The sequence below is a fragment of the Streptomyces sp. NPDC001515 genome, assembly GCF_053597115.1.
Genome location: NZ_JBSFHN010000011.1, coordinates 66384 through 124054 on the forward strand (window position 1 = coordinate 66384; position 57671 = coordinate 124054).

At 71.1% G+C, this 57671-nt stretch carries 45 protein-coding genes and 2 tRNA genes (1 of these 47 only partly in view); 40 read left to right on the forward strand and 7 right to left on the reverse strand.

Features of this window, described 5'->3' with window-relative positions:
* Positions 1-92: 92 nt before the first annotated feature.
* On the reverse strand, positions 93-1220 hold the full coding sequence (locus ACWCXC_RS14125) for an acyltransferase family protein (protein ID WP_450685884.1): 1128 nt from the start codon (positions 1218-1220) through the stop codon (positions 93-95).
* A gap of 490 nt (positions 1221-1710) precedes the next feature.
* On the opposite strand from ACWCXC_RS14125, the gene ACWCXC_RS14130 reads away from it, so the two are divergent.
* Complete coding sequence (locus tag ACWCXC_RS14130) at positions 1711-1905, forward strand: hypothetical protein (RefSeq protein WP_450680224.1); 195 nt, start codon at positions 1711-1713, stop codon at positions 1903-1905.
* A 69-nt stretch (positions 1906-1974) separates the two neighbouring features.
* On the opposite strand, the gene ACWCXC_RS14135 is transcribed toward ACWCXC_RS14130, so the two are convergent.
* Positions 1975-2048 (reverse strand) — tRNA-Gly (locus tag ACWCXC_RS14135).
* 166 nt (positions 2049-2214) lie between these two features.
* Here ACWCXC_RS14135 and ACWCXC_RS14140 point away from each other — a divergent pair.
* The 5 genes from ACWCXC_RS14140 to clpX all read left to right on the forward strand — a co-directional run bounded on the left by ACWCXC_RS14140 (position 2215) and on the right by clpX (position 6905).
* Positions 2215-2291, forward strand: a tRNA-Pro gene (locus ACWCXC_RS14140).
* A 151-nt stretch (positions 2292-2442) separates the two neighbouring features.
* Positions 2443-3819 (forward strand): trigger factor, encoded by a 1377-nt coding sequence (tig, locus tag ACWCXC_RS14145; protein WP_450888855.1) that lies wholly within the window; start codon positions 2443-2445, stop codon positions 3817-3819.
* A 264-nt stretch (positions 3820-4083) separates the two neighbouring features.
* Positions 4084-4689: an ATP-dependent Clp protease proteolytic subunit gene (locus tag ACWCXC_RS14150; RefSeq protein ID WP_164495234.1), complete on the forward strand. Its 606-nt coding sequence runs from the start codon at positions 4084-4086 to the stop codon at positions 4687-4689.
* Positions 4690-4765: 76 nt separating this feature from the next.
* Positions 4766-5449 carry an ATP-dependent Clp protease proteolytic subunit gene (locus ACWCXC_RS14155; RefSeq protein WP_383633374.1) on the forward strand — a complete coding sequence of 228 codons (684 nt, stop codon included), beginning with the start codon at positions 4766-4768 and terminating at the stop codon, positions 5447-5449.
* Between the two features lie 157 nt (positions 5450-5606).
* Entirely contained in the window at positions 5607-6905 is a 1299-nt protein-coding gene (clpX, locus tag ACWCXC_RS14160) for an ATP-dependent Clp protease ATP-binding subunit ClpX (RefSeq protein ID WP_450680222.1), read from the forward strand.
* Positions 6906-6986: 81 nt separating this feature from the next.
* Here clpX and ACWCXC_RS14165 read toward each other — a convergent pair whose 3' ends face one another.
* A complete protein-coding gene (locus tag ACWCXC_RS14165) occupies positions 6987-7997 on the reverse strand; it encodes a hypothetical protein (protein WP_450680221.1) in 1011 nt (336 codons plus the stop codon).
* A 139-nt stretch (positions 7998-8136) separates the two neighbouring features.
* Between ACWCXC_RS14165 and ACWCXC_RS14170 the strand changes: the two genes are divergently transcribed.
* The 21 genes from ACWCXC_RS14170 (at position 8137) to ACWCXC_RS14270 (ending at position 37373) form a co-directional block, all read left to right on the forward strand.
* Positions 8137-10758: a valine--tRNA ligase gene (locus tag ACWCXC_RS14170; RefSeq protein WP_450680220.1), complete on the forward strand. Its 2622-nt coding sequence runs from the start codon at positions 8137-8139 to the stop codon at positions 10756-10758.
* 134 nt (positions 10759-10892) lie between these two features.
* Complete coding sequence (folC, locus tag ACWCXC_RS14175; RefSeq protein ID WP_450888859.1) at positions 10893-12419, forward strand: bifunctional tetrahydrofolate synthase/dihydrofolate synthase; 1527 nt, start codon at positions 10893-10895, stop codon at positions 12417-12419.
* Positions 12420-12424: 5 nt separating this feature from the next.
* The gene (locus ACWCXC_RS14180) at positions 12425-12781 is read left to right on the forward strand and encodes a DUF4233 domain-containing protein (protein WP_450680218.1); all 357 of its coding nucleotides are present in this window, start codon (positions 12425-12427) and stop codon (positions 12779-12781) included.
* A gap of 74 nt (positions 12782-12855) precedes the next feature.
* Positions 12856-13269 carry a nucleoside-diphosphate kinase gene (gene ndk / locus ACWCXC_RS14185; protein WP_450680217.1) on the forward strand — a complete coding sequence of 138 codons (414 nt, stop codon included), beginning with the start codon at positions 12856-12858 and terminating at the stop codon, positions 13267-13269.
* 293 nt (positions 13270-13562) lie between these two features.
* On the forward strand, positions 13563-14582 hold the full coding sequence (locus tag ACWCXC_RS14190) for a rod shape-determining protein (protein WP_383633355.1): 1020 nt from the start codon (positions 13563-13565) through the stop codon (positions 14580-14582).
* A gap of 96 nt (positions 14583-14678) precedes the next feature.
* A complete protein-coding gene (gene mreC, locus ACWCXC_RS14195) occupies positions 14679-15719 on the forward strand; it encodes a rod shape-determining protein MreC (RefSeq protein ID WP_450680216.1) in 1041 nt (346 codons plus the stop codon).
* Between the two features lie 11 nt (positions 15720-15730).
* A complete protein-coding gene (gene mreD / locus ACWCXC_RS14200; protein WP_383633349.1) occupies positions 15731-16396 on the forward strand; it encodes a rod shape-determining protein MreD in 666 nt (221 codons plus the stop codon).
* A gap of 67 nt (positions 16397-16463) precedes the next feature.
* Positions 16464-18629: a penicillin-binding protein 2 gene (mrdA, locus tag ACWCXC_RS14205; protein ID WP_450680215.1), complete on the forward strand. Its 2166-nt coding sequence runs from the start codon at positions 16464-16466 to the stop codon at positions 18627-18629.
* Positions 18629-19819: a rod shape-determining protein RodA gene (gene rodA, locus ACWCXC_RS14210; RefSeq protein WP_450680214.1), complete on the forward strand. Its 1191-nt coding sequence runs from the start codon at positions 18629-18631 to the stop codon at positions 19817-19819. Before mrdA ends, rodA begins: the two co-directional genes overlap by 1 nt.
* Before the next feature lie 32 nt (positions 19820-19851).
* The gene (locus ACWCXC_RS14215; protein WP_450680213.1) at positions 19852-21366 is read left to right on the forward strand and encodes a CYTH and CHAD domain-containing protein; all 1515 of its coding nucleotides are present in this window, start codon (positions 19852-19854) and stop codon (positions 21364-21366) included.
* A 50-nt stretch (positions 21367-21416) separates the two neighbouring features.
* On the forward strand, positions 21417-23342 hold the full coding sequence (locus ACWCXC_RS14220) for a TIGR03960 family B12-binding radical SAM protein (protein ID WP_450888863.1): 1926 nt from the start codon (positions 21417-21419) through the stop codon (positions 23340-23342).
* An 87-nt stretch (positions 23343-23429) separates the two neighbouring features.
* Entirely contained in the window at positions 23430-24653 is a 1224-nt protein-coding gene (locus ACWCXC_RS14225; protein ID WP_450888865.1) for a hypothetical protein, read from the forward strand.
* A gap of 122 nt (positions 24654-24775) precedes the next feature.
* Positions 24776-25543, forward strand: a complete 768-nt coding sequence (locus ACWCXC_RS14230; protein WP_450888867.1) for a TIGR03936 family radical SAM-associated protein — start codon at positions 24776-24778, stop codon at positions 25541-25543.
* Between the two features lie 232 nt (positions 25544-25775).
* Entirely contained in the window at positions 25776-29771 is a 3996-nt protein-coding gene (locus tag ACWCXC_RS14235; protein WP_450888869.1) for an Rne/Rng family ribonuclease, read from the forward strand.
* 158 nt (positions 29772-29929) lie between these two features.
* Positions 29930-30820: a UTP--glucose-1-phosphate uridylyltransferase GalU gene (gene galU, locus ACWCXC_RS14240; protein WP_450680208.1), complete on the forward strand. Its 891-nt coding sequence runs from the start codon at positions 29930-29932 to the stop codon at positions 30818-30820.
* Positions 30821-30884: 64 nt separating this feature from the next.
* Complete coding sequence (locus ACWCXC_RS14245; protein ID WP_450680207.1) at positions 30885-31637, forward strand: phosphocholine cytidylyltransferase family protein; 753 nt, start codon at positions 30885-30887, stop codon at positions 31635-31637.
* Positions 31625-32686, forward strand: coding sequence for an iron-containing alcohol dehydrogenase family protein (locus ACWCXC_RS14250; protein WP_450680206.1), 1062 nt, complete (start codon positions 31625-31627; stop codon positions 32684-32686). The genes ACWCXC_RS14245 and ACWCXC_RS14250 overlap by 13 nt, the downstream gene beginning before the upstream one ends.
* A 192-nt stretch (positions 32687-32878) precedes the next feature.
* Entirely contained in the window at positions 32879-33199 is a 321-nt protein-coding gene (gene rplU / locus ACWCXC_RS14255) for a 50S ribosomal protein L21 (RefSeq protein WP_014045903.1), read from the forward strand.
* Positions 33200-33213: 14 nt separating this feature from the next.
* Positions 33214-33471 (forward strand): 50S ribosomal protein L27, encoded by a 258-nt coding sequence (gene rpmA, locus ACWCXC_RS14260; RefSeq protein ID WP_018551605.1) that lies wholly within the window; start codon positions 33214-33216, stop codon positions 33469-33471.
* Between the two features lie 140 nt (positions 33472-33611).
* The gene (obgE, locus tag ACWCXC_RS14265; protein ID WP_450680205.1) at positions 33612-35051 is read left to right on the forward strand and encodes a GTPase ObgE; all 1440 of its coding nucleotides are present in this window, start codon (positions 33612-33614) and stop codon (positions 35049-35051) included.
* A 300-nt stretch (positions 35052-35351) separates the two neighbouring features.
* Positions 35352-37373: a glycosyltransferase family 4 protein gene (locus ACWCXC_RS14270; protein WP_450680204.1), complete on the forward strand. Its 2022-nt coding sequence runs from the start codon at positions 35352-35354 to the stop codon at positions 37371-37373.
* Positions 37374-37441: 68 nt separating this feature from the next.
* Here the strand turns inward: ACWCXC_RS14270 and ACWCXC_RS14275 are convergent, their stop codons facing one another.
* Positions 37442-41017 (reverse strand): bifunctional glycosyltransferase/CDP-glycerol:glycerophosphate glycerophosphotransferase, encoded by a 3576-nt coding sequence (locus ACWCXC_RS14275; RefSeq protein WP_450680203.1) that lies wholly within the window; start codon positions 41015-41017, stop codon positions 37442-37444.
* A 22-nt stretch (positions 41018-41039) separates the two neighbouring features.
* Positions 41040-43274: a bifunctional glycosyltransferase/CDP-glycerol:glycerophosphate glycerophosphotransferase gene (locus ACWCXC_RS14280; RefSeq protein ID WP_450680202.1), complete on the reverse strand. Its 2235-nt coding sequence runs from the start codon at positions 43272-43274 to the stop codon at positions 41040-41042.
* A 303-nt stretch (positions 43275-43577) separates the two neighbouring features.
* Between ACWCXC_RS14280 and galE the strand changes: the two genes are divergently transcribed.
* From galE to rfbD, 4 genes are all read left to right on the forward strand, one after another.
* Positions 43578-44549: a UDP-glucose 4-epimerase GalE gene (gene galE / locus ACWCXC_RS14285; RefSeq protein WP_450680201.1), complete on the forward strand. Its 972-nt coding sequence runs from the start codon at positions 43578-43580 to the stop codon at positions 44547-44549.
* Between the two features lie 273 nt (positions 44550-44822).
* The gene (locus ACWCXC_RS14290; RefSeq protein ID WP_450680200.1) at positions 44823-45893 is read left to right on the forward strand and encodes a glucose-1-phosphate thymidylyltransferase; all 1071 of its coding nucleotides are present in this window, start codon (positions 44823-44825) and stop codon (positions 45891-45893) included.
* A complete protein-coding gene (gene rfbB, locus ACWCXC_RS14295) occupies positions 45890-46876 on the forward strand; it encodes a dTDP-glucose 4,6-dehydratase (protein WP_450680199.1) in 987 nt (328 codons plus the stop codon). The genes ACWCXC_RS14290 and rfbB overlap by 4 nt, the downstream gene beginning before the upstream one ends.
* Positions 46873-47808 (forward strand): dTDP-4-dehydrorhamnose reductase, encoded by a 936-nt coding sequence (gene rfbD, locus ACWCXC_RS14300; protein WP_450888875.1) that lies wholly within the window; start codon positions 46873-46875, stop codon positions 47806-47808. The genes rfbB and rfbD overlap by 4 nt, the downstream gene beginning before the upstream one ends.
* On the opposite strand, the gene ACWCXC_RS14305 is transcribed toward rfbD, so the two are convergent.
* Complete coding sequence (locus tag ACWCXC_RS14305; protein ID WP_450680197.1) at positions 47757-48380, reverse strand: dTDP-4-dehydrorhamnose 3,5-epimerase family protein; 624 nt, start codon at positions 48378-48380, stop codon at positions 47757-47759. The genes rfbD and ACWCXC_RS14305 overlap by 52 nt on opposite strands.
* 186 nt (positions 48381-48566) lie before the next feature.
* Between ACWCXC_RS14305 and proB the strand changes: the two genes are divergently transcribed.
* The 5 genes from proB (at position 48567) to ACWCXC_RS14330 (ending at position 53729) form a co-directional block, all read left to right on the forward strand.
* A complete protein-coding gene (gene proB / locus ACWCXC_RS14310) occupies positions 48567-49700 on the forward strand; it encodes a glutamate 5-kinase (RefSeq protein ID WP_450680196.1) in 1134 nt (377 codons plus the stop codon).
* Positions 49701-49841: 141 nt separating this feature from the next.
* The gene (locus ACWCXC_RS14315; RefSeq protein ID WP_450680195.1) at positions 49842-50336 is read left to right on the forward strand and encodes a hypothetical protein; all 495 of its coding nucleotides are present in this window, start codon (positions 49842-49844) and stop codon (positions 50334-50336) included.
* An 86-nt stretch (positions 50337-50422) separates the two neighbouring features.
* On the forward strand, positions 50423-51706 hold the full coding sequence (locus ACWCXC_RS14320; protein WP_450680194.1) for a glutamate-5-semialdehyde dehydrogenase: 1284 nt from the start codon (positions 50423-50425) through the stop codon (positions 51704-51706).
* 66 nt (positions 51707-51772) lie between these two features.
* Positions 51773-52369 carry an SCO2584 family spore wall biosynthesis protein gene (locus tag ACWCXC_RS14325; RefSeq protein ID WP_450680193.1) on the forward strand — a complete coding sequence of 199 codons (597 nt, stop codon included), beginning with the start codon at positions 51773-51775 and terminating at the stop codon, positions 52367-52369.
* A gap of 247 nt (positions 52370-52616) precedes the next feature.
* Positions 52617-53729: an SCO2583 family membrane protein gene (locus tag ACWCXC_RS14330; protein ID WP_450888878.1), complete on the forward strand. Its 1113-nt coding sequence runs from the start codon at positions 52617-52619 to the stop codon at positions 53727-53729.
* On the opposite strand, the gene ACWCXC_RS14335 is transcribed toward ACWCXC_RS14330, so the two are convergent.
* Positions 53659-54795, reverse strand: a complete 1137-nt coding sequence (locus tag ACWCXC_RS14335; RefSeq protein WP_450888880.1) for a M48 family metallopeptidase — start codon at positions 54793-54795, stop codon at positions 53659-53661. The genes ACWCXC_RS14330 and ACWCXC_RS14335 overlap by 71 nt on opposite strands.
* 110 nt (positions 54796-54905) lie before the next feature.
* On the opposite strand from ACWCXC_RS14335, the gene ACWCXC_RS14340 reads away from it, so the two are divergent.
* The 4 genes from ACWCXC_RS14340 to ACWCXC_RS14355 form a co-directional block, all read left to right on the forward strand.
* Positions 54906-55058, forward strand: coding sequence for a hypothetical protein (locus ACWCXC_RS14340; protein WP_450680190.1), 153 nt, complete (start codon positions 54906-54908; stop codon positions 55056-55058).
* 83 nt (positions 55059-55141) lie between these two features.
* Positions 55142-55303, forward strand: a complete 162-nt coding sequence (locus tag ACWCXC_RS14345; RefSeq protein ID WP_187285139.1) for a hypothetical protein — start codon at positions 55142-55144, stop codon at positions 55301-55303.
* Positions 55304-55341: 38 nt separating this feature from the next.
* A complete protein-coding gene (nadD, locus tag ACWCXC_RS14350) occupies positions 55342-55959 on the forward strand; it encodes a nicotinate-nucleotide adenylyltransferase (RefSeq protein WP_450680189.1) in 618 nt (205 codons plus the stop codon).
* 19 nt (positions 55960-55978) lie between these two features.
* Positions 55979-57671, forward strand: partial view of an LCP family protein gene (locus ACWCXC_RS14355; RefSeq protein ID WP_450888883.1) — the 5' portion only. 56 nt of this gene lie beyond the right edge of the window; only the first 1693 of its 1749 coding nucleotides appear in the window; it begins with the start codon at positions 55979-55981; the stop codon falls past the right edge of the window.

Consider the following 57671-nt stretch of genomic DNA (forward strand, 5'->3'; position numbering starts at 1 on the left):
GCGGCCCCCTGTTATCTACCCCCCCCGGCGGCGCCCCCCCCCGGGGGGGGGCCGGGCGCCGCCGTGTCCGGGTGCCCGGGACGGGCTCGTGCTCAGATCCTGGCGGCGTCCTTGCGGAACGCCCAGTCCATGTCCGGCTCGGTCACGCACCGCAGCACGCGCCGCACCGGAGGCGTGCACATCAGCGTCACCCCGGCCGAGGCGACGACCGTGGCCAGCACCAGGCCGGTCGGGGAGACCAGCCACTCGTTCCGGTCGATGAGGCCGGAGTACTCGGCGCCCTTGACCATGAAGCCGTGCAGCAGATAGCCGCAGATCGTCCCGGCGCCGAGCACCGTGAACCACATGCGGCGGCGCGGCACCCAGGAAAGGAACGCGGCGGTGAGCAGGAGCGCGCAGCCGAACAGCGCGAGCGTCATCACCACGCCGTACCACCACGGGTTGCCCGTGTCCTGGGCGCTGTTGTTCCGCAGGAACCAGTCCAGTTGCATCCGGTGGGCTGCCCAGTACGCGAAGACCACCGCTCCCGCGACCAGCGGCACCGCCAGGATCCGCACCTCGCGGCGGCGCACCAGGCGGAAGTGCTCGGGCGTGAGCTGGAGCCCCAGCACGAAGAACGGCAGGAACTGCAGGACGCGCGGCAGATCGAGATCGTTGCCGATGCTGGGCGCGAACGACGCGAGGCAGGCGATGACCAGGGAGACCGCCAGGGGGTGGCGCAGGCTCCGCCAGATCGGCGTGGTGAGACGCCAGACGAACAGCGCCGCCAGGAACCAGGTGAGGTACCAGGGTTCGGTGAGGCTGATGGGGGCGTCGGCGTCGTCGGCGTACCGCCGGAAGAGCGAGTACGCGGTCTCGAACACCACGTACGGCACGGCCACCCCGGTGACCAGCCGCTTCACCTTGGCCGGACTCATGTCGAACGACCGTGAGAAATAACCCGAGATGATGATGAACGCGGGCATGTGGAAGGTGTACGTCACCATGTACAGCGCGCGGGCGGCCCGGCTCCCGTCCATGACGGGCACCCAGGAGTGCGCCACCGCGACGAGCACGATGGCCAGGTACTTGGCGTTGTCGAAGTAGGCATCCCGCCGTTTCGTCGCGGCGGCCTGATCGGGCCGGTCCGCGGTGGTCGCCGGTGTGTCCGGTCTGGGCTCCGACTCCCGGGTCGCCGATGGGAGCGGGGCCCTCTGAAATGCGTGCGGAGCGTGGAACATCTCAAGCACCCTAGACGTCTCGATTGCAGTGCGTAAAACCGCGTTCGAATATCCCGGCTGCCCGCGAAGATGCCTCTCAAACCGACAACTCGCGCCCGAAATGCCCCTACTTACCCCTCTTAAATGGGGCATTTCACCCACCCTTTATGAGGGTGAATTCCCGTTCGTCGGCGTCTCGGAATTGCATGTGAATAAACCGTGTGGGTACAGAAACGATCACCGTTGCATATGAGGGCCTGTTGGCGGGGGCTCGTCCGGCCGCCCCTCCCCGGGGCCGGCCGGGCCCCGGGGAGGGGCGGCCGGAGCGGTCCCGGCGGCGCGACCGGCGCGCGGGGGGCGCAGGGGGCGCAAGATGGCGTGATATCGACAGGTCGATTCGTCACCCGGCAGCAACCACAGGGCAGTTGGTGGCACCATGGACGGAACGGAGGAGTGCGCGGCCGCACCTCTCCGGGCCGGCAAGGCGGACCGACCGAGGGTGTGAACAGTCGTGGCCATTTCACTGTCCGTGGTGCTTCTTTTGGCGATCATCCTGGTGGTCATGATCCGAAGCGGCTCCATCAAGGGCGGCCCCGCGGTCGTCGCCGTGCTCTTCGGCTTCTTCCTGGCATCGACCGGCATGGCTCCGTCGATCAACAGGTTCATGAACTCGATAGCCGAGACGATCAACCAGATCAGCTTCTGACCCGTCGGTCCGGCCGCGGCCGGGCAGCGCGAAGGGCCCGGTCCGTTCGGACCGGGCCCTTCGCGTCGGTGGAGCGGGCGACGGGAATCGAACCCGCGTAGCTAGTTTGGAAGACTAGGGCTCTACCATTGAGCTACGCCCGCATGCGGTGCACCGCAGGTCGCCGGGACCGCGGTACGGGAAGCATCGTAGCGGGTCGCGGGCGCGTCCCGCACACCCCATCGCGAGCCGCGCGGCGCGGGGCCCGGCGAGCCCGCCGAAACCGGCCGGTGCGCGCCCCTTCTGCATGTACCCTACGTGTCGCACCGACGGGGTGTGGCGCAGCTTGGTAGCGCGTCCGCTTTGGGAGCGGAAGGTCGTCGGTTCGAATCCGGCCACCCCGACCACCGGCAAGATCGCGTTGTGGGAGTCCTCCCCCTTGCCGTTACTATGCAAAATGCGTGCCCGTGTGTCTGATGTACCGGGCTCGGTCGGCGAAGCCGCCTGTGAAGCGGTGGAGCAGAACCCCAAGAAGTCAGCCACCAAGGAGACCGAACCGTGAAGAGCGCCGTGGAGACCCTGAACCCGACCCGGGTTCGGCTCAGCATCGAGGTGCCCTTCGAGGAGCTCAAGGACAGCCTCGACGCGGCGTACAAGAAGATCAACCAGCAGGTCACGGTGAAGGGGTTCCGCAAGGGCAAGATCCCCAACCGGGTCATCGACCAGCGGTTCGGCCGGGGTGCTGTGCTGGAGGAGGCCGTCAACGACGCGCTCCCGAAGTTCTACACCGAGGCCGTCAACGAGGGTGAGCTCAACGTCCTCGGCCAGCCCGAGGTCGACATCACGGAGCTGAAGGACGGCGAGCTGCTGGCCTTCACCGCCGAGGTCGACGTGCGCCCCGAGATCGAGATCCCGGACTACTCCGGCATCGAGGTCACCGTCGACGCCCTCGAGGTCAGCGACGAGGACGTCGAGAAGGCCGTGCAGCAGCTGCGCGAGCGCTTTGCCTCCACCAACCCGGTCGAGCGCGCCGCCGCCGAGGGCGACGTCGTGACGATCGACCTGCAGGCCAAGGTCGACGGAGAGGTGCTGGAGGACGGCGTCGCCGAGGGCGTCTCGTACACCATCGGTTCCGGTGAGCTCCTCGAAGGCATCGACGAGGCCGTGACCGGTCTGGAGGCCGGCGCCGAGGCCACCTTCACCTCCGAGCTGAAGGGCGGCTCCGCCGAGGGCAAGGAGGCCGAGGTCACCGTCAAGGTCACCGCCGTCGCCGCCCGCGAGCTCCCCGAGCTCGACGACGACTTCGCCCAGATGGCCAGCGAGTTCGACACGCTGGAGGAGCTGAAGGCCGACAGCCGCAAGCGCCTGGAGAACACCAAGCAGTACGACCAGGCCACCCAGGCCCAGGAGCGCGTCCTGGAGGAGCTGCTGAAGCTCGCCGAGGTCCCGATCCCGGAGAAGCTGCTCGCGGACGAGATCCAGACCCGCAAGCACAACCTGGAGCACCACCAGCTCGGTCAGATGGGCCTGACCCTCGACAAGTACCTGGAGATCCAGGGCAAGACGCTCGAGGAGTTCGAGGCCGAGACCTCCGAGCAGGCCGTCAAGGGCATCAAGACCCAGTTCATCCTCGACGAGCTGGTCAACAAGGAGAAGCTGAACGTCAACCAGGAGGAGCTCACCGAGCACCTCATGCGGCGTGCCGCCTCCTCCGGCATGAGCCCGGACCAGTTCGCCCAGGCCGTCGTCGAGGGCGGCCAGGTGCCGATGCTCGTCGGCGAGGTCGCCCGCGGCAAGGCGCTCGCCGTGGTCGTCGAGGCCGCCAAGGTCGTCGACACCAACGGTGAGGTCGTCGACCTGGAGGACGACGAGGACGAGACCGCCGAGACGGTCGAGGCCGCCGACGCCCCCGCCGAGGAGAAGACCGGGGCCTGAGCCTCGCTCACCATCCGCCCGACGGGCTCCGGACACCTGGTGTCCGGAGCCCGTCGTCGTATCCCCGCATGCCCCCACAACCCTTGTGCGGACTGCGGACCTTGCGCTCCCAGCGAACAGTTGCGGAAGCGGGATGGCGTTGTCCCACCTGCGCGTTAGGGTCCATGAAGAGGAAGGGTCGGGGAGTCCCGGCCCACCCCGGTACGAAGACGCTGAGACGGCCGGAGCCGTCAGAGACGAGCAGGTGGATACGTGACGAATCTGATGCCCTACGCCGCCGGTGAGCCGTCCCTCGGTGGAGGCCTCGGTGACCAGGTCTACAGCCGACTGCTCGGCGAGCGCATCATCTTCCTCGGTCAGCAGGTCGACGATGACATCGCCAACAAGATCACCGCACAGCTCCTCCTCCTTGCCGCCGAGCCGGAGAAGGACATCTACCTTTACATCAACAGCCCCGGCGGCTCGGTGACGGCCGGCATGGCCGTCTACGACACCATGCAGTACATCCCGAACGACGTGGTCACCATCGGGATGGGCATGGCGGCCTCGATGGGCCAGTTCCTGCTCACCGGCGGCACCGCCGGCAAGCGCTTCGCGCTCCCGAACACCGACATCCTCATGCACCAGGGCTCGGCCGGCATCGGCGGTACGGCCTCGGACATCAAGATCCAGGCCCAGTACCTGCTGCGCACCAAGCAGCGCATGGCGGAGATCACCGCCCGCCACTCCGGCCAGACCGTGGAGACGATCATCCGCGACGGCGACCGCGACCGCTGGTACACCGCGGAGGAGGCCAAGGAGTACGGCCTCATCGACGAGATCATCACGATCGCATCGGGCGTTCCGGGCGGCGGCGGCACCGGCGCCTGATCCGGGCCTCCCGGACAGCGCCCACCGCACCGCGTCTCTCGTACGCCGAGACCCCAGCCCACAGAACGCCACCAGGATGGTGAACACCCACATGAACAACTTCCCCGGCGCCTCCGCGAGCGGCCTCTACACCGGCCCGCAGGTGGACAACCGCTACATCGTGCCCCGCTTCGTGGAGCGGACCTCGCAGGGCGTGCGCGAGTACGACCCGTACGCGAAGCTCTTCGAGGAGCGCGTGATCTTCCTCGGCGTGCAGATCGACGACGCGTCCGCCAACGACGTCATGGCGCAGCTGCTGTGCCTGGAGTCGATGGACCCGGACCGGGACATCTCCATCTACATCAACAGCCCCGGCGGCTCGTTCACCGCGCTCACCGCGATCTACGACACCATGCAGTTCGTGAAGCCGGACATCCAGACGGTCTGCATGGGCCAGGCCGCCTCCGCCGCCGCCGTGCTGCTCGCCGCCGGCACGCCGGGCAAGCGCATGGCGCTGCCCAACGCCCGCGTCCTGATCCACCAGCCGTCCTCGCAGACCGGCCGTGAGCAGCTCTCCGACCTGGAGATCGCGGCCAACGAGATCCTGCGCATGCGGACCCAGCTGGAGGAGCTGCTGGCCAAGCACTCCACCACGCCGATCGAGAAGATCCGCGACGACATCGAGCGCGACAAGATCCTGACGGCGGAGGACTCCCTCGCCTACGGTCTGATCGACCAGATCGTGTCGACCCGCAAGAGCGCGGCCGGAGCGGCCGCCTGACGTCGGCCTTTACCCCTTGGCCCGGTCCGCCCGTCCGGCCCCGGCCGTGTGAACCGTGCCAAGGGGGGCCCGAACGGGGGGCCAGGCAAGGTACCGTCGGATAGAGGCACCAGGAGCCGCTGAACCAGGCGTCTCCCAGGCGAAGGGGAAGCACCTCGTGGCACGCATCGGTGATGGCGGCGACCTGCTCAAGTGCTCGTTCTGCGGAAAGAGCCAGAAGCAGGTGAAGAAGCTCATCGCGGGTCCCGGTGTGTACATCTGCGACGAGTGCATCGATCTCTGCAACGAGATCATCGAGGAGGAGCTCGCGGAGACGAGCGAGGTGCGCTGGGAGGAGCTTCCCAAGCCCCGCGAGATCTACGAGTTCCTGGAGGGGTACGTCGTCGGGCAGGAGCCCGCGAAGAAGGCCCTCTCGGTCGCTGTGTACAACCACTACAAGCGGGTCCAGGCCGGCGAGAACGGCGGCGGTGGGAACCGCGACGACGCGATCGAGCTCGCCAAGTCGAACATCCTGCTGCTGGGCCCCACGGGCTCCGGCAAGACCCTCCTCGCGCAGACGCTGGCCCGGATGCTCAACGTCCCGTTCGCCATCGCCGACGCGACGGCGCTGACGGAGGCCGGCTACGTCGGCGAGGACGTCGAGAACATCCTGCTGAAACTGATCCAGGCCGCCGACTACGACGTCAAGAAGGCCGAGACCGGGATCATCTACATCGACGAGATCGACAAGGTCGCCCGCAAGAGCGAGAACCCGTCGATCACCCGGGACGTCTCCGGCGAGGGCGTCCAGCAGGCCCTCCTCAAGATCCTTGAGGGCACCACCGCCTCCGTCCCGCCGCAGGGCGGCCGGAAGCACCCGCACCAGGAGTTCATCCAGATCGACACGACGAACGTGCTGTTCATCGTGGGCGGCGCCTTTTCCGGCCTGGAGAAGATCATCGAGTCCCGGGCCGGTGCCAAGGGCATCGGCTTCGGCGCCACGATCCGCTCCAAGCGGGAGATCCAGGCGAGCGACCAGTTCCAGGAGGTCATGCCGGAGGACCTGGTGAAGTTCGGGATGATCCCCGAGTTCATCGGCCGCCTTCCCGTCCTGACCTCGGTCCACAACCTGGACCGCGAGGCCCTCCTCCAGATCCTCATCGAGCCGCGCAACGCGCTGGTCAAGCAGTACCAGCGCCTCTTCGAACTCGACGGCGTGGAGCTGGACTTCGAGCGCGAGGCCCTCGAAGCCATCGCCGACCAGGCCATCCTCCGCCAGACCGGCGCCCGCGGCCTGCGCGCGATCATGGAGGAAGTCCTCCAGTCCGTGATGTACGAGGTCCCGTCCCGCAAGGACGTCGCCCGCGTCGTCATCACCGCCGACGTCGTCCGCAACAACGTCAACCCCACCCTGGTCCCGCGCGAACCCCGCACGATCGGCAAGGGCGACGAGGGCCGGCACGAGAAGTCCGCGTAGCGGCCGTTTCCCTCCGTCACGTACGCGAAGGGGCGCCCAGCCGGTTGATCCGGCGGGGCGCCCCTTCGCGTTGCCGCCGGGTCAGATCTTGGTGCGGGAGGTGTTGTAGAGCTTGGCGGTGATGCCGGCGACATCGTCCTGGCTCATGCCCTTGCCGGACATCGACAGCGCCACGTCCACACCGAGCACGGTGCCGACGGTGCTGTAGTCGGCCCAGACGCACACGGGGATCTGGAATTCCTTCGGCCCCTTCGCCATGGTCCCGTCGCCCTCCTTGTTCGTGATCTTGAGGTCCTGGCACTTCATGAGGGCGCCCTTGAAGCCGTCCGGCGTGACGGCCTTGGGGCTGCCGACGAGCTGGACGTCCATCCCGTTCTCGCCCTTCTTGAAGTCCGACTCCGCGTTGTTGAACGCGTTGTCGATGACCTTCGCCGGGTCGGTGACATCGCCCCAGTAACCCGAGAGCGTGATCGACTTCGTGCCCATCGGGTTCGACTCGGATCCCGACTGGTACGCGCTGCCCGCCTTCTGCGGGTCCTTGATGCCGAGCCCTTCGAGCCTGGTCTTCTCCTCGCCGGTCGCCGCACCGGACTCCCCGGAGCTGGGCTGCTTCTTGTAGCCGTCCAGCGTCGCCGCGGGCGTCAGCTTGTACCCCTTCGTGGAGTCCGCGACATCGCTGTTGCTCGCGCCGCCGCCCGAGGTCAGGAAGTACACGCCGCCGGCGATGACCGCCAGGGCGACCACGGTGACGCCGACGACGAGGCCGGTCTTCTTCTTGGGCGCGGCCGGGGGGAAGCCCGGCTGCTGGCCGTAGGCCGGCTGGCCGCCGTACGGGGGCGTGGGGGGCTGCTGGCCGTAGGGGCCGGGCTGCTGGGGCTGGGGGTAGCCGTAGCCCGGCTGCTGCTGCGGGACGCCCTGGGGCGCCTGCTGCGGGTAGCCGTACCCGGGCTGGCCCTGCGGCGGCTGCTGGCCGTACGGGCCGGGCTGCTGCTGGCCGTAGGGGCCGGGCTGGCCCTGCGGGGGACCGCCGTACGGTCCGGGCTGGCCCTGCGGCGGCTGGCCGCCGTACGGGCCCGGCTGGTTGTAGCTCATTGCGGTGTCCCCTGTTCGTGATGCTTACGCGTTCCGAACATCCTGGCGGAAGCTTCGCGCGTGTGGAGCACCGGGAGGTACACCGTTACCGAACAATCCCGTTTCAGTGCACTCCTGTGACGGCTCTAAACTGTGGTGCGTGACCGACAACGCAGCGCACAAGCCAGCCAGCACCCCCGAACTGCCGACCCAGTACACGCCGGCCGCGGTAGAGGGGACGCTGTACGAGCGCTGGGTAGAACGCGGTTACTTCGAGGCGGACGCCAAGAGCGAGAAGCCTCCGTTCACGATCGTCATCCCGCCGCCGAACGTCACCGGCGCCCTGCACTTGGGCCACGCCTTCCAGGTCACGCTCATGGACGCGATCACGCGCCGCAAGCGCATGCAGGGCTTCGAGACCCTCTGGCTGCCCGGCATGGACCACGCGGGCATCGCCACCCAGAACAAGGTCGAGCAGCAGCTCGCCGAGGAGGGCAAGTCCCGGCACGACATCGGCCGGGATGCCTTCGTCGAGAAGACCTGGCAGTGGAAGGAGGAGTACGGCGGCCGGATCCTCGGCCAGCTGCGCCGCCTCGGTGCCGGTCTCGACTGGACGCGTGAGCGCTTCACCATGGACGAGGGCCTCTCCAAGGCCGTCCAGACGATCTTCAAGAACCTGTACGACGACGGCCTGATCTACCGCGCCGAGCGCATCATCAACTGGTGCCCGCGCTGTCTGACCGCGATCTCCGACATCGAGGTCGACTACCAGGACGACGACGGCGAGCTCGTCTCGCTGACGTACGGCGAGGGCGACGAGACCCTCGTCGTCGCGACCACCCGCGTCGAGACGATGCTGGGCGACACCGCGGTCGCCGTCCACCCGGACGACGCCCGCTACGCCCACCTCGTCGGCAAGCGGATCAAGCTGCCGCTGACCGACCGCACCATCCCGGTCGTCGCCGACACCCATGTCGACCCCGAGTTCGGCACCGGCGCCGTCAAGGTGACGCCCGCCCACGATCCGAACGACTTCGCCATCGGCCAGCGCCACGGCCTGGAGATGCTGACGGTCATGGACGAGCGGGCCATCATCACGGTGCCCGGCCCGTTCGAGGGGCTCGACCGCTTCGAGGCCCGCGCCGCCATCGTCGCCGCCATGCGCGAGCAGGGCCGCGTCGTGGCCGAGAAGCGCCCGTACACCCACAGCGTCGGGCACTGCTCGCGCTGCAAGACGACCGTCGAGCCGCGCCTCTCGCTCCAGTGGTGGGTCAAGGTCGAGACGCTCGCCAAGGCCGCCGGTGACGCGGTCCGCGAGGACCGGGTCGCGCTGCACCCCAAGGACATGGAGAAGCGGTACTTCGACTGGGTCGACAACCTCAACGACTGGTGCATCTCGCGCCAGTTGTGGTGGGGCCACCGCATCCCCGTCTGGTACGGCCCCGAGGGCCAGGTCGTCTGCGTCGGTCCCGACGAGCAGCCGCCGAGCGGCGAGGGCTGGACGCAGGACGAGGACGTCCTCGACACCTGGTTCTCCTCCGGGCTGTGGCCCTTCTCCACGCTGGGCTGGCCCGAGCGGACCCCGGACCTGGAGAAGTTCTATCCGACCGACGTCCTGCTCACGGGCCACGACATCATCTTCTTCTGGGTCGTCCGGATGATGATGTTCGGCCTGTACGCGATGGACGGCGAGGTCCCGTTCAAGACGGTCGCGCTGACCGGCCTCGTCCGCGACGAGTTCGGCAAGAAGATGTCGAAGTCGAACCCCAACGCCGTCGACCCGATCGACTGGATGGACGCCTACGGCTCCGACGCGGTCCGCTTCACGCTGGCCAACGGCGCCAACCCCGGCGCCGACGTCCCGATCGGCGAGGACTGGGTCAAGGCATCCCGCAACTTCGCCAACAAGATCTGGAACGCCACCCGCTTCGCGCTGATGAACGGCGCGACGACCGAGGGCGAGCTGCCGCCCGCCGAACAGATGTCGGCGAACGACCGGTGGATCCTCTCCCGGCTCAACACGGTCGTCGCCGAGGCGGACGCGTACTACGAGGACTTCCAGTTCGCCAAGCTGTCCGACGCCCTCTACCACTTCGCGTGGGACGAGGTCTTCGACTGGTACGTCGAGCTGTCCAAGACCACGTTCTTCGCCGGCGGCGAGCCCGCCAAGGTCTCGGCCCGGGTCCTCGGCGAGGTCCTGGACAAGCTGCTGCGGATCCTCCACCCGATCGTCCCCTTCGTCACCGAGACCCTGTGGACCGCGCTCACCGGCCGCGAGTCCGTCGTCGTGGCCGAGTGGCCGAAGGACTCGGGCTTCCGCGACCCCGCGGCCGAGCGGGAGATCGCGCTCGTCCAGCAGCTCGTCACCGAGGTCCGCCGCTTCCGTACCGACCAGGGCCTCCAGCCCGGCCAGAAGGTCCCGGCCGAGCTGACCCTGACCGGGACGCCGCTCGCCCCGCACGAGGCGGCCATCCGCCAGGTGCTGCGCCTCCAGCCGGCCGGCGAGGGCTTCCACGCCACCGCCTCGCTGCCCGTCGCCGGGGCGACCGTCGCGCTGGACCTGTCCGGCACGATCGATGTCGGCGCCGAGCGCAAGCGGCTGACGAAGGACCTGGAGGCGGCGAAGAAGGAGAAGGCGCAGGCCACCGGGAAGCTCGGCAACGAGGCGTTCCTGGCCAAGGCCCCGGACAACGTGGTCGACAAGATCCGCGGCCGGCTCGCCAAGGCCGAGGCCGACATCGAGCGGATCACCGGCCAGCTGGCCGGACTGCCCCAGGGCTGATGTGCTGAGCACGGAGCCCCCGCGCACCCGACCGACCGGGCGCGCGGGGGCTTCGCCGTTCCGGCCGGCGCGGGCCGTGCCGCCGCCCCGGGCGGCTGCGCGCGTTGTCGGTGGCGGTCCGTAGACTGGGGCCCGTGAGTGAGCCCCGCCCTTCCGACGACCGGCACGACGCCTCCGATTCCGACGACGCCTTCGCGGAGATCGTCGGCGAAGCGACCCAGCGCGACCCCGACCTGGCGGTGATCGAGGCCGGGAGCCGTACGCTGCGCGCCGCCTCCGGCCCGCCGCAGGCCGACGAGGTCCCAGCCCGTCCCGCCGACCCGGAGGTGGACAAGGCGCTGCGCGCGGTGGAGCAGGAGCTCGCCGGACGCTGGGGCGAGACCAAGCTGGAGCCGTCCGTGGCGCGGATCGCCGCGCTGATGGACGTGCTCGGCGAGCCCCAGCGCGCCTACCCGTCGATCCACATCACGGGGACCAACGGCAAGACGAGCACCGCCCGCATGATCGAGGCCCTGCTCGGCGCCTTCGATCTGCGCACCGGGAGGTACACCTCCCCGCACGTCCAGTCGATCACCGAGCGGATCAGCCTGGACGGCGCCCCGATGGACCCGGAGCGGTTCATCGCCACCTACGAGGACATCAAGCCGTACGTCGAGATGGTCGACGCGCAGCAGCCCTACCGCCTCTCCTTCTTCGAGGTGCTGACGGGCATGGCGTACGCGGCCTTCGCCGACACCCCGGTCGACGTCGCGGTCGTCGAGGTCGGCATGGGCGGCAGCTGGGACGCGACCAACGTCATCGACGCCGGGGTCGCCGTCGTCACCCCGATCTCCCTGGACCACACCGACCGCCTGGGCTCCACGCCCGGCGAGATCGCGGTGGAGAAGTCCGGGATCATCAAGCAGGGCTCCACGGTCATCCTGGCGCAGCAGCCCGTCGACGCCGCCCAGGTGATGCTGAAGAAGGCCGTCGGGGCCGACGCCACCGTGGCCCGCGAGGGCATGGAGTTCGGCGTCGTCTCCCGGGAGGTCGCGGTCGGCGGCCAGTTGCTGACGCTGCGCGGTCTCGGCGGCGAGTACGACACGGTCTTCCTCCCGCTGTACGGCGCCCACCAGGCGCACAACGCGGCGGTGGCCCTGGCGGCCGTCGAGGCGTTCTTCGGCGTCGGCGCCGAGCGGCCCGGCGCGCTGGACGCCGACATCGTCCGCCGCGCCTTCGCCTCGGTGGTCTCGCCGGGCCGTCTGGAGGTGGTCCGCTCCAGCCCCACGGTGATCCTCGACGCCGCGCACAATCCGGCCGGCGCCCGCGCCACCGCCGAGGGACTGTCCGAGGCCTTCGGCTTCTCCCGGCTGATCGGCGTGGTCGGCGCCAGCGGCGACAAGGACGTCCGGGGGCTCCTGGAGGCCTTCGAGCCGATCTTCGCCGAGATCGTCGTCACGCAGAACTCCACCGAGCGCGCGATGGACGCGGACGCCCTGGCGGCCGTGGCCGTCGAGGTCTTCGGCGACGAGCGGGTCCAGGTCGAGCCACGGCTCGACGACGCGCTGGAGGCGGCGATCACCCTCGCCGAGGAGGAGGACGAGTACGCGGGCGCCGGGGTGCTGGTGACCGGTTCCGTGATCACGGTCGGCGAGGCCCGGCTGCTTCTGGGAAGGCGCTGACCCGAGTGCGTACGCTCTGTGCTTCGACCCTGATCGGTGAATTCTTCGTCATCGGCTTCGCCGGACTCGTCGCGATGAAGTCCGACGACCTGACGTCCGCCACGGTCTGGACGGTCTGCGGCGTCGGCATGCTGCTCTCCGTGCTGCTGTGCGGGATGATCACCCGCCCGGGCGGCGTGCAGCTGGGCTGGGTGCTCCAGGCCGCGCTGGTCGCCAGCGGATTCGTGGTTCCGATGATGTTCATCCTGGGTCTGGCCTTCGGCGGCCTGTGGTGGGCCTCGGTGCACTACGGTCGCAGGATCGACGAGGCCAAGGCCCGCTGGGCCGCCCAGGAGGAGGCTCAGGCTGCCACCGGCGGCTGAGCCCGGCGCTCCGCCCGCCGGCCGCCCCCTGTAATCTCGCCTCACCGCACCCGTATGCCTGCAAGGAGCCGCACATGACCCAGCGCACCCTCGTTCTTCTCAAGCCCGACGCCGTCCGTCGCGGTCTGGTCGGCGAGATCGTCGGCCGCATCGAGCGCAAGGCCGGCTGGAAGATCACGGCGCTGGAGCTGCGTACCCTCGACCGTGCCACGCTGGAGCAGCACTACGCCGAGCACGTCGGCCGCCCGTTCTACGAGCCGCTGGTCGAGTTCATGCTGTCCGGCCCCATCGTCGCGCTGGTGGCCGAGGGCGAGCGGATCATCGAGGGCGTCCGCGCCCTGGCCGGCCCGACCGACCCGATCGCCGCCGCGCCCGGATCGATCCGCGGCGACTTCGGCACGATCACCCGGGAGAACCTCATCCACGCCTCGGACTCCGAGGAGTCCGCGGAGCGGGAAATGAAGCTGTTCTTTCCCGGTCTCTCCTGATTGCGGATCAGCCGAACAGCGCTCATGACCTGGGGCGACCGAATTAATTCGGTCGCCCTTCGGCATAGGGTCCCGGATCGCGGGAACGCATCCCCTCGACGTAACGTCACCATGAGTGGAACGGCCACCCGTTCTGCCCAGCATGGCGAAGGGCCCTCGCGCTGTGTCGGTGTTTCCGGCACTACGATGGAAGCTTCCACGCCCGCAGCGCTCATCTCGCCTACCAAAACAAGCCATCATCGCTTTCGCTTGGGAAGGCCCGACGCATCCTCATGGGGAACAAGGGGAACTCAATGTCGTTCATCGGCCGTGACATGGCTATCGACCTCGGGACTGCCAACACGCTGGTGTACGTCAGGGGGCGCGGCATCGTCCTGAACGAGCCGTCCGTCGTGGCCATCAACACCAACACCGGCGGCATTCTCGCGGTCGGTTCCGAGGCCAAGAAGATGATCGGCCGTACGCCGGGCAACATCGTCGCCGTACGGCCCCTGAAGGACGGCGTGATCGCCGACTTCGAAATCACCGAGCGGATGCTCCGCTACTTCATCCTGAAGATCCACAAGCGGCGCTACCTGGCCCGCCCCCGGGTCGTGGTCTGTGTGCCCTCCGGCATCACCGGGGTGGAGCGGCGCGCCGTCATCGAGGCGTCGACCCAGGCCGGCGCCCGCCAGGTCCACATCATCGAGGAGCCGATGGCGGCCGCGATCGGCTCGGGTCTGCCGGTCCACGAGGCCACCGGCAACATGGTGGTGGACATCGGCGGCGGCACCACCGAGGTCGCGGTCATCTCGCTCGGCGGAATCGTCACTGCCCAGTCGATCCGCGTGGCCGGTGACGAACTGGACAACGCGATCATCCAGCACATCAAGAAGGAGTACTCGCTCCTGCTCGGTGAGCGGACCGCCGAACAGATCAAGATCACCATCGGTTCGGCCTACGACCTGGAGAAGGACGAGCACACCGAGATCCGCGGCCGCGACCTGGTCTCCGGGCTGCCCAAGACCGTGGTCATCTCCGCCACCGAGGTCCGCAAGGCCATCGAGGAGCCGGTCAACGCGATCGTCGACGCGGTCAAGACGACGCTGGACAAGTGCCCGCCGGAGCTGTCCGGCGACGTCATGGACCGGGGCATCGTCCTGACCGGCGGCGGCGCGCTGCTGCGCGGCCTGGACGAGCGGCTCCGCCACGAGACGGGCATGCCGATCCACATCGCCGAGGACCCGCTGGACTCCGTGGCCCTCGGATCCGGCAAGTGCGTCGAGGAGTTCGAGGCGCTCCAGCAGGTGCTGGACGCCCAGCCCCGCCGCTAGAACACCACGCCCTCCGCGCGGACGCTGCCGCTCCGCGCGGAGGATCGTTGATATACAGGCACGAACATTCCTACGAGGAAGGCACGGCCGCCGCACGTGAGGGACACACGAGAGAGCCGGCTGCTCCTGGTGCTGCTGATCGCCATCGCATTCGCTTTGATCACGGTGGACATCCGCGGCGGCGAGGCGTCACCGGTGGACGGCGCCCGGCAGGCCGCCGCGACGGTCTTCGGACCGGTGGAGAACGGTGTGGCGGCGGCGGTGGACCCGGTGGGCAACGCCATAGGGGCCGTCCGCGCCTCCGGCAGCCGCCACGACAAGATCGCCGAGCTGGAGAAGCAGAACGCCGCGCTCAAGGCCGAGCTGGGCAGCGACGACCGCAACCGCAACCGGGTGCGCGAGCTCGACAAGATGCTGAAGAAGTCGGCCGCCGGCCAGTACGGCATCAAGGCCGCCGAGGTCATCGCCATAGGAGCGGCCCAGGGCTTCTCCTGGACGGTCACCATCGACGCCGGCACCAAGGACGGCGTCAAGCGCGACATGACCGTGCTGAACGGGGACGGACTCGTCGGCCGCGTCACCACCGTCGGCCCCGACACCGCCACGGTGCTGCTGGCCAACGACCCCGACTTCACCGTCGGCACCCGCATGGAGTCCACCGACGAACTCGGCTTCGCCACCGGCCAGGGCTCCCGCCCGCTCTCCGTCCAGTTCCTGAACGGCAAGGCCAAGGTCAAGAAGGGCGACCGGCTCGTCACCTTCGGCTCCAGCAAGGACAAGCCCTTCGTGCCGGGTGTCCCGGTCGGCGAGGTCGTCCGGGTCGACCCGTCCGGCGGCGACCTGACCCGTACCGTCTACGTCCGTCCGTACGTCGGCTTCACCAAGCTCGACATCGTCGGCATCGTCGTCCAGGCCCCGCGCGAGGACCCCCGCGACATGGTCCTGCCGAAGAAGCCGAAGGCCCCGGCCAAGCCGAAGCCCACCCCCACGGTCACCGTCACCATCTCGCCCAACGGCGACATCGTCGACACCGAGGGCAACGTGGTCGGCAACATCCACCAGAGCCCATCCGCGAGCCCGGATCCCAGCGGGAACGCCACACCGAACGCCGGCAACGCGGTCAACGAACAGAGGTAGAGCTGATCCCCATGCGCCTCCACCGGACTCTGCTCTCCGTCCTCCTGGTCGTGATCGCCCTGGTCGTCCAGGTCTCCGTCCTGGCCAGGCTCCAGCTCCCCGGCGCCGTCCCGGACCTGCTGCTCATGGTCGTGGTCGGACTGGCCCTCGTCTACGGGCACGTCAGCGGCGCCCTGATCGGCTTCGGTGCCGGGCTCCTCGCGGACCTGGCACCCCCGGCCGACCACGCCGCCGGGCGCTACGCCCTGGTCCTCTGCGTGATCGGCTATCTCGCCGGACTGGCCAGGCCCGAGAACGGGCAGCTCAGGTCGGCCTTCGTGCCGATGGCCGTGGTCGTCGCCTCGGCGATCGGCTCGACGCTGCTGTACGCGGGCGTCGGCGCCCTCGTCGGCGACACGGCCGCCCGCCATGTGGGCCTGGGCAGCCTGCTGTTCACCGCCGCCGTGTACGACCTGCTGCTCGCCCCGTTCACCGTTCCGCTGATCATGGCGATGGCCAGACGCACGGTGCACGATCCGCTCACCGAGTCCTCCTCCGGCCGCGGGGACGCCGCCGCGGGCTGGCTCGCCGCCGGTTCCGGTCTGCGGATCGGCAGCCAGCGCGGCGGACTGCGCGTGAAGGCCGCCCGCAACCGGGCCGCCCGCGCCGGACGCATCAAGGGAGTCAAGCGACTGTGAGGCCGCACCAGCCCGGGGCCGCCCGCACCGCGGCCCCGACCAGCCCGACCACCACCGGGGGCGCCCCGTGACCAACATCCCCGAGACGGGCCGGACCCAGCGGGTCCAGATCCGCCTCGTCGTCATCCAGGTCCTCGTCTTCTCGCTGCTGCTCACCCTGGGCGGCCGGCTCTGGTACCTCCAGATCCGCAACGGCCAGGAGTACTCCGACGAGGCCAAGAACAACCACGTCCAGCAGGTCGTCCAGCCCGCCGCGCGCGGCTCCATCCTCGACGCGCGCGGGGTGCCGCTCGCCGACAACGAGACCCGGCTCGTGGTCTCCGCCAGCCGCACCGAGCTGCTGAAGATGGACGACGACGGCAAGGGCGTCCTGACCCGGCTGGCCGGCGTCCTCGGCATGAAGCCCAAGGAGGTCCTCGACAAGGTCCGCCTGTGCGACGCGAAGACCCCGCAGCCCTGCTGGAACGGCTCGCCCTACCAGCCGATCCCGGTCACCGACGAGGCCACCACCCAGCAGGCCCTGACGATCCGCGAACGCGCCGAGGACTTCCCCGGCATCACCGCCGAACCCACCGCCGTCCGCCGCTACGCCGCCCCCGGCAAGGCCAACACCGCCCAGGTCCTCGGCTACCTCTCGCCCGTCACCGACGAGGAGATCACCAAGGCCCAGGACACCGACTCGCCGTACCTGCGCTCCGACATGGTCGGACGCTCCGGCCTGGAGCGCACGTACGACAAGGAGCTGCGCGGCAAGGCGGGCGTCACCCGCTACGAGGTCGACAACCTCGGCCGGGTCATCGGCCACGCCAAGAACGACGAGGCGGAGGCCGGCTCCAGTGTGATCACCTCGATCGACGCCCGGGTCCAGGCCGTCGCCGAGTACGAGCTGAACCAGGCGATGAAGATCGCCCGCACCGAGTTCGACAACAACACCGGTGAGAACTACAAGGCCGACTCCGGCGCCGTCGTCGTCATGGAGGCCAAGACCGGCCGCGTCGTCTCCATGGCCTCGCTGCCCAACTACGACCCCAACGCCTGGGTCGGCGGCATCTCCGCCAAGGACTACGCCAAGCTGACCGGGAAGAACTCCAACTTCCCGCTGCTCAACCGGGCCATCCAGGGCCAGGCCGCACCCGGCTCCATCTTCAAGGTCATCTCCTCGACCGCCGCCGTCAACGCCGGATACCCCTTCGACGGGCACTACCCCTGCCCCAGCTCGTACTCCATCGGCGGCCAGACCTTCAAGAACTTCGAGTCCCAGGGCTACGGCGACATCACCATCGGCCGCGCCCTGGAGGTCTCCTGCGACACCGTCTACTACGGCCTCGCCCACCAGGAGTGGCAGAAGGACGGCGGGAACAGCCCGAAGAAGAACCCGAAGGACTGGTTCTACAAGACCGCCCACCAGTTCGGCCTCGGCAAGGAGACCGGCATCGACCTCCCCAACGAGGTCAGCGGCCGGGTCCCGGACCGCGAGTGGAAGAAGAAGTTCGCCGCCGCCAACCACGACGCCTGGTGCAAGCAGGGCAAGAAGGACGGCACGTACGTCGAGAAGATCGCCTACGAGAACTGCCTCGAAGGCGACAAGATGCGCGCCGGTGACTCCGTCAACTACTCGATCGGCCAGGGCGACACCCTCGTCACCCCGATCCAGATGGCCACGATCTACGCGGCCATCTCCAACGGCGGCACCCTCTACGACCCCACCGTCGGCAAGGCGATCGTCAGCGGCGACGGCAAGACCGTCCAGGAGATCGCGCCCAAGTCGCACGGGAAGCTGCCGTTCACCAAGAAGACGCGCGACGAGATAGACGAAGCCCTCGCGGGTGTCGCGACCCGCGGCTCCGCCGCCTGGCGATTCGGCGGCTGGCCGCAGGACAAGATCCCGATGCACGCCAAGACGGGTACCGCGGAGGTCTACGGCAAGCAGACGACCTCGTGGTTCGCCACGTACACCAAGGACTACTCGATCGTCATGACGATCTCCCAGGGCGGTACGGGGTCCGGCGCGTCCGGCCCCGCCGTCCGCAACATCTACAACGCGCTCTACGGCCTCGACGCCTCGGGCAAGCAGGACCTCAAGAAGGCCCTCCTGCCGACGCCCCAGAAGTCCCTGCCGAAGATCCAGACCGACGGCACCATCGACGCCCCGACGATCAAGCCGTACAACCCCGACTCGCAGAAGCCGCAGGGCGAGCAGACGCTCGCCGCGGTGCTCGGGAGGCGTGACTGATGGCCGGGTTCTCCGTCCCGCGCTACGGCCCGGAGCGCTCCGGCTGGGGCCGGCTCATGGCACGCGACTCCGTCGTGCGCCGGCTGGACTGGCCCCTGCTCGGCTCGGCGATCGCGCTCTCGTTCATCGGCTCGCTGCTCGTCTGGTCGGCGACCCGGGGACGCGACTCGCTCACCCACGGCGATCCGTACTACTTCCTCCTCCGCCACGCCCTCAACACCGGCATCGGCTTCGCGCTGATGGCCGGGACGATCTGGCTCGGCCACCGCACCCTGCGCGGGGCCGTCCCGATCCTCTACGGGCTCTCCGTGGTGCTCGTCCTGGCGGTGCTCACCCCGCTGGGCGCCACCGTCAACGGCGCGCACGCCTGGATCCTGCTGCCGGGAGGTTTCTCCCTCCAGCCCTCCGAGTTCACCAAGATCACGATCATTCTCGGGATGGCGATGCTGCTCGCCGCCCGGGTGGACGCCGGCGACCAGGTCCACCCCGACCACCGGACCGTCGCCAAGGCCCTCGGGCTGGCCGCCGTCCCCATGGTGATCGTCATGGGCATGCCCGACCTCGGCTCGGTCATGGTCATGGTCGTCATCGTGCTCGGCGTCCTGCTGGCCTCCGGCGCCTCCAACCGCTGGGTCTTCGGCCTCCTCGGCGCGGGCGTCGCCGGCGGCGTCGCCATCTGGCAGCTCGGACTGCTCGACGACTACCAGATCGCCCGCTTCGCCGCCTTCGCCAACCCGGCGCTCGACCCGGCCGGTGTCGGCTACAACACCAACCAGGCCCGGATCGCCATCGGCTCCGGCGGACTGTCCGGCACGGGCCTCTTCCACGGCACCCAGACCACCGGCCAGTTCGTCCCCGAACAGCAGACCGACTTCGTCTTCACCGTCGCCGGTGAGGAACTCGGCTTCCTCGGCGCCGGACTCATCCTGGTCCTCCTCGGCGTCGTGCTCTGGCGCGCCTGCCGCATCGCCCGCGAGACCACCGAGCTGTACGGCACGGTCGTCGCCGCCGGGATCATCGCCTGGTTCGCCTTCCAGTCCTTCGAGAACATCGGCATGACGCTCGGCATCATGCCGGTCGCCGGACTGCCGCTGCCCTTCGTCTCCTACGGCGGTTCCTCGATGTTCGCCGTCTGGGTGGCCATCGGGCTCCTCCAGTCGATCCGGGTGCAACGGCCGATAACGGCCTGAGCGGTTTCCCCGGGGCGCGTTAGGTTCGTCGTATGGCGGACTCCAAGCGCGAGGTCGAGCGGAAGTACGAAGCCACGGACACCACCCGGGTGCCCGACCTGGGCCGGGTGGCCGGGGTCGGGTCCGTCGCGCACGAGGGCGTCGGGGAACTGGACGCCGTTTACTACGACACCGAGGACCTGCGCCTCGCCGCCGCCCGGGTCACCCTCCGCCGCCGCACCGGAGGCCCGGACGCCGGCTGGCACCTGAAACTCCCCGTCGCCGCCGACGTCCGCGACGAGATCCGCGCCCCGCTCCGCGACGACGTGCCGCCCCGCCTCGCCGCCCTGATCCGCTCCCGGACCCTGGGCGCCCCCGTCGTCCCCGTGGTCCGGCTCCTCTCCGCCCGCGACGTCCACGTGCTCACGGGTGCCGACGGCACGCCCCTGGCCGAGCTCAGCGTCGACGAGGTCCGCGCGGAGCGGCTGCACGGCGGCGACGGCACCGCCGCCTGGACCGAGATCGAGGTCGAGCTGGCCGACGACGGGGACCCCGCCTTCCTCGACACCGTCGGCCGCGCGCTGGAGGAGGCCGGCATCCGGCCCTCCGCGGCCCCCTCCAAGCTCGCCCGCGCGCTGGAGGAGACGGCGCCCAAGGCCGCGAGCCCCCGCGACGACGAGCCGCGCACCGCAGGCGACCACGTCATGGTCTACGTACGCCGGCAGGCCGAGGCGATCGTCGCGCTCGACCCGGCCGTGCGGAGGGACCTGCCCGACTCCGTGCACCGGATGCGCGTCGCGACCCGGCGGCTGCGCAGCACCCTGCGCACGTACCGCCGCGTCCTGGACCGCGAGGCCACCCGCGCCCTCGGCGCCGAGCTGAAGTGGCTCGCGGGGGAGCTGGGCGTCGACCGCGACCAGGAGGTCCTGGACGCCCGGCTGCGCGCCCGGCTCGACGCACTGCCCCGCACGCTGGCCCTCGGGCCGGTCGAGGCCCGGTTGCGGCTCTGGTCGGCGGCGGGCCGCGGGGGTTCGCGCCGCCGCGTCACCGCCGTGCTGGACTCCGCGCGCCACCTGGAGCTGCTGCGGGCCCTGGAGGCCCTGCTCGCCGCTCCTCCGCTGCTGCCCGGTGCCGGCGCCCCGCCCGGCGACGAGCTGACCCGTGCCGTGCGCAAGGACCACAAGCGCCTCGCCGGACGCGTGGCGCACGCCCGGGAGCTGCCGCCCGGACCGGACCGGGACGCCGCCCTGCACAGCGCCCGCAAGGCCGCGAAGCGCGCCCGGTACGCGGCGGAGGCCGCCCGCCCCGCCCTGGGGAAGCCCGCGAAGAAGGCCGCCAAGCGGCTCAAGGCCGTCCAGAGCCTCCTCGGCGACCACCAGGACAGCGTGGTCGCCCGCGAGACCCTGCGGGCCCTCGCCGTAGAGGCGCACGCTGCGGGCGAGCCGTCGTTCACCTGGGGTCTGGTGTACGGGCGCGAGGAGGCGGCCGCCGCGGCGGCCGAGCGCGAGCTGCCCGGAGTGTGGCACCGGGCGGCCCGGGCCCGTATCCGGCGGTCCTCCGGAGGCTGAGCAGCGAGGTACGCTGGATGGTCACCCCTGCCGGCTCTCGAAAGTTCGCGATGTCTGTCGATTCGGTCTTCCCACAGCTCGAAGCCCTGCTCCCGCATGTGCAGAAGCCCATCCAGTACGTCGGCGGTGAGCTCAACTCCACCGTCAAGCCGTGGGACGAATGCGACGTCCGCTGGGCACTGATGTACCCGGACGCCTACGAGGTCGGGCTGCCCAACCAGGGCGTCATGATCCTCTACGAGGTACTGAACGAGCGCCAGGGCGTCCTGGCCGAGCGCACCTACAGCGTCTGGCCGGACCTGGAAGCGCTGATGCGCGAGCACCGGGTGCCGCAGTTCACCGTGGACAGCCACCGGCCCGTCAAGGCGTTCGACGTCTTCGGGCTCAGCTTCTCCACCGAGCTGGGCTACACCAACATGCTCACCGCCCTGGACCTGGCCGGCATCCCGCTGGCCGCGAAGGACCGGGGCCTGGACGACCCGATCGTGCTCGCCGGCGGCCACGCCGCGTTCAACCCCGAGCCGATCGCGGAGTTCATCGACTGCGCGGTCATCGGCGACGGCGAGCAGGCCGTCCTGGAGATCACCGAGATCATCCGCGCCTGGAAGGCCGAGGGCCGCCCCGGCGGCCGCGAGGAGGTGCTGTTCCGCCTCGCGAAGACCGGCGGGGTGTACGTCCCCGGCTTCTACGACGTGGAGTACCTCCCGGACGGCCGCATCGGCCGCGTCGTCCCGAACAGGTCGGGCGTGCCGTGGCGGGTGTCCAAGCACACGGTCATGGACCTGGACGAGTGGCCGTACCCGAAGCAGCCCCTGGTCCCGCTCGCCGAGACCGTCCACGAGCGGATGTCCGTGGAGATCTTCCGCGGCTGCACCCGCGGCTGCCGTTTCTGCCAGGCCGGCATGATCACGCGCCCCGTGCGGGAGCGAAGCATCACCGGCATCGGCGAGATGGTGGACAAGGGCCTCAAGGCCACCGGCTTCGAGGAGGTCGGCCTGCTCTCCCTCTCCTCGGCCGACCACACCGAGATCGGTGAAATCGCCAAGGGCCTGGCCGACCGCTACACCGAGGACAAGATCGGCCTCTCGCTGCCCTCCACCCGCGTCGACGCGTTCAATGTCGACCTGGCCAACGAGCTGACTCGCAACGGACGCCGTTCCGGCCTCACCTTCGCCCCCGAGGGCGGCTCCGAGCGCATGCGCAAGGTCATCAACAAGATGGTCTCGGAGGAGGACCTGATCCGCACCGTCGCCACCGCCTACGGCAACGGCTGGCGCCAGGTGAAGCTGTACTTCATGTGCGGCCTGCCCACCGAGACCGACGAGGACGTCCTCCAGATCGGTGACATGGCGGTCAACGTCATCGCCAAGGGCCGCGAGGTCTCCGGCCAGAACGACATCCGCTGCACGGTGTCCATCGGCGGCTTCGTGCCCAAGCCGCACACGCCGTTCCAGTGGGCGCCGCAGCTCAGCGCCGAGGAGACGGACGCCCGCCTCGCCAAGCTGCGGGACAAGATCCGCGGCGACAAGAAGTACGGCCGCTCGATCGGCTTCCGCTACCACGACGGCAAGCCCGGCATCGTCGAGGGCCTGCTCTCCCGCGGCGACCGCCGCGTCGGCTCCGTCATCCGCGCGGTCTACGAGGCCGGCGGCCGTTTCGACGGCTGGCGCGAGTACTTCAGCTACGACCTGTGGATGAAGAGCGCCGACGCGACCCTGCCGGAGTACGGCGTGGACGTCGACTGGTACACCACCCGCGAGCGGACCTACGAGGAGGTCCTGCCCTGGGACCACCTGGACTCGGGCCTCGACAAGGACTGGCTCTGGGAGGACTGGCAGGACGCGCTCGACGAGACCGAGGTCGAGGACTGCCGCTGGACGCCGTGCTTCGACTGCGGGGTCTGCCCCCAGATGGACACCAGCATCCAGATCGGCCCGACCGGCAAGAAGCTCCTGCCGCTGACGGTCGTGAAGTAGCCGCGTGCGCGCCGTGACCGGGTGACAGCTCGGTGACGAAGGCCCGGCCGGGGAAACCCCCGGCCGGGCCTTCGCGTCATGAGGGGCATGGAACAGGGAAAGCACCGGGCCCCCGAGCGGAGCGGGTACGGCGCGCACCAGGCGCCCGCGCACTACGAGGGCGGCGACGGCTGTCTGACCACGCTCGTCAGGATTCCGGTGCGGATCGTCGTCCTGGTCCTCGTCCTGCCGGTGCGGATGGTGTGGGACGCCCTGGTCGTGACGGCCCGCGCCGCCGACCGGGCGGTCCTGCGCCCGCTGGGCCGCGCCCTGGCACGGCTCTGGGAGAACCTGGTCGCCGCCCCGGCCCGATGGCTGTGGCGTGCGGTCCTGACCCCGCTCGGCCGGGGACTGCTGTGGCTCGCCGCCGCCGTGCTGGTGTGGCCGTGGGTCGCGCTCTGGCGGTACGTCCTGGTGCCCGGGGTGCGGTACGGGATCGTCGCCCCGCTGGGTCTGCTGTACGCCCATGTGCTCACCCCGATGGGCCACGGGCTGCGCTGGGTGTACCGGTCGCTGATCGACCCGGCCGGGCGGTGGACGGCCACGGCCGCGCGCCGGCTGGTCGTCGTGCTGCTCGTCGTCCCCGCCGTCGCCCTGTGGCGCCACGTCCTGGTGCCGCTCGGCCGGGGCGCCGCGTGGCTGGTCGAGCACCTGCTCGTGCTGCCGCTGGTGTGGACGTACCGGAACGTGCTCACCCCGCTGGGCCGGGGCGTCGGGTGGCTCCTCGATCTGCTGGGCCGGGGCATGGCGGCCGGCTGCCGGGGGGTGTGGGCCGCGCTGCGGTGGCTGGTCGTGGTGGGTCTCGTCACTCCGCTGCGGTGGCTGTGGCGCGCGGTCCTGGCCCCGCTCGGCCGGGAGACCGCCGCCGCGTTCGCCGTGGCCTGGCGGATCGCCGGAATGATCTCGCGGGCCGTCGGCCGGGCCCTCGCCCGGCTCGCCTGGTACCTGGTCGGCGCGCCCGCGCGCTGGGCCTACCGCACGGTGCTCACCCCGGTCGGGCACGTCCTGCGCGACGCCGTGCTGGCGCCCGCCGGACGGATGGCGCGCGCCATCGGGCGGACCGCCCGGGAAACCCTGCGCACGGCCCGCGAGACCGTGCGCCGCGCCCGCCGGGACGCCTGGCGGGCGCTGGTCGGAGAGCCCCGCGAACCCGAGCCCCGGGAACCGGCGGGCGTCCTTGCGCGTACTCTGGGTAGTACAACGACTGTGCCCAGCGCGGCGCCCGAACCAGAGATCTCCCTGCGGAAAGCGACAACCGACCCGCGGGGGTGAGCCGGACCGGACACCCCGGGCCACCCGCATTTCGAGGGCGGCGTGCCACCGCGTCCGCTCCGCACCGAGGAGAAGAACCACTGGGCAAGCGACAGCCCGAAGGCCCGCCGCCCGCACCGGCGGTGCAGCGCATCCGACTGCGCTACACCAAGCGGGGCCGCCTCCGGTTCACCAGCCATCGAGACTTCCAGCGTGCCTTCGAGCGGGCGCTGCGCCGCTCCGAGGTGCCCATGGCCTACTCGGCCGGCTTCACCCCGCACCCCAAGGTCTCGTACGCCAACGCCGCACCCACCGGCACCGGCAGCGAGGCCGAGTTCCTGGAGATCGCCCTCACCGAGGCCCGTGACCCCGGGACCCTGCGCGAGCTGCTCAACGACTCGCTGCCGGACGGTCTGGACATCACCGACGCCGTCGAGGCCCGCACCTCGGGTCTCGCGGACCGGCTGACCGCCTCCGTATGGGAACTGCGGCTGGACGGCGTCGAGCCGGCCGAGGCCGAGAAGGCCGTGGCCGCGTTCAACGCCGCCGAGAGCGTCGAGGTCGAGCGCCGCACCAAGAACGGCATGCGGAGCTTCGACGCACGCGCCGCCGTCGTCGACCTGCGGGCCCTTGATCATCAGCCTGATAGGCCCGGGGACAAGGCCTGTGCGATACTGCGGCTGGTTGTTCGGCACGTGACACCTGCCGTTCGGCCTGACGACGTCCTGTCCGGTCTCCGCGTAGTGGCCGACCTGGCGCCGCCGGTCCCCGCAGCGGTGACCAGGCTGGCGCAGGGGCTCTTCGACGAGGAGTCCGGCACGGTGACCGACCCGCTCGCGCCCGACCGCGAGGCAGCCCCGGCCACGGGGACCGCCGTCGCGACGGCGCCGGAAGGTGCAGGTTCCGCGTAAGGCGGTCGTTGTAGCGCAGCCCTCGGACTCGGGAGCCACCTGGGCCGGGCTGCGCGCTGACCCATAAGACTTTCGCCAGGCCGTGCGCACCACGCGTACGGAACCGGCGAGCCAGACATTCAGCCCCCGTGCGGCGCCCGCGCCCCGGACGGCAGAGCCGCGTGGACCACGCGGACCGTGCCGGACCGGAATCAGACGCGGCGCCCGGGAGCGCGACGGGAGAAACGCCCGCATGCCCCAGCCGACCGAACCCGGCACGACCGGGAACGCAGAAGAGAACACCACCCCCGGCGACAAGCTGCCGCCGCGCCGCAGGCGCCGCGCGGCCTCCCGCCCGGCGGGCCCGCCCACCACGGGCGCCCCGGCCGCCGAGGCCCCCGCCATACCGGCCGTTGACGCCGGAGTGTCGGAGACCAGCACCGAGAACGCCGTGGAGGCCGAAGCCGCGCCGCCCGCGCGCACCCGCCGCCGCGCCACCCGCAAGGCGACGTCCCCCGCCGGCCCGCCGCAGGCGGCCGAGAGCGCCGAGGTCGTCGAGAGCGCCGCGCCGGCCGAGCCGGCCCCGTTGGCCGAGGAGGAGCCCGCCGCCCCGGCCGAGGCCCCGCGCCGCCGCCGCGCCACCCGCAAGGCGACCGCGCCGGCCGGCGCGCCGCAGCCCGCCGAGACCGTCGCGGAGCCGGCGGCGGCCGAGCAGGCGGAACCCGCCGCGCCCGTCGAGCCCGCTCCGGCCGAGGCCCCGCGCCGCCGCCGCGCCACGCGCAAGGCGACCGCGCCCGCCGGTGCTCCGCAGCCCGCCGAGGCCGTCGCGGAGACCGCTGTCGCCGAGACCGCCGCGCCCGCCGAGGCCGCCGAGCCGGTCGAGGCACCCGCCGCCGAGGCGCCGCGCGCCCGGACCCGCCGCCGGGCCTCCGCGCCCGCCGGTGCTCCGCAGCCGGCCGAGGCCGTCGCGGAGACCGCCGTCGTGGAAGCGGAAGCGGAGCCGGCGCAGGCCGTCGAGGCCGCCGCGCCCGTCGAGTCCGCCCCGGCCGAGGCCCCGCGCCGCCGCCGTGCCACCCGCAAGGCGACCGCCCCCGCCGGTACGCCGCAGCCGGTCGAGGTCACCGAGGCCGCCGAGGAGCAGCCGGGCGAGAGCCTGCCCGAGGAGGCCGTGGAGGAGCTGGCCGCCGAGAGCGCCGAGGTCGAGGAGGCCGCCCCGCGCGGCCGTCAGCGCCGCCGGGCCACCTCGCCCGCCGGCCGGCCCGAGTTCACCGCCAAGGCCGAGGAGCCCGCGCGCCGGGGCCGCCGGGCGGCGCGCCCGGCCGTCGCCGTGTTCCAGGCGCCCGTCTTCGCCGAGCCGATGTTCCAGACGCCGGAGACCGCTGCCGCCGCCGCTGCGGCCGCCGCGTACGACGAGGAGCCCGAGGACGAGATCACGGCGGACGAGCAGCCCGCCGCGGCGGCCGAGCCCGCAGCCCAGAGCGGTTCGCGCCGTCGCCGTCGCCGTCGTGGCGAGGCCGCCGAGGCGGAGGCCCCGGCCCCCGTCGAGGAGCACGCCGAGGACGAGCGGGAGCCGGAGAGCGAGGCCGAGGCCGAGACCGAGCAGGACGCGGAGGACGCCGACGAGTACGGCGACCGTCCCTCGCGCCGCCGCCGCCGTGGAGGCCGTCGCCGCCGCCGTGGCGAGAACGCCGAGGAGGACTCCGCCGAGCAGCACACGGAGGACGCCGACCACGCCGAGGACGAGTCCGCGCGCGCCCAGGAGGAGTCCGAGGACGAGGGCGACGAGGAGCAGGACGACCACGAGGCGTCCGGCTCGGGCACCAGCAGCAGCCGGCGTCGCCGTCGCCGCCGCCGTCGCAGCGGTGACGCCGCGCCCGAGACCGACTCCGGCGCCGACGACCCGGAGCGCACGGTCGTCAAGGTCCGCGAGCCCCGCAAGAAGGACGCCGAGCGCGAGCCCGGCACCGGCTTCGACGAGGTCCAGTCCATCAAGGGCTCGACCCGGATGGAGGCCAAGAAGCAGCGCCGCCGCGAGGGCCGCGAGCAGGGCCGCCGCCGCGTCCCGATCATCACCGAGGCCGAGTTCCTGGCCCGCCGCGAGGCCGTCGAGCGCGTCATGGTCGTCCGCCAGTACGGCGAGCGCACCCAGATCGGCGTCCTTGAGGACAACGTGCTCGTGGAGCACTACGTCAACAAGGAGCAGGCCACCAGCTACGTCGGCAACGTCTACCTGGGCAAGGTCCAGAACGTGCTGCCGTCCATGGAGGCCGCCTTCGTCGACATCGGCAAGGGCCGCAACGCCGTGCTGTACGCGGGCGAGGTCAACTTCGAGGCGCTCGGCATGGCCCACGGGCCGCGCCGCATCGAGACCGCGCTCAAGTCCGGCCAGTCCGTCCTCGTCCAGGTCACGAAGGACCCGATCGGCCACAAGGGCGCCCGCCTGACCAGCCAGGTCTCGCTGCCCGGCCGCTACCTGGTCTACGTGCCCGAGGGCTCGATGACCGGGATCAGCCGCAAGCTGCCCGACACCGAGCGCGCCCGGCTCAAGACCATCCTCAAGAAGATCGTCCCCGAGGACGCGGGCGTCATCGTGCGCACCGCCGCCGAGGGCGCGAGCGAGGACGAGCTGCGCCGCGACGTCGAGCGGCTCCAGCAGCAGTGGGAGGACATCCAGAAGAAGTCGAAGAGCACCGGCAGCTCCAACGCGCCGACCCTGCTCTACGGCGAGCCGGACATGACCGTCCGGGTCGTCCGCGACATCTTCAACGAGGACTTCTCCAAGGTCATCGTCAGCGGCGACGACGCGTGGGAGACGATCTACGGATACGTCTCGCAGGTGGCGCCCGACCTGACGGACCGCCTGTCGCGGTGGACCTCCGAGGTCGACGTCTTCGCGACCTACCGGATCGACGAGCAGCTGATGAAGGCGCTGGACCGCAAGGTCTACCTGCCGAGCGGCGGCTCGCTGGTGATCGACAAGACCGAGGCGATGGTCGTCGTCGACGTCAACACCGGCAAGTTCACCGGCCAGGGCGGCAACCTGGAGGAGACGGTCACCAAGAACAACCTGGAGGCGGCCGAGGAGATCGTGCGCCAGCTGCGGCTGCGCGACCTCGGCGGCATCGTGGTCGTCGACTTCATCGACATGGTGCTGGAGTCCAACCGGGACCTGGTGCTGCGGCGCCTGCTGGAGTGCCTGGGACGCGACCGTACGAAGCACCAGGTCGCGGAGGTCACCTCGCTGGGCCTGGTCCAGATGACCCGCAAGCGGGTCGGCCAGGGCCTGCTGGAGTCCTTCTCCGAGACCTGTGTCCACTGCAACGGGCGCGGCGTGATCGTCCACATGGAGCAGCCCGGCACCTCCGGGGGCGGCGGTGGCGGCAAGCGGTCCAAGAAGCGCCGCGGCGGTTCGGGCCACGAGCACGACCACGACCACGAGCACGTCGCCGAGCCCGAGACGGAGACCGAGGCCGAGGTGGCCGCCGAGGTCGCCGCCCCGGTGGCGCTTCCCGAGCCGGAGTTCGTCCCGGACGAGGAGCTGTACAGCAGCCCGGCCGAGGCCGAGGCCGCCGCCGCGCGCGGCCGTGGCCGCCGTCGGGCGACCCGCAAGGCCACGGCGCCCGCCGGTGCCCCGAAGGCGGCGTCCACCCCGGCCCCCGAGGCCGAGCCGGTCGCGGAGCCGGAGCCCACCGAGGCGCCGGCCGCCCCGGTCGCGGAGGCCGAGGCCCCCGCCGCCGAGGCGCCGCAGGGCCGTACGCGCCGCCGGGCGACCCGGAAGGCGACCGCTCCGGCGGGCGCCCCCGCCGCCGCCGAGCCGGCCGAGGCCGCACCGGCCGCCGAGGAGCCGGCGCCCGTCGCGGACCCGGTCGCCGCCGAGGACCCGGTCGTCGAGGCGCCCGTGGAGGCGCTCGTCGAGGAGCCGGCCCCGCCGCGCGCCCGTCGCCGGGTGACCCGCAAGGTCAGCGCGCCCGCGGGTCCGCCCGCCGGTGCCGAGGAGGCCGAGATCGTCGTGGTCACGGCGACCGAGCCGGAGACCGCCCCCGAGGAGGAGGCCGAGCCGGCCCCCGCCAAGAAGACGGCCCGCAAGACGGCGAAGAAGGCCACGGCCAAGAAGGCCGCCGTCAAGAAGACCGCGGCGAAGAAGACCGCGGCCAAGAAGACGACGGCCAAGAAGGCGGCGGCGAAGAAGACGGTGGCGGCCGAGCAGTCCGCCCCGGCGCCCGTCACCGCTCCGGCCGACGAGGTCTGACCCACCTGGGGCCCGTACGGGGGCCGGCGCCACGGCGACCGGCCCCCGTACGGGCCCCGGCACCGCGCGCGACGCAGTCGGGCCGGTCCCGCCACGGGGCCGGCCGGCTGCGTTCCGGCGCCGGGCCGCCCCCGTACCCGACACGGAAGTCCCCGTACATGCACAAGATCCAGAAGGCCGTCATACCCGCCGCCGGGCTCGGTACCCGGTTCCTGCCGGCGACCAAGGCGACTCCCAAGGAGATGCTGCCGGTCGTCGACAAGCCGGCGATCCAGTACGTCGTCGAGGAGGCCGCCGCCGCGGGGCTGAACGACGTCCTGATGATCACCGGGCGCAACAAGCGGGCCCTGGAGGACCACTTCGACCGGAACTACGAGCTGGAGTCGGCGCTCACCCGCAAGGGCGACGCCGAGCGGCTGGTCCGGGTCCAGGAGTCCAGCGACCTGGCGACCATGCACTACGTCCGGCAGGGAGACCCCAAGGGCCTCGGCCACGCGGTGCTGTGCGCGGAGCCCCATGTCGGTGCCGAACCCTTCGCCGTCCTGCTCGGCGACGACCTGATCGACCCGCGCGACCCGCTGCTCGCCCGGATGACCGAGATCCAGGAGCGCGAGGGCGGCAGCGTCGTCGCGCTGATGGAGGTCGCCCCCGAGCAGATCCACCTGTACGGCTGCGCGGCGGTGGAGACCACGGCGGAGGACGACGTCGTCCGGGTGACCGGACTGGTCGAGAAGCCGGAGCGCGGGGACGCCCCCAGCAATCTGGCCGTCATCGGCCGCTATGTCCTCGACCCCGCCGTCTTCGCGGTGCTGCGCGACACCGAACCGGGCCGGGGCGGTGAGATCCAGCTCACCGACGCGCTCCAGCAGCTGGCCATGGACGAGAAGCTCGGCGGCCCGGTGCACGGCGTCGTCTTCCGGGGCCGCCGCTACGACACCGGCGACCGGGGCGACTATCTGCGCGCCATCGTCCGGCTCGCCTGCGAACGCGAGGACCTGGGCCCCGACTTCCGCGACTGGCTGCGCGGCTTCGTGTCCACCGAGCTCTGAGCGCCGCCGCCCGGCGTCCGCACCCCATCCGAGACATCCCGTACCGAGACCGAGGAGACACCCCATGATCGGCATGATCCTGGCGGCCGGCGCAGGCCGCCGTCTGCGCCCCTACACCGACACCCTGCCCAAGGCCCTCGTGCCGGTCGGCCCCGAGGGCGACGAGGAGAGCCTGACCGTCGTCGACCTGACGCTCGGCAACTTCGCCGAGGTCGGCCTGACCGACGTCGCGATCATCGTGGGCTACCGCAAGGAGGCCCTGTACGAGCGCAAGGCCGCCCTGGAGGCGAAGTACGGCGTCAGCATCACGCTGATCGACAACGACAAGGCCGAGGAGTGGAACAACGCCTACTCCCTGTGGTGCGGCCGCGACGCCCTCAAGGACGGTGTCATCCTCGCCAACGGCGACACCGTGCACCCGGTCTCCGTCGAGAAGACGCTGCTCGCCGCCCGCGGCGAGGGCAAGAAGATCATCCTCGCCCTCGACACGGTGAAGACCCTCGCGGACGAGGAGATGAAGGTCGTCGTCGAGGACGGCAAGGGCGTTCGGCGGATCACCAAGCTCATGGACCCGGCCGAGGCCACCGGCGAGTACATCGGCGTCACCCTCATCGAGGGCGAGGCGGCCGAGGAGCTGGCCGACGCGCTGAGGACCACCTTCGAGCGCGACCCCGACCTCTACTACGAGGACGGCTACCAGGAGCTCGTCAACCGCGGCTTCAAGGTCGACGTGGAACCGATCGGCGACGTCAAGTGGGTCGAGATCGACAACCACGACGACCTCGCCAAGGGCAGGAAGATCGCGTGCCAGTACTGACCCGGCTGATACCCGCGCCGGTCGTCGTCGACATCCGGGCCGGCGCTCTGGCGGATCTGGCGACGGTCCTCGCCGATCAGCGGATCTCCGGCTCCGGCAAGCTGGCGGTGGCGATCAGCGGGGGTTCCGGCCGGGCGCTGCGCGAGCGGCTCTCGGACAGCCTGCCGGGTGCTTCGTGGTTCGAGGTGGGCGGCGGCACGCTCGACGACGCCGTCCGCCTCGCCGAGGCCATGAAGTCCGGCCGGTACGACGCCGTCGTCGGGCTCGGCGGCGGCAAGATCATCGACTGCGCCAAGTTCGCCGCGGCACGCATCGGCCTGCCGCTGGTGGCCGTCGCGACGAACCTGTCGCACGACGGCCTCTGCTCCCCGGTGGCGACCCTGGACAACGACGCGGGCCGGGGCTCGTACGGCGTCCCCAACCCGATCGCCGTCGTCATCGACCTGGACGTCATCCGCGAGGCCCCGGTCCGCTTCGTGCGGTCCGGGATCGGCGACGCGCTCTCGAACATCTCGGCCGTGGCGGACTGGGAGCTGGCCCACCGGGTCAACGGCGAGGACATCGACGGACTCTCGGCGGCGATGGCCCGGCAGGCCGGCGAGGCCGTGCTGCGCCACCCCGGGTCCCTCGGCGACGACGGTTTCCTCCAGGTGCTGGCCGAGGGGCTGGTGCTCACCGGCATCTCGATGTCGGTGGCGGGGGACAGCCGTCCCGCCTCCGGCGCCTGTCACGAGATCAACCACGCCTTCGACCTGCTCTTCCCCAAGCGCGCGGCCAGCCACGGGGAGCAGTGCGGTCTGGGCGCGGCGTTCGCGATGCATCTGCGGGGCGCGTACGCGGAGTCGGCGCGGATGGCCGGGGCGCTGCGGCGGCACGGTCTGCCGGTGACCGCGGAGGAGATCGGGTTCACGGCAGAGGAGTTCGTCTCCGTCGTCGAGTTCGCCCCCCGCACCCGGCCGGGCCGCTACACGATCCTGGAGCACCTGAGCCTGTCCCGGGACCGGATCCGGGACGCCTACGCCGCGTACACCGAGGCTGCCGGGGCCTGAGCCGGGGCCCGGTTTGACCGGGCTGTCCGGGCCCCGTAACCTTGACCCTCGGCGTTTGTTCGCCACACCTCTGAGCACTGACCTCCCGCTCGTACGGGAGAGGCCGCTCGTCCGATCCGGATCATCGCGGGCCCCGGCCCGTGTGGGCGGCTGGCATCAGGGGTTTCCGCTTCGAGTGAGAGTGAGATCCGCGTGTACGCCATCGTGCGCAGCGGTGGTCGCCAGCACAAGGTTGCTGTCGGCGACATCGTTGAGGTTGACAAGATTTCCACTGCCAAGGTGGGCGACACGGTAGAGCTCTCTACCCTGCTCGTTGTCGACGGCGACGCCGTGACCAGCGACCCGTGGGTGCTGGACGGCATCAAGGTCCAGGCCGAGGTCGTGGACCACCACAAGGGCGCGAAGATCGACATCCTTCGCTACAAGAACAAGACCGGCTACCGCCGTCGCCAGGGTCACCGCCAGCAGTACACGGCGATCAAGGTCACCGGTATCCCCGCGGCTGCGAAGTAAGGGACTGAGAACACATGGCACACAAGAAGGGCGCATCGTCCACCCGGAACGGGCGCGACTCCAACGCTCAGCGGCTCGGCGTGAAGCGCTTCGGCGGTCAGGCCGTCAACGCCGGTGAGATCCTGGTCCGCCAGCGCGGCACCCACTTCCACCCGGGCACGGGCGTCGGCCGTGGCGGCGACGACACGCTGTTCGCGCTGGCCGCCGGTGCGGTCCAGTTCGGCACCCACCGTGGCCGTAACGTGGTGAACATCGTTCCGATCGCCGGCTGAATCCCCGGCGCTCGTCGAGCGTGATGACGTGGAGGCGGACCTCACTTCCTTGACGGGAAGTGGGTCCGCCTTTCGCGTGTTGCCCCTCCGGGGGCGCACGCGCGAGACTTTTCTGTACGGAGCAACTGGAGGTTCCACCCATGACCACCTTCGTGGACCGCGTCGAACTGCATGTCGCCGCGGGTAACGGAGGCCACGGCTGTGCCTCCGTCCACCGTGAGAAGTTCAAGCCGCTGGGCGGCCCGGACGGCGGCAACGGCGGCCGCGGCGGCGATGTGACCCTGGTCGTCGACCAGGACGTCACCACGCTGCTCGACTACCACCACCACCCCCACCGCAAGGCCACCAACGGCCAGCCCGGCGCGGGCGACAACCGCACCGGCAAGGAGGGCCAGGACCTGGTCCTGCCCGTGCCGGACGGCACCGTCGTCCTGGACCGGGCCGGCAACGTGCTGGCCGACCTGGTCGGCCAGGGCACCGCCTTCGTCGCGGGCCAGGGCGGCCGGGGCGGACTCGGCAACGCGGCACTGGCCTCCGCCCGGCGCAAGGCCCCCGGCTTCGCGCTGCTGGGCGAGCCCGGCGAGGCCCGGGACATCGTCCTGGAGCTGAAGACCGTCGCCGACGTCGCGCTGGTGGGCTATCCGAGCGCGGGCAAGTCCTCGCTGATCTCGGTCCTGTCGGCCGCCAAGCCGAAGATCGCCGACTACCCGTTCACCACCCTGGTCCCCAACCTGGGCGTGGTCACCGCGGGCTCCACCGTCTACACCATCGCGGACGTCCCGGGACTGATCCCCGGCGCCAGCCAGGGCAAGGGCCTCGGCCTGGAGTTCCTGCGCCACGTCGAGCGCTGCTCGGTGCTCGTGCACGTCCTGGACACCGCGACGCTGGAGTCCGACCGCGACCCGGTCTCCGACCTCGACATGATCGAGGAGGAGCTGAAGCTGTACGGCGGGCTGGAGGACCGGCCCCGCGTCGTCGTCCTCAACAAGATCGACATCCCGGACGGCCAGGACCTCGCGGACATGATCCGCCCCGACCTGGAGGCCCGCGGCTACCGCGTCTTCGAGGTGTCGGCGGTGGCCCGCACCGGTCTCAAGGAGCTGTCCTACGCGCTGGCCGGCATCATCGCCGAGGCGCGGGCGGCCAAGCCCGTTGAGGAGGCGACCCGTATCGTCATCCGGCCCAAGGCCGTGGACGACACCGGCTTCACCGTCACGCTGGAGGACGACGGCATCTACCGGGTGCGCGGCGAGAAGCCGGAGCGCTGGGTGCGCCAGACCGACTTCAACAACGACGAGGCCGTCGGCTATCTCGCGGACCGGCTCAACCGGCTCGGGGTCGAGGACGAGCTGCGCAAGGCGGGTGCCCGCGCCGGTGACGGCGTGGCCATCGGCGCCGAGGACAACGCGGTCGTCTTCGACTGGGAGCCGACCGTCACGGCCGGCGCGGAGATGCTCGGCCGCCGCGGCGAGGACCACCGCTTGGAGGAGCCGCGCCCGGCCGCCCAGCGGCGCCGCGATCGCGAGGCGGAGCGCGACGAGGCCGGCCAGGAGTTCCAGGACTTCGATCCGTTCGCGTAACGAGGTTCCCTCAGGGGTGTGTCCCTCGCGCCGGCCGGTCCGGTACGGGGGACACACCCCTTTTGCCGAACGGGCGTACGGTGATGTGATGGGGTTTCGTACGTCATCCCACTGCCCGGTACGCTATGGTCAAAGATTCGATAAACTTTCACCCCCTGCACAACCCTGTGACCTTCCTGTCCGTCTTCCTGGTGCGGGGGCCTGCCCTCGCACCAGCCGAGGGGGTAGGGGGAGCGTGGTGACCGCCGCGCGAGGCTGCCCTGGGACTGCCGCGCGACGCGGCCCAGCCGAAAGACGCAAGTGAAGATTTCATTTCTGGTGCGCGACCTCTGCCACATGGGCGGAGTGGTGAGCGCGACGCAGAACCTCGCGGGTGCGCTCGCCGCCCGGCACGAGGTGGAGATCGTCGCCCTTCGCAAGGTGCGGGACGAGTCGTACTTCCCGCTCGACCCGAGGGTCTCGGTGCGGGTCCTGACCGATCTGCGCAAGCACTCGCCGACCTCGGACCTGGACGACCCGCTGATCGAGGTCTTCCCCAAGGTGTACCCGGTCGATCCGGCCGAGAAGAAGCCCGTGGTCAGCCGGCTGGCCGAGCTGCGGCTGCTCGAATTCCTCGCCACCACCGACGCGGACGTCGTGGTCAGCTCCAGCCCCCGCAACACGATCATGCTCTCGTACGCCGAGGGGAACTACCTGCGGGTCACGCAGGAGCACTCCATGCCCTCGATCTACGCGAAGTACTACCAGGGCCGGCTCTTCAAGGCGTACCACTCGCTGGACGCGCTCACCGCGCTCACCCCCGAAGAGGTTGTGAGCATCGGCAACCTGGTGCCGGGCGTGCGCAACCGCCTGGCCGTCATGCCCAACTGCGTGCCCGCCGCCCCCGTCCAGTCCAAGAGCACCAACAAGGTCGTCATCGCGGCCGGTCTGCTCAAGGAGAACAAGAACTTCGCCGCCGTCATCGACGCCTTCGCCACGGTCGTGGCCAAGCGCCCCGACTGGCGGCTGCGGATCTACGGCGGCGGCACCGAGAAGGCCAATCTGCGCAAGCAGATCGAGACCCTCGGCCTGCACAACACCGTGACCCTGATGGGACCCGCCGCGCCGGTCTCGCCCGAGTTCAGCAAGGGCTCGATCTTCGTGCTGCCGTCCAAGCGCGAGGCATTCGGCAATGTGATCGTCGAGGCGATGGCGGCCGGTCTCCCCGTCGTCAGCACCGACGCCGACCACGGCCCCCGCAACATCATCACCCACGGCGAGGACGGGCTCATCGTCCCGCGCGGCGACACCGCCGCCATGGCCGAGGCCATCCTCGAACTGGTCGAGGACGACGAGCGCCGCAAGCGCATGGGCGCGGCCGCCGTGCGCAACGCCGTGCGCTTCCACGAACCCGCCAGCTGCGCCCGGTTCGAGGCGATCCTGCACGACGCTGCCGCCCGTCGCGCGCTGCCCACCACCGCCACCGCCCAGGTGGACGCCATGGGTTCGGTCCACATCGACGTCGGCACCCTGCCCCCCGAGGGCCACGGCGCCGAGATCGTCTGCCGCCGCACCGGCCGCAACCCCGTCGAGGAACGCTTCGCCATCGAGCCCGACGGCTCCGCCGTGGTGCCCTGGCACGGCGGCCTCCCCGAGGGCACCTGGGAGCTGTCCGTCCGCGCCCAGGACGGCAACGAGGTCCCCCTCACCGTCGACGGCTACGGCTGCGACGTACGCGACCTGCTCAACGTCCCGCTGCCCCGCGAGGGCGGCGTGCCGGCGCTGGAGCTGCTGCTGCCGCACCGGGGGGAGATGGACCGGCTGCGGATCCGGAGCGTGGTGCGGGAGGCGCACGTCGAGGTCGACTCCCTGATGGTCACCACCGAGTCCGCCGAGGTGGATGCCGGCTGCTGGGGCGTGGAGCTCGGCCGGTCCGCCGCGCTGGAGGCCGTGAACCGCAGGAACAAGGAGCAGGTGCTGACCTTCCCGGTCGTGGCCGTGGAGGGCACGCGCATCACGGCCCGGGTGGACTTCGGCCGGCTGGTGGCCGAGCACGAGGGCCCGGAGCTGATCTGGGACATGTGGCTGCGGCCGGCCGAGGGCGCCGAACGCGTCGAGCTGGGCAAGCTGGCCACCGACGTCCTGGAACCGATCGGGGTGTTCACCTTCCCCCGGCCGGTGATCCCGGTACCGGTGCCGAAGCCCAGCCTGCTGGACAAGGTGAGCCGCAGGCTGAACCGCAAGGCGGCGCCCGAGGAGCGCCCGGTCTCCGGGATCGAGATCCGGCCGTATTTCACGGCGCGTTCGCAGCTGGCCTTCAAGACGGTGGACGTGCGCGCGTAGGGCGGGACGTACGCCACAGGGGCGGGCCCCGGAGGAGATCCTCCGGGGCCCGCCCCTGTGCGGTGGTGCTACTTGCCGGCCTCGGGCTCCTTCGCCTGCTCCAGCATGCGGTCGATGACGCGCTGCGAGGCCGCGCCGTCGTCCAGGTCGCAGAACAGGTGGTGGAAACGGTCGAAGCGCTCGCTGAACCGGGGCCAGACGCTGTCGATGTCCCGGATCGAGTCGATCAGTTCGGCCGAGGTGCGGACCAGGGGGCCGGGCGAGTCCTTCTCGAAGTCGAAGTAGAACCCGCGCAGCGTGTCGCGGTAGTGCTCCAGGTCGTACGTGAAGAAGAGCATCGGCCGCTTGAGGTGCGCGTAGTCGAACATCACGGACGAGTAGTCGGTGATCATGATGTCGGACGCGAGGTACAGATCGGCGATGTCCGGGTACTCGGAGACGTCCCAGACGAAGCCGTTCCCGGCCCCCGGCACGGCGTCGACCACGTTGGAGTGGCGGCGGATCAGCAGGACGTGGTCCTCCCCGAGCCGACGGCGGGCGTCCTCCAGGTCCAGCCGCAGATCGAACCGGTACTGGCCGGCGCTGTGCGACTGGTCGTCGCGCCAGGTCGGTGCGTACAGGACGACCTTCTTGCCGGCGGGCAGGCCGAGCTTCGCCTTGACCTGCTCGACGATCGTCTCCCGGCTGGGGGAGTAGAGGTAGTCGTTGCGCGGGTAGCCGGCTTCCAGGATCTCCCCGTCGTAGGAGAAGGCCCGCTTCAGGATGGGGGTGCTGAACCGGTTGGACGAGACGAGCAGGCTCCAGTTGTTCGCCTCCAGCGCCAGGCGGTTCTGGTACTCGCGGTCGAAGTGCAGCGTCTCGATGTCGTGGCCGATCTTCTTCAGCATCGTGCCGTGCCAGGTCTGCACGATCACCTGGCCGGGACGGCGCACGACCCACTCGGGCAGGTGCCCGTTGGTGACGATGTAGCGCGACCGGGACAGGGCCTCGAACCACTCGCGTCCCCACATGCGGACCTTCTCCGCGGTCGGCGGCAGGACGACCTGGCCGTCCCGGACGGCCCACAGGTGCTTGAGGTCGTCGCCGCGGCGCAGCAGCTCCTCGTGGATGGCCCGGGGGCTGTCCGAGTACTGCTTGCCGTTGTAGCTCAGGTAGAAGACCTGGTCGAGAAGCGGCTTCTCACGGCCGGGCTCGTACACCTCGCGGCGCAGCTGGAACTGCCGGTACGGACCGAGCTCCATGTCGCTCAGCTCGGAACGGCAGTTGAGCTGGGGGAAGTCGCCCCAGCGGTGCTCGAACCAGTAGCGCCGGCCGCCCAGTTCGGTGTGGAGCGGGAACTGCGCCACGGCCAGCCGGTCGATGACGAAGGCGACGTCCGGGATGTTCTCGTCCTCGGACCGCAGGAACAGGTTCCACCGCCCCGCCTTGAGCGGGACCTGGCCCGAACCGCCCATGACGGACGGGTCGAAGGAGGCGGTGAAGGTCCCGTCCTGGGACCATTCGACCGTCGTCGTCCGCTCGTCGAAGCGGCTGCGGGCCTTGAGGAGCAGGGCGGCGCCGACGAGCTTGGGACTCGTACGGCCGGTGACGACGATCTGGCCGCCGCGCTCGGCGACGGCGGTGATCACGGCACGCCGAGAGCGGCCGATGATCTTCAGATAGCCGTTGTTGCCCGAGACCAGCGCGAGTTCCTGATGGGCGCCCGCGGCGCCGAAGCTCTCCGGCAGGTCGAAGCGGAGGTCCGCCAGGTTCTCCCGGACGACGCTGCTGAACTCGCGCTCGGTGCCGTCGGGAGCGGTGGCGATCAGCGCCGTGCTCCACAGCCGCCGTCCGGGCTGGGTCGTCTCGTCCGTCGCGTCGGTCGCGAGCAGGGCCACCTCGGTGAGGGGTACGTGCGCCCTGAACGTGACCGTGTCGCCGGTCCGGCCCACGGTCGCCGGGAACCGCTTGATCTCACCGCTCTTGGGGTTCTTCAGCCGCAGGACGAGCGTCTCGCCCTGCTGCAACGGGACCCGCAGCTCACCGACGATCTCCAGCCGGTCGCCGTCGAGACGGCGGTCGGTGATGAGAGCGCGGACCCGCTCGATGCGGAGCTTCAGCGCGCTGCGCTCGACGCTGGGGAGCAGCCGGAAGTCCTTGTCGAGCCACTGGTAGGGCGGGAAGTTGGCCGCCGAACCGCCGCGCGCCCACACACCGCTGCGCCGCACCAGGCCCGAGGAGTAGACGTTGATGCCGACGTGCCAGAGCCCCTCCTGCCAGGTGCCGCCCTTGCGGAGCTTCGCGGGGTCGAGTTCGAGCTCCCACCCGGCCCAGTCGTAGTTGTAGCGCTTCTGGCCGGAGCCGGTGGTGGCCTCGGGACGGTGGGTGTTCCTGGCCGGCAGAAACAGCCGGCGCCGCGACTGGTCCCGCTTGAACTGGAGGACCTTGATGCTGCTGCGCTTCGACGACATGTCGATCTTGTCGATCCAGGCGTCGCCGGAGAGCACGAGCTTGCCGTCCCGCCACTCGACCGAGCGCAGGGGGGCGCGCAGGTCCAGGTCCCGGTCGATGCGCAGGGCGGCCTTCGGCAGCTCGACGGCGCTCGACTCCAGAGGGGCGAAGCTCGCGTACTTCCGGAAGCCGCCGGAGACCTCGACGGGGTCCTTGCGGCGCTGCGAGGCCAGCAGGGCGATCAGCTCGGGCATGGCGTGCTTGCGCACGAGCAGCCACTGCACGCGCAGGTCCGCGGGCAGCGCCATGACGATCTGCGGGTCGATCGTGTCCAGGTAGCGGTTGGTGGCCTCCAGGAACGCCTCGTGGAACTCCGCGGTGGCGTCGGGAAGGACCCGCAGGAACAGCCGGAGGTCGTCCCGGAGCACGCGGTCGTCGTACTGCCGCTTGTACTCGGCGAACTCGGGACTCGGGTGCTGCGTCAGGAAGTCGCTGACCAGGCTCACCGCGGTGACCCGGTCCCGGATCGCCTGGGGCTCCCGGCGCCGCTGCGTGATCGACGGCGCCGACTCGCCCTCGCGCAGCCGCCAGAAGTACGTCGGCTCACCGATGATGTCGACCGCTTCCGCCTGGTAGTGGGCGGGCAGGACGACGGGGATGTCCTCGTGCAGGATGCCCTCGGGGAACGCGAACCCGTGCTTCTCCCAGAAGGTGCGCCGGAACACCTTGTTGCAGGCGATGCGGTCGGCGACGAGCTTCGGGTTCTCCGAGATGTGCGTCCGCTGGCGCGCCTCGCCCGCCAGCATCTTGAGCAGCGGGACCTGCCAGGACTTCTCGCCCCGGAGATGGAAGACGTTCCCGGTGGCGAAGTCGGAGCCGCTCTCGTCGAGGCTCGCGATCATCAGCCGGTAGGCGTCCGAGGGAATGACGTCGTCGCTGTCGACGAACGTCAGGAACTCCGCGTCGGGCGACATGTGCGCGATGCCCGTGTTGCGGGCCGCGCCGAGACCGCCGTTCTCCTTCCGTATGAGGGTGAACCGGGAGTCGCGGTCGGCGTACTCCGCGGCTATGGCCGCGGAACCGTCCGGAGACCCGTCGTCCACCATCAGGATTTCGATCTCGCGGAGCGTCTGTGCGGCCAACGAGTCGAGACAGGCCGGGAGATAGTGCTCCACGTTGTAGATGGGGACGATGACACTGAGCCGAGGGGCCATGGTGTGTGTTCTTCCTTCTGGGTCAGACCCGCGCGGCCAGTTCGAGGGCCTGGGCAGGGGACGGGGCGGGAGAGCGGTCCTCGAGAGGGACGACGGGCGGGAGTTCGTCCTGCTGGCCGAGGAACACCCGGCGTACGACCCGCTCGGCCGCGTGGCCGTCGTCGAAGTCGCAGAAGCGCTCGCGGAAGGCGCTGCGGAAGCGGGCGGACTTCTCGCTGTGCCACTCGTCGGAGCGGAGGATCTCCGTCAGCTGTTCCTGGCTGGTGGCGACGGCGCCGGGCGGTTCGGCCATGAGGTCGAAGTACGTGCCCCGGACGACCTTGTAGGTGTCCCAGTCGTCGGCGAAGATCACGATCGGCCGGTCCAGGTTGGCGTAGTCGAACATCGCCGAGGAGTAGTCGGTGATGAGGGCGTCGGCGGCCAGGTAGAGCTGCTCGACGACCGGGTGCGCGGAGACGTCGACGACCCGGCCGCTGGCCTGGAGTTCGGCGAGCCTGCCGGTGGGCTTGTAGAAGTAGTGCCCGCGCACCAGCAGCGTGACGTCGGGGCCCAGCTCCTCGGCCAGCTTCGGCAGGTCGATGCGCGGGGTGAACTCCTTCTGGTACTCGCGGTGCGTCGGCATGTAGAGGAAGACGGTGGAACCGTCCGCCACGCCCAGCTCGCGGCGGGCCTGCGCGACCTCGCGGGCACCGGAGTTGATCAGCACGTCGTTGCGCGGGTAGCCGGTCTCCAGCGAGGTGTACGAGCACGGGTACACCCGCTCCCACACCGAGGTGGAGAAGCGGTTCGAGGAGACGCTGTAGTCCCAGCGGTCGCAGCGCCGCAGCAGGTCCTCCATGTCCATGCTGGTGGAGGCCGGGTAGTTCGCCTGGTCCAGGCCCATCGTCTTCAGCGGGGTGCCGTGGTGGGTCTGGAGGTGGATCTGCCCCTCGCGCTTGACCAGCGCGTCGGCGAAGTTCACGTTGTTGACGAAGTACGTGCCCCGGGCCAGCGCCGTCCAGTACTCGCGGGAGCCGACGACGACCGTCTCGACGCCCTTGGGGACCCGCTTCACGTGCTCGGCGCGCACCGCCCAGACCCTGCGGATGTGCGGCGCCAGCCGGGCCAGCTCGGCGTCGATCGCCGCCGGGTTGCAGGAGTAGCCCCGGCTCCAGTAGGCGGAGAAGACCGCGAGGTTCGGGTCCAGCGGCAGCCGCAGCTGCGACTGGTAGATCATCCGCATCGCGGCCCGCTTGGCGCGCCCGACGCGTTCGGCGCCGCGCGCCCGGCTCCGGTTGCGCACCCGGGCGGCCCGGGTGACCCCGGTCAGACCGGAGTAGGAGTCCATGCCGAGCAGGGCGTACTTGTATCCGCGGCCGCCGCCCGGACGCTCGAAACCCTCGGGCAGCCGTCGTTTGTAGTCGGCGGCCGCCCGGTGGAAGAATTCGGACCGCGCACCCTTCGGGAGGCGGCCCGGCTTTTCCAGAACGGTGAGATAGTGGTCGACCATTTTGCGGAAAATGGCCGGCCGCCAGGAATCGAGTTCCGGGCGCTCGTCGAGATAGGCGAAGACGCGGTCGTACTGGTCGAACACATCGAAATGCTTGCGGCTGACCGTCTTGAGGATGTTCCCGCCCTCGCGCCGCTGGCGGTAGAGCACGCAGGTGCGGTCGAGCAGGGCGATGCGCTCGGCGGTGACCAGCGTGGAGTACGTCCAGGGGGCGTCCTCGTAGTAGCCGGTGGGGAAGAGGAAGCCGTGGGCCTCGACGAAGTCCCGGCGGTAGGCCTTGTTCCAGACGATCTGCAGCAGGTCCAGCAGCTCGGGGCGCTCGGAGAGCGGGAAGACGTCCGGGCCGGGGCGGGAGAGCAGATCGGCGCGCTGGTTGGGCAGCAGCCGGCCGTCCCAGTAGGTCCGGGTGTAGTCGTAGATGAGGACGTCGGGGTCGTCCGTCTCGGCCAGCCGGGCGGCGATCGCGGAGAGCGAGCCGGGCGTCAGGGTGTCGTCGCTGTCCAGGAAGAGCAGATAGTCACCGGTCGCCTGCTCCATTCCGGCGTTGCGGGCGTGACCCAGGCCCACGTTCTCGCTGAGGTGCAGCACCCGGACCCGGGGGTCGCGGCCCGCGTACTCGTCCAGGATGGCGCCGGAGTTGTCCGGCGAGCAGTCGTCCACGGCGACGACCTCGAAGTCGGTGAAGTCCTGCCGCAGCACGGAGTCGAGGCACTCCCGGACATACCCCTGCACGTTGTACGCAGGCACGATGAGTGTCAGTCGAGGCATCCTTCACCAGTCCAGAGAGCTGTCCGCAGGGTCCGTGCGAGGCGCCGATTCGCACCGCGGAATCATGGGGGAGCGCCCGAGCACCTGAACAGCGTAATTGATTGACATCGGCCCGCTGTGGCCTTGTGTTTGCCCCGGCTTCATCCAAGGGTGTCCGGCTTCACCCGGGATGTGCCCCGGATGCCGTCCGGACAAGGTCTTGTATCGCACGATAATACTGTTGGGTCATATTTGTCTGATTCGGTTTCCGGGCGCGTAGGGTGACCCCACGCAGGACCACGTACAGAGGGAGAGACGCGCAGAATGACCTGGATGGTTACGGGCGGGGCCGGATACATAGGTGCGCACGTCGTGCGGGCGATGCTCGCCGGTGGACTGCCCGTGGTCGTGTACGACGACCTGTCCACGGGAACCGCCGCCAACGTGCCGGACGGCGTGCCGCTGGTCACGGGCAGCGTGCTGGACCGGGCGACGCTGGACGCGGCGATCCGTGACCACACCGTGACGGGTGTGGTGCACGTCGCAGGCAAGAAGCAGGTCGGGGAATCCGTCGAGCGCCCCCTCTACTACTACCGGGAGAACGTCACCGGTCTGGAGGTGCTGCTGGAGGCCATGGTCGACGCGGGCGTCGACCGGCTCGTCTTCTCCTCCTCGGCCGCCGTCTACGGCATGCCCGACGTCGACCTCGTCACCGAGGAGACCCCCTGCGCGCCCATGAGCCCGTACGGGCAGACCAAGCTGGTCGGCGAGTGGCTGATCCACGCCGCCGCTGCGGCCCACGGACTGCGCTGCGCCTCGCTGCGCTACTTCAACGTCGCGGGCGCGGCCTCGCCCGAGCTGGCCGACGCCGGCGTGTTCAACCTCATCCCCATGGTCTTCGAGCGCCTGGAGGCCGGCGAGGGCCCCCGGATCTTCGGCGACGACTACGCGACGCCCGACGGCACCTGCGTCCGCGACTACATCCACGTCGAGGACATCGCCTCCGCCCACCTCGCCGCCGCCCGCCGGCTGGCGGACGCCGGACCCGGCACGGACCTCACGCTGAACATCGGCCGGGGCGAGGGCAGCTCGGTGCACGAGATGGTCGAGCGGATCCTCAAGGCGACCGGCCGTACGGACGTCGTCCCCGAGGTCACCGCCCGCCGCCCCGGCGACCCCGCCCGCGTGGTCGCCGCCGCCGACCGCATCCGTACGGAACTGGACTGGTCCGCGCGGTACGGCATCGACGAGATGATCGCCTCCGCCTGGCAGGGCTGGCGGCTGCGCCACCCCTGAGGCCGGTGGCGTCCACCGTCGCGGGACATCCGGGCCGCGATGAATTCCGCATGTCGGTATTCCTTTCGACCGCGGCCCGCGCATTCCTTTTCCGTCCGGGCGTCCGGGGGAGCGGAAGAAGCGTTTCGGTTACGGGGGACCGGCGCATTTCCCCCGGATGTGTCGGCAAGCGGGCGGCCGTGGACGTTTCGGCGCGGACCGTGCGCCGAATATCAGTAGGGTCGGCGGGTCGCAGCCGCGACGGAACCGCCGACTCACCGTGGGGCTGAAACAGTGAAGGCTCTCGTACTCTCCGGCGGGGCAGGCACCCGGCTCCGCCCCATCACGCACACCTCGGCCAAGCAGCTCGTCCCGGTGGCCAACAAGCCCGTGCTGTTCTACGGGCTCGAAGCCATCGCGGAGGCCGGCATCACCGATGTCGGCATGATCGTCGGGGACACCGAGGAGGAGATCCGCGCGGCGGTCGGCGACGGCTCCCGCTTCGGCCTGGACGTCACCTACATCCCCCAGTCCGAACCGCTCGGCCTCGCCCACGCCGTGCTGATCGCCCGCCGCTACCTCGGTGACGACGACTTCGTCATGTACCTCGGCGACAACTTCATCGTCGGCGGCATCACCGGCCTCGTCGAGGGGTTCCGCACCGACCGGCCCGACGCCCGGATCCTGCTGACCCGGGTCCCCGACCCGTCCTCCTTCGGCGTCGCCGAACTCGACGGGGAGGGGCGGGTGGTGGCCCTGGAGGAGAAGCCCCGGGAGCCCAAGAGCGACCTCGCCCTCGTCGGCGTCTACCTCTTCACCCCGGCCATCCACGAGGCCGTCCGCTCCATCCACCCCTCCTGGCGCGGCGAACTGGAGATCACCCACGCCATCCAGTGGCTGATCGACCGGGAACGCGACGTGCGCTCCACGCTCATCCGGGGCTACTGGAAGGACACCGGCAACGTCACCGACATGCTGGAGGTCAACCGGACCGTCCTGGAGAGCGTCGAACCGTGCACCGAGGGCGCCCACGTCGACGGCGAGAGCGAGATCATCGGCCGGGTGCGCCTGGAGCCGGGCGCCCGGGTGACCCGCAGCCGGATCGTCGGGCCCGCCGTCATCGGGACCGGGTCGGTGATCAGCGACGCGTACGTCGGCCCGTTCACCTCGGTCTCCCAGAACTGCCGCATCGAGGACAGCGAGATCGAGTACTCCATCGTGCTGCGCGGCGCCTCGATCGACGGGGTCCGCCGCGTCGAGGCGTCCCTCATCGGCCACGACGTCGAGGTCACCCCCGCCCCGCGCAGCCCGTCCGCCCACCGACTCGTCCTCGGCGACCACAGCAAGGTGCAGATCTCCTCATGACGACCCGCCTCCTGGTGACCGGCGGCGCCGGATTCATCGGCTCCCACTACGTACGGACGCTGCTCGGCCCGGACGGCCCCGGCGACGTCTCCGTCACCGTCCTCGACAAGCTCACCTACGCCGGCAACCCCGCCAACCTGGACGAGGTCCGCGACCACCCGGGCTTCTCCTTCGTCCGGGGCGACATCTGCGACCCCGTGCTCGTCGGCGCGCTCATGGCCGAGCACGACCAGGTGGTGCACCTCGCCGCCGAGTCCCATGTGGACCGCTCCATCGACGGCGGCGCCGCGTTCGTCCGTACCAACGTCGTCGGCACCCACACCCTCGTCGACGCCGCCCACCGGGCCGGGATCGACACCTTCGTGCACATCTCCACCGACGAGGTCTACGGCTCCGTCGACGAGGGCTCCTGGACCGAGAGCGAACCGCTCGCGCCCAACTCCCCGTACTCCGCCTCCAAGGCGTCCAGCGACCTGATCGCCCTCGCCCACCACCGCACCCACGGACTCGACGTCCGGGTCACCCGCTGCTCCAACAACTACGGCCACCACCACTTCCCCGAGAAGGTCATCCCGCTCTTCGTCACCAATCTGCTCGACGGCCTGCCCGTCCCGCTCTACGGCGACGGGGCGCACGTCCGCGACTGGCTGCACATCGACGACCACGTCCAGGGCATCGAACGCGTCCGCACCCGGGGCCGCGCGGGCGAGGTCTACAACATCGGCGGCGGCACCGAACTCTCCAACAAGGAGCTGACCCGGCTGCTCCTGGAGGCGTGCGAGGCCGACTGGGACACCGCCGTCGTCCACGTCGAGGACCGCAAGGGCCACGACCGGCGCTACTCCGTCGACTGCACCAAGATCCGCGAGGAGCTGGGGTACGCGCCTCGCAAGGACTTCCGCACCGGCCTCGCCGAGACCGTGCGCTGGTACCGCGACAACCGGGCCTGGTGGGAACCGCTGAAGGAGAGGGCCGCGCTGTGAACCCCGTCTGGCTGGTCACCGGCGCCGCCGGAATGCTGGGCCAGGACCTGCTGGCCGCCCTCGCCCGGGAAGGCGTCACCGCCGTCGCGGCCGGCCGCGACGTCCTGGACATCGCCGATCCGGTCCGGGTGGCCGACGCCTTCACCGTCCACCGCCCCGCCGTCGTGGTCAACTGCGCGGCCTGGACCGCCGTGGACGAGGCCGAGAGCCGGGAGGCGGAGGCCCTGCGCGTCAACGGCACCGGACCCGCCGTCCTCGCCGAGGCATGCCGCGCGCACGGCGCCGTCCTCCTCCAGGTCTCCACCGACTACGTGTTCGCCGGCGACGCCACCCGCCCCTACGGCGAGAACGACCCCACCGGCCCCCGCACCGCCTACGGCCGCACCAAACTCGCCGGCGAACGGGCCGTCCTGCAGACCCTGCCCGACACCGGCTACGTCGTGCGCACCGCCTGGCTCTACGGCGCGGGCGGCGCCAACTTCGTCCGCACCATGATCCGGCTGGAGGGCGTCAGGGACACCCTCGACGTGGTGGACGACCAGCGCGGCCAGCCCACCTGGACCGCCGACCTGGCCGCCCGGCTGATCCGGCTCGGCCGCGCCGCCCTCGACGCCACCGCGCCCCCCGGCGTCTACCACGGCTCCAGCACCGGCGAGACGACCTGGTACGGCTTCACCCGGGAGATCTTCCGGCTGCTGGGCGCCGACCCCGGCCGGGTGCGCCCCACCACGACCGGGGCCTTCCCCCGCCCGGCGCCCCGGCCCGCGTACAGCGTGCTCGGGCACGACCGGTTCGCCGCCGCCGGGATCGAACCCCTCCGCGACTGGCGCGCCGCCCTCGCGGAGGCGTTCCCGGCCCTGCTCGCCGCCGAACGCCCCGGTCAGCGCCCCGCCCCGGTCAGCTCCGCCGCACCCGCCCGCAGCCGCGCGTAGTACGCCTCGCACGCCGCGTACGAGGGCAGCAGCCCCTGCTCCTCGGCGGCGGCCAGCGAGGGCGCCGCCGCGTCCTTCGGAGAGAGCAGCGGGGTGATGTCCTCGGGCCAGTCGATGCCCAGCGCCGGATCGAGCGGGTCCACGCCGTGCTCGCGGCCCGGCGCGTAGCCCTCGGAGCAGAGGTAGAGGACGGCCGCGTCGTCGGTCAGCGCCATGAAGGCGTGGCCCAGTCCCTCCGCGAGGTAGACCGCCCGGTGGTCGGTGTCGTCGAGGCGGACCGCCTCCCACCGCCCGAAACCGGGCGAGCCCGTGCGCACGTCCACGATCACGTCCAGCACCGCGCCCCGCACGCACTTCACGTACTTCGCCTGGCCCGGCGGCACGTCCGCGAAGTGCACCCCGCGCAGCGTGCCCCGGCGCGAGACGGAGAAGTTGGCCTGCGCCAGCTCCAGCCCGTGTCCCGCCGCCGCCCCCAGATCCGCCGCCCTGAACCACTCGTGGAAGCTGCCCCGGCTGTCGGGGATGAGCCGGGGCTCGTGCACCCAGGCCCCGGGGATGGAGAGCTGGCGCATGCGATCACGTCCTGTTCCTGGAGTCCGCCCGGCCGTCGGGCGCCGTCTCGTGCAACGAGCCGGGGTGCCGAACGGATACGGAACGGTACGGAACGGGACGAAAGCGGGTCCACGGTGCGGAACGCGAAGGCGCCGCGATCCGCGCTCGCGTAGATTGCGGGGTCCATCGAGCGGCCAACCAGGGGGATGCGGGTGTCAGGGGCAAGGCAGGGCGTCAGCGAGGCCCGAAGGATCGTGGTCAAGGTCGGTTCCTCCTCCCTCACCACGGCGGCCGGGGGCCTGGACGCCGACCGCGTCGACGCCCTCGTCGACGTCCTCGCCAAGGTCCGCGACGGCGGCGAGCGCGAGGTCGTCCTCGTCTCCTCCGGCGCCATCGCGGCCGGACTCGCGCCGCTCGGACTCCACCGCCGCCCCAAGGACCTGGCCCGCCAGCAGGCCGCCGCCAGCGTCGGCCAGGGACTCCTGGTCGCCCGCTACACCGCCTCCTTCGCCCGCTACGGCATCCGCGTCGGCCAGGTCCTGCTGACCAGCAACGACACCAGCCGCCGCGCCCACTACCGCAACGCCTACCGCACCCTGGACCAGCTCCTGGACATGGGCGCGCTGCCGATCGTCAACGAGAACGACACCGTCGCCACCGACGAGATCCGCTTCGGCGACAACGACCGGCTCGCCGCGCTCGTCGCCCATCTGGTCCGCGCCGACCTGCTGGTCCTCCTCTCCGACGTGGACGGCCTGTACGACGGCGACCCGAGCATCCCCGGCACCACCCGCCTCGCCGAGGTCACCGGCCCCGCCGATCTGGCCGGGGTCACCATCGGCAGCGCCGGCAAGGCCGGCGTCGGCACCGGCGGCATGGTCACCAAGGTCGAGGCCGCCCGCATCGCCACCGCGGCCGGCGTCCCCGTCGTCCTCACCTCGGCCAGCCACGCGGCCGACGCCCTCGCGGGCCGCGACACCGGCACCTACTTCCACCGCACCGGCCGCCGCTCCGCCGACCGGCTCCTCTGGCTGGCCCACGCCTCCACCCCGCAGGGCTCGCTGACCCTGGACGACGGGGCCGTCCAGGCCGTCGTCGAACGCCACAGCTCGCTGCTGCCGGCCGGGATCGCCTCGGTCGAGGGCGAGTTCACCGCGGGCGACCCGGTGGAACTGCGCGACCTGCGCGGACACCCGGTCGCCCGCGGTCTCGTCAACTTCGACGCCAAGGAGATTCCGCAGCTCCTCGGCCGCTCCACCCGCGATCTGGCCCGCGAACTCGGCCCCGCCTACGAGCGCGAGGTCGTACACAGGGACGATCTCGTCGTCCTGCACGGCTGACGGACCCCGAAACGGCTGAAAGTCCAGCCTCAGTAAGGAGACCTTCACGAAAACCGCCCCATCCCGGCCCGCGGACTGGTCCACTTTGTTGCAGGGACACCGCGAAGGACCGCACAGCACCACATTCACAGGAGGCCGCCGGTGAGACGAGCGCGCCCGGGGGCGCCGCCCCGAGGAACGGGAGGCCGCGCCCTGACCAGCGTCGGGACCGGCCCCGGCTGCGAGAGCGGACCGGCCGACCGCAGGGAGGGGCGGACCACCGGCCCCGAACCGGCGGCCGCGCCACAGCGGCCGCCGTCCCGGCTCTGGCACATCACGCTCTGCGTCTCCGGGAACGAGGTCCCCCTCAAGGAGGTCAGACGCGGCCTCGAACAGCTCGCGCACGACCACCCCTTCCTGCTGACCAGCCGCTACGCCAACGACCACGCGGAGATCCGCTACTGGGAGGAGGCCCGCGACCTCCACGACGCGGCGGCGGTGGCCCTGCGGCTCTGGGGCGAGCACCGCTCCAGCGCGGGCCTCCCGCCCTGGGAGATCGTCGGCCTGGAGGTCATCGACCGCGAGACGTACCACCAACGGGTCGCCGAGGGGTACGGGCCACCGCCCGCCGCCCCGGTCGGCGTGCACCCGTACTGACCGCTCCGCCGGGCGGGCCGCGGCGGCCGTCTCGCATCACGGGATATGTACCGGTTGGCCTCGCCCCGCGCACTACGCTGCGGGGCATGACCACGCTCTCGCCGTACGACAACCTGTCCCCGGTCGCCCAGGCCGCCTACCGGGCCCGCTCCGCGGCAGCCGACATCGCGCCACTTCCGCGCGCGGCGAAGGACGACGCGCTGCTGGCGATCGCGGACGCGCTCGAAGTGCGCACGAGCGACATCCTGGCGGCCAACGCCGAGGACGTGGCACGGGCCCGCGAGGCCGGCACCAGCGAGGCCGTGGTCGACCGGCTGACCCTCACCCCCGAACGGATCCGGGCCATCGCCGCCGACGTCCGGGACGTGGCGGCCCTGCCCGACCCGGTCGGCGAGGTGGTGCGCGGCTCCACCCTGCCCAACGGCATCGACCTGCGCCAGGTCCGCGTCCCGCTGGGCGTGGTCGGGATCATCTACGAGGCCCGGCCCAATGTGACGGTGGACGCCGCGGCCCTCTGCCTGAAGTCCGGCAACGCCGTGCTGCTGCGCGGCTCCTCCTCGGCCCGCTCCTCCAACCAGGCCCTCGTGCGGGTGCTGCGCGACGCGGTCGGCGGCTCCGGCCTCCCGGCCGACGCGGTGCAACTGGTGCCGGGCGAGAACCGCGACTCCGTGCGCGAACTCATGCGGGCGCGCGGCCTGGTCGACGTCCTCATCCCGCGCGGCGGCGCCTCCCTGATCCGCACCGTCGTCGAGGAGTCCACCGTCCCGGTCATCGAGACCGGCACCGGCAACTGCCATGTGTACGTGGACGCCGAGACCGACCTCGACATGGCCGTCGAGATCCTGGTCAACTCCAAGGCGCAGCGCCCCAGCGTCTGCAACGCCGCCGAGACCCTGCTCGTCCACCGCGACGTGGCCGCCGCCTTCCTGCCCCGGGCCCTGGACGCGCTCGCCGATGCCGGGGTGACCGTGCACGGCGACGAGACGGTCCTGACGTACGGCGAGGGGTCCAAGGCCACCGTGGTGCCCGCGACGCCCGAGGACTGGGAGACCGAGTACCTCTCCTACGACATCGCCGCCGCCGTCGTGGAGTCGCTCGACGCGGCCGTGGCCCACATCCGGCTCTGGTCCTCCGGCCACACCGAGGCGATCGTCACCACCTCGCAGGCCGCCGCCCGCCGCTTCACCCAGCTGGTGGATTCGACGACCGTGGCCGTGAACGCCTCGACCCGCTTCACGGACGGCGGGCAGTTCGGCTTCGGCGCGGAGATCGGCATCTCCACCCAGAAGCTGCACGCCAGGGGCCCGATGGGCCTCCCCGAACTGACCTCCACCAAGTACATCGTGACCGGCGACGGCCATGTGAGGTGACGGCCGGTACGCGTCGAATACGCCGTCTCCCTGCCCAAAACCCCCGCACGGGTCTAGGCTGAAGCCGTGCCGGACGACGTGGGGGGCAAGCCGTTCCCGAACGGCTGGGAGCCCGACGACGACCGCGGGGGCGCTGACGAGGACTTCGCCTCCGTGGTGTTCGACGAGGACTTCGTGCGGGCCGCGGAGTTCCACGAGCCGACCGCCGTGGAGCGCCTGACGGCCGCAGCGGAGGCGCGCGCCGAAGCCTTCCGGGCTCGCGCGGGCGCCGGTTCGCCGGACGACGACCTCTACGACGACGGGTACGGAACGGGCGGCGGCTACGGCCGCGCCTACGGCGACCCCCTGGACGCGGACGACTTCTCCGAGGACGGCCCCTACGGCCGCCACGGCGGCGCCCTGCGCCCCTACCGGGGCACCGCGCACTGGCACCGCCCGGTCGCCTGGCTGCTGGCCGTGCTGATGGGCGTCGGCATGATCGCCCTGGCCTTCAGCGCCGTCTACCGCAACACCTCCGGAGACCGGCAGGACCAGGTCCCGCCGCCCGCCACGAGCGGCGTCGACAGCGCTCCGGCCCCGAGCGCGTCGGCCCCCGGCACGGCCCCGTCCGCCGCCGACGGCCCCCCGCGCCCGCTGGTCTCCGCCGTCCCCCGCACCCCCTGACGGCCGCCGCGTCCCCCGGACGCATCCGTCCGCGCGGGCGAACTCCGGGACAGTTCCCACCCGTCCCCGCGTTTACCTCCGTCGCAATCGACCTACTCTGAAGATATGACCCCTCGTCCGCTCGGCGAGGGGGCTTCTCACCTGTCCACGCACGCCCCCCGCGTGCCGGACGGGACCTGTCCGGAGCACCTCGGCCGGAAGGGGCGCACCGTCGGCCCCGGTCGGTGGCGTGGAGTCGGGAGAAGTCATGGCAGACCGCGGAGATTCACCCGAGAGCCCTTCGGAGCACGGCGCGGGCGACGACGAATACCGCTCCCTGGTCTTCGACGAGTCCTTCGTCCGGGCCGCCCGGCTCCAGGAGTTCTCCGCCCAGGAACGCATGGGCGAACACGCCCGTGCCGTACGGAGCCTCCCGGGCCGCACCGTCCGCAACGGCTCACGCGCCGCGCTCGCCCTGCTCCTCCTCATCGCCCTGGCCTTCGGCACCGCCGTCTTCATGGGCTTCCGCCGCCCCTACGAGAACCCCGTCACCAGAACGGCCGAGCCGCTACGGATGACGATCGTCCCCCTCGCCCCCACCGGCACGGTCCCCGCCGGCACCCCGGCCTCGCTCTTCGCCGGCAGCCCCGCCGCCGCCCACCCCAAGGGCGAGGCCGGCATCACCCTCCCGGGCGCCCGGCGCACCGACCACTTCACCGAGAACCAGGTCTACGCCGCGCTCTCCACCGTCAAGGACTACCTCGTGGCCTCCGCCCTCGACCCCGACGTCCTCGGCTCCGCCGCCGTACGGCCCGTGCAGTCCCTGCTCGACCCGGGCCAGACGGCCCAGTTCGAGCGGAGCATGAACGAGCCCGACGACGACGGACGGCACGCCGCGACCGGCTGGCTGGTCCGCTTCGACCCGGCCGTCGTCACCGCCGATCCGCAGATCCGGGTCCGGGGCACCCTGACCTACACCGAGGAGGCGGCCGACGCCCTGGACGTCGTCGCGGACCACACCTTCACCTACGCGCTCCATCCGGCGGCCTCCGGGCCGCGGCCCACCGGGGGCGCCTCGCTGTTCACCGTGCACCGGGAGACGCGCTTCCGCTTCGACCGGGAGGACGTCCGGCTGCACCGGCTGGAGGTGCGCACCAGCTACGTCGAGGCGGGACCGCAGTCCTGCGCGGCCGACACCACCGGGACCCTGCGCCCGCTGCTGGCAGGCCACCGGGCCGACCCCCGGGCCCCGGCGGGCACCGACCCCTACGCCACGGGCCGGCCCGCCGCCGTCTGCGGAACGCTGAAGGTCAGTCCTTCCCGGTCCCCCGAGGCCCCTCGGTCCCCTCGGAGTCCGACGGCCCCGGCGAGCCGTCCGTAGCCCCGTTCCCGGCCGTCCCGGGCCGCTTCGCGCCCGCCGCTCCGGTGAACTTGTCGCGCAGCTTGCCGCCCAGGTCCCCGGCGCCGCCGGCTATGTCGTTGACCAGCTTCATCAGCGGGTCCTTGCTGCTGCGGACCGAATCGGCGTAGTGCGAGGCGGACTCCTTGAACGAGTCCGTCACGGAGGTGTCCTTGTCCTCGTCGCGCCTCGGGTAGTGGCCGTCCATGATCCGCTGGTGGTCGCGGGTCTCCGACCACTTCTTCAGCTCGGCCGCGCGCACGGTGGTGAAGGGGTGCGAACGGGGGAGCACGTTGAGGATCTTCAGCACGGAGTCGCGCAGGTCGCCGGACTTCTCGTACTCGTCGGCCTGGGCCAGGAACGCGTCCACGTTCATCTCGTGGAGGTGGTTGCCCCCGGCGATCTTCATCAGCCCGCGCATCGAGGCCCGGATGTCCTGGCCGACCAGCAGCCCGGCCCGGTCCGCCGACAGCTCCGACTTGCGGAACCACTCGCGCAGGGCGGTGACGATGGCCATGATCGCCACGTTCCCCAGGGGGATCCAGGCGACCTTGAGGGCGAGGTTGGTGAGGAAGAGCAGGATCGTGCGGTACACCGCGTGGCCGGAGAGGGCGTGGCCCACCTCGTGGCCGACGACCGCCCGCATCTCCTCCTCGTCGAGCAGCTCCACCAGGCCGGTCGTCACCACGATGATCGGCTCGTCCAGGCCGATGCACATCGCGTTGGGCTGGGGATTCTGCGTCACGTACATCGGCGGGACCTTCTCCAGGTCCAGGATGTAACAGGCGTCGCGCAGCATGTCGTTGAGATGGGCGAACTGGGCGTCGCTCACCCGGACGGAGTCCGAGAGGAAGAGCAGTCGCAGACTGCGCTCCGGCAGCAGGCCGCTCAGCGCCTTGAAGACCGTGTCGAACCCGCTGAGCTTGCGCAGGGCCACCAGGGCCGACCGGTCCGCCGGGTGTTCGTACGCCCGGGACGAGATCCCGGGAAAGCGCCGGCGCTGCCTGCTCGGCACCCGCTCGTGGTTCTCGTGGCTGCCTTCGGTCATGAATGGGCCCCCTGTTCGTACGAGACGTCGCTCGCCCCCCTGACGCCACCAGCCTAGGTGCTGGGGCTACGGTGTGCGGGGGGCTGTGGATAACTGAGGAGACGCCCGACATGCCGCACACCGTTGCTCTGATCGCCGCCGCATCCGAGGGTCAGGGACCGGGCAACACGATCCGGGTCGTGCTGGTCGCATCGCTCGTGGGAGCCGCCCTGCTGGCCTGGTTCCTTCTGCGCGGATACCGCGGCGACGACAACAACGACTGAGTCGGCGTGAGCGTGCCCGGGACGCCCGCATACGATGTCCGCGACGTCTTCCCCCGCTCCCGATCGAATAGGTCCTGCCGAAGATGAGCCTCACGAGCACCGCACACCAGCTGGTCACCGTCGCCGCCGAGGGCGAGCACGGTGGCAACCACGAAAGCCTCAGCCCCCTCCTGACCGGTGGCGGTGCCTTTGTCGCGCTTCTCCTCCTGCTGTGGATCACCACGCGCTTCAACCGCGACCGCTGAGGCCGGATCGCACGGCTGTGCCAGTAGGCTCTGCACGCATGGGAGAGCAGGAAGTGCCTACTGGCCGCGGAAAACGCCGACTCGGCGTGATGGGCGGGACGTTTGACCCGATTCATCATGGACACCTGGTGGCGGCCAGTGAAGTGGCCGCCCAGTTCCAGCTCGACGAGGTGGTCTTCGTCCCGACCGGGCAGCCGTGGCAGAAGAGCCACAAGCACGTCTCCCCGGCCGAGGACCGCTATCTGATGACGGTCATCGCGACCGCGTCCAACCCCCAGTTCTCGGTCAGCCGCAGCGACATCGACCGGCAGGGGCCGACGTACACGATCGACACCCTGCGGGACCTGCGCGCGCTGCACGCGGACGCGGACCTCTTCTTCATCACCGGCGCCGACGCGCTCTCCCAGATCCTCACCTGGCGCGACGCCGAAGAGCTCTTCTCGCTGGCCCACTTCATCGGAGTGACACGGCCGGGACACGTGCTCACCGACGACGGGCTGCCGGAGGGAGGCGTCTCCCTGGTGGAGGTGCCCGCGCTCGCGATCTCCTCCACGGACTGCCGGGAGCGGGTCGCCCAGGGGGAGCCCGTCTGGTACCTGGTGCCCGACGGCGTGGTCCGCTACATCGACAAACGCCAGCTGTACCGCGGCGAATGAGGGGCGGAGAGGGGCACCGGTGAACGACCGACAGAATCCGTACGACCCGTACTACCAGCAGCCGCAGATCATCGGCTACGACGAGTACGGGCAGCCGGTGTACCAGCAGCCCGTGCAGCAGCAGTACGACCCGTACGCGCCGCAGCAACAGCCGCACCAGGCGCAGCCTCCGCAGCAGGCCCCCCAGGGCGGGCAGGGCTACGGCTACGACCCGTACGCCCAGCAGCAGCCCCCGGCCCCGCCGCAGCCGTACGACCCCTACGGCGTCCAGCAGCCGATGGCCCCGCAGCAGCAGGGCTACGGCTACGACGGCGGCTACGGCTACGACACCGGCCAGCAGCCGGCCGCCGTCGACACCACGCAGCAGTGGAGCATCCCACAGCAGCAGCAGGCCGCAGCCCCGGAGGCACCGCCGCAGCCCCCCGCCATGCCGCGGCCGGCCCCCGTCGCGCCGCAGCCGCCCTCCGCCGCCGAGCCGGACGCGGGCGTTCCGGGCCCCCGCCGGGCCGAGCGCGACTACCGCACCGAGCAGTTCTCGTTCATCGAGGAGCCCGACGAGGACTCCGAGGACGTCATCGACTGGCTGAAGTTCACCGAGAGCCGCAGCGAACGCCGTGAGGAGGCGCGCCGCCGGGGCCACAACCGCATGGTCGCGCTGATCGTGGTGGCCGCCCTCGTGGTGCTCGGCGGCGTCGGCTATCTGTGGTCGGCGGACAAGATCCCGGGCCTGTCCTCGTCCGACAAGGAGAGCGCCACGACGGCCGGCCCGCAGAAGCGGGACGTCATCGTCGTCCACCTCCACAACACCAAGGGCGGCGGCACCTCCACCGCCCTGCTCGTCGACAACGTCACCACCAAGCAGGGCACCACCGTCCTGCTGCCCAACTCGCTGGCCGTCTCCGACGAGGACGGGGTCACCACCACGCTCGGCAAGTCCGTCGACGACGACGGCACCGCGGGCACCCGCGAGTCGATCGACACCCTGCTCGGCACCCACATCAGCGGCACCTGGCGGCTCGACACCCCGTATCTGGAGAACCTGGTCGACCTGGTCGGCAACATCGAGATCGACACCGACACCGACGTCCCCGACGGCAAGAAGGGCGACGCCCCGCTGGTGAAGAAGGGCGAGGCGCAGACGCTCAGCGGCCCGATGGCCGTGGCCTACGCCACCTACCGGGGCCCGGCCGAGGCCGAGACCAAGCAGCTGATGCGGTTCGGCGAGGTCATGCGCGGAGTGCTGCGCAAGATCTCCGACGATCCGAAGGCCGCCACGGTCACGGTCCAGACGCTGGCCCAGATCCTCGACCCCTCGCTGCCCGAGCAGGACCTCGGCGCCTCGCTCGCCAAACTGGCCCAGCACGCCAAGATCGGCGACTACAAGACGGCGCTGCTGCCGGTCCAGGACGACGGCACCCTCACCGACGCGGCCACCGACAGCGTCGTCAAGGACATCCTGGGCGGCACGGTCAAGGCCCCGTCCGCCGACGCGGCGGTCCGGGTCGGCATCAAGAACGGCACCGGCGACGACCGGGGCACGGAGTCCGCCCGGATCAAGCTGGTCAACGGCGGCTACGCCTTCGTCAACAGCGGGAAGTCGGACACGGTCTCCTCCTCCGAGGTCCTCTACCGGGAGGCGGCCGACAAGCAGAAGGCGACCGAGGTCGCCAAGACGCTCGGTCTGCCCGCCGGCGCGGTCAAGCAGGGCAAGC

What these genes read in the sequence shown, in the direction of transcription:
- nadD (WP_450680189.1), top strand. Translation starts at nt 55,342, where the DNA reads ATGGGAGAGCAGGAAGTGCCTACTGGCCGCGGAAAACGCCGACTCGGC.
- ACWCXC_RS14320 (WP_450680194.1), top strand. Translation starts at nt 50,423, where the DNA reads ATGACCACGCTCTCGCCGTACGACAACCTGTCCCCGGTCGCCCAGGCC.
- rodA (WP_450680214.1), top strand. Translation starts at nt 18,629, where the DNA reads ATGGCCGGGTTCTCCGTCCCGCGCTACGGCCCGGAGCGCTCCGGCTGG.
- proB (WP_450680196.1), top strand. Translation starts at nt 48,567, where the DNA reads ATGCGGGTGTCAGGGGCAAGGCAGGGCGTCAGCGAGGCCCGAAGGATC.
- obgE (WP_450680205.1), top strand. Translation starts at nt 33,612, where the DNA reads ATGACCACCTTCGTGGACCGCGTCGAACTGCATGTCGCCGCGGGTAAC.
- ACWCXC_RS14330 (WP_450888878.1), top strand. Translation starts at nt 52,617, where the DNA reads ATGGCAGACCGCGGAGATTCACCCGAGAGCCCTTCGGAGCACGGCGCG.
- ACWCXC_RS14340 (WP_450680190.1), top strand. Translation starts at nt 54,906, where the DNA reads ATGCCGCACACCGTTGCTCTGATCGCCGCCGCATCCGAGGGTCAGGGA.
- ACWCXC_RS14335 (WP_450888880.1), bottom strand. Translation starts at nt 54,795, where the DNA reads ATGACCGAAGGCAGCCACGAGAACCACGAGCGGGTGCCGAGCAGGCAG.
- ACWCXC_RS14225 (WP_450888865.1), top strand. Translation starts at nt 23,430, where the DNA reads ATGGAACAGGGAAAGCACCGGGCCCCCGAGCGGAGCGGGTACGGCGCG.
- ACWCXC_RS14245 (WP_450680207.1), top strand. Translation starts at nt 30,885, where the DNA reads ATGATCGGCATGATCCTGGCGGCCGGCGCAGGCCGCCGTCTGCGCCCC.
- ACWCXC_RS14280 (WP_450680202.1), bottom strand. Translation starts at nt 43,274, where the DNA reads ATGCCTCGACTGACACTCATCGTGCCTGCGTACAACGTGCAGGGGTAT.
- ACWCXC_RS14165 (WP_450680221.1), bottom strand. Translation starts at nt 7,997, where the DNA reads ATGAGCTACAACCAGCCGGGCCCGTACGGCGGCCAGCCGCCGCAGGGC.
- galE (WP_450680201.1), top strand. Translation starts at nt 43,578, where the DNA reads ATGACCTGGATGGTTACGGGCGGGGCCGGATACATAGGTGCGCACGTC.
- ACWCXC_RS14190 (WP_383633355.1), top strand. Translation starts at nt 13,563, where the DNA reads ATGTCGTTCATCGGCCGTGACATGGCTATCGACCTCGGGACTGCCAAC.
- ACWCXC_RS14235 (WP_450888869.1), top strand. Translation starts at nt 25,776, where the DNA reads ATGCCCCAGCCGACCGAACCCGGCACGACCGGGAACGCAGAAGAGAAC.
- ndk (WP_450680217.1), top strand. Translation starts at nt 12,856, where the DNA reads ATGACCCAGCGCACCCTCGTTCTTCTCAAGCCCGACGCCGTCCGTCGC.
- ACWCXC_RS14215 (WP_450680213.1), top strand. Translation starts at nt 19,852, where the DNA reads ATGGCGGACTCCAAGCGCGAGGTCGAGCGGAAGTACGAAGCCACGGAC.
- ACWCXC_RS14305 (WP_450680197.1), bottom strand. Translation starts at nt 48,380, where the DNA reads ATGCGCCAGCTCTCCATCCCCGGGGCCTGGGTGCACGAGCCCCGGCTC.
- rpmA (WP_018551605.1), top strand. Translation starts at nt 33,214, where the DNA reads ATGGCACACAAGAAGGGCGCATCGTCCACCCGGAACGGGCGCGACTCC.
- ACWCXC_RS14125 (WP_450685884.1), bottom strand. Translation starts at nt 1,220, where the DNA reads ATGTTCCACGCTCCGCACGCATTTCAGAGGGCCCCGCTCCCATCGGCG.
- ACWCXC_RS14150 (WP_164495234.1), top strand. Translation starts at nt 4,084, where the DNA reads ATGCCCTACGCCGCCGGTGAGCCGTCCCTCGGTGGAGGCCTCGGTGAC.
- ACWCXC_RS14220 (WP_450888863.1), top strand. Translation starts at nt 21,417, where the DNA reads ATGTCTGTCGATTCGGTCTTCCCACAGCTCGAAGCCCTGCTCCCGCAT.
- mreD (WP_383633349.1), top strand. Translation starts at nt 15,731, where the DNA reads ATGCGCCTCCACCGGACTCTGCTCTCCGTCCTCCTGGTCGTGATCGCC.
- ACWCXC_RS14345 (WP_187285139.1), top strand. Translation starts at nt 55,142, where the DNA reads ATGAGCCTCACGAGCACCGCACACCAGCTGGTCACCGTCGCCGCCGAG.
- rfbB (WP_450680199.1), top strand. Translation starts at nt 45,890, where the DNA reads ATGACGACCCGCCTCCTGGTGACCGGCGGCGCCGGATTCATCGGCTCC.
- ACWCXC_RS14155 (WP_383633374.1), top strand. Translation starts at nt 4,766, where the DNA reads ATGGTGAACACCCACATGAACAACTTCCCCGGCGCCTCCGCGAGCGGC.
- galU (WP_450680208.1), top strand. Translation starts at nt 29,930, where the DNA reads ATGCACAAGATCCAGAAGGCCGTCATACCCGCCGCCGGGCTCGGTACC.
- ACWCXC_RS14275 (WP_450680203.1), bottom strand. Translation starts at nt 41,017, where the DNA reads ATGGCCCCTCGGCTCAGTGTCATCGTCCCCATCTACAACGTGGAGCAC.